Raw genomic sequence first — 55764 nt, forward strand, 5'->3', positions numbered from 1 at the left:
CGCTTTAATCGCTTCTCAAATCCAGCCATCCGGCCACGGCTCGCTCGGGTCCACATCCCCAGCTTGAATCACGCCCAAGCCACCGCATCAACACATTCTCAAACGGTCTCTTAGATGTAGGAATGTACTCCGCGCCGATAAGCGCTACCGAGCTGAACAGCAACGACCTGCTCGCGGCCGGCGAGAAAAAACGCAGCAAGCCCACTGCATCTTGAGCAAGACGCAGCCCGCGCTCTTGAGCGAGCGTCGGCTCGGCCTCCATCGAAATCACCGCGGCGGCATAGCCCTGGATCTCTTGTCTCAATTTCTGAAATAATTCTGTGACTTCCTCTTCCTGCTCCAGTCGAGGCGAGGGTGCGCTGGTCCGTAGATGCTTCATTACAGCGGCGGTAATCGGTTCGATGCGAACGGGGCCGAAGTCGAAACCCACTTCGACCTCCATATTGGCGATCGGTGCCCACACATCGACTGCCGTGACCTCCTTTTGTGCTGACGAGCTTAAGGCCACAGCGAACGCCGGCCCATCCGCCTCAAATCGCTTCCTGGACCAATCGATGAAGGCCTTTTCGACGAACTCACGGCTCAGGCTGGCGCGAGCCCAAGCCGATTTCATGACGGCATCGATCAGACCATCCAGGGAACTATAGTCGTTCGCCGACAGGCCATAGGATTTGCCTTCGTGGTGGATGAACATGAAGGCTGCCTCTCCGCTCGCCTCCTGGCCCCAAAACGTGATGGGCCCGATCAGATCGCGGTCTGTAATGGGGGTGGTTGGTCTTTCGGTCGGAAACTCCTGTGGCGTCTGTTGAAAATTAACTTCTCGAATCTTGCTTAGAAGATCCGAGGCAATTTGACTGAGCTTAGTGGTCTGCTGCGACGTGAATTCAAAGGGCTCGACGGCCGAGTCCGGCGTTTCGACCGGCACAGCGTACGCTGGCTGTTTGGTTGGGCTAATCGCCTGGAGTTGTGCCTGGAACTGGCCGAGCTCTTGAAGGTCTGACTGATGGTGAGCAACGAGAGTGGCATCCAACCATCCATGGAATTGATTGACGAGCGTCATGTACTCTTGAGCAAATTCGTGAAGGTCTAGATGTTCCCCAGCCTGCTCCAGGTAGGCACGCGCCACGGGCTTCCATTCCTTCCAATCTAGAAGCGAAGCTGTGTCATAGTGTACACCGGTTTCCATCGCGCCGGATCCGTCCGTCGCACCCGGATTAGCCATAAATTTCATAAACATGCTGGAGTTGGGTAGGCCTCTATGCAGCATGTAGTTGCGAAGGCCCTGGACAAACTGCGCGATAGGCGATTGCACGAAAGTCGCCGTCACCTGCTTTTCGTACGCCGCCAAAAGTTCGGTGCCTGCGTAGTGCTTCCTCATAAAGATCCGTGTGTGCTCGACGAGGGTCAAGGCGGATGAAACGAAGTTATGGACGTGGCGGTTGAGTTCGCGATGGGCTTGGACTCCGGCTTCGCGATTTTTCTCCATCATTAGGGCCATGCCCTGATCAGGATCCTTGACCCTCTGAGCCGCCTCTATGAGCTCAACGGCATTCATCTGAAATACGTTGAGCGAAAAGCTGCGTTGATAGGCGAGATTGAGATAGCGTGAGCCCACTGAGTCTGCGATCTGCCGCAAAAGAGCAGCCGTGCTCGGTTCTTCCATCGTGTTGTTCCCTCGTCGGCTCGCCTATAGGATGATCTCCATACCATTCAGAGCCAGCGCTGCCGTTCAACGCAAGGTCTGTTATCTGGAAGCGGGGTTAACCCCCGGAACGCCCGGCATGAGCGCATGGCGGTTCCAAGCATCATGCATGTGAACGGCAGCTTCTTGCTTACCGCTTCCATCAGCGGACATTCCGCTTCCCCCCCCATAGCGGGCACCAAACCGGGGTGCTGGACGACCGCCATTCGGCAATTTCACTCTCCAGTCAGCTTACGACCATGACGCTGTAGTTGTGGGCAGTCGCCTCTCATCATCAATGACGGTTACGCGAGAGGGCAGACTGTCTGACCATGCCCAGAAGACGAGGTTTCTGTCATTTTGTGTTGCTCCGGGAGCAAAGCTCGGGACGATGATGCCAGCCGCTCCGTCGGCCATGAGTGCCTTTGCCAGTTCCCATGAAGGCGGCGCCTTGCCCCGGTCAGCAAGGTCTTCCCAGGGACAGGCCAGGGTGGAGAGGCAAAAGCCCAGATCGTTAAGACTGGATTGATCGGTCAGATCGACGACGGGTTCGCTATCGACGTCATAGGCACAGATGGTCAGAGGTTGCGGCTTGAATGGAAAACCCTGCTGGGCTTCAAGCCAGGCCGTCTCCATCCGAAGTGAGGTGTAAAGGGCAGGTGTGCCGACCGGGTTGAAGCGTCCACCGTGGAGCGCCGCACCGTCGCCTGATAGCGGGGTGAAAGACCAGCGGGGATTATGAGCCCGGAATACCCGTCCGGTAAACCTCACGCGTAGCCGCCGGTGGCAATACGATCCAGGTAGCGTCGGACGGCATTGGCGCGTCCCTCCCGGACGAGCGCCTCGGCAGTCTGATCACCGAAGGAGGGCAGGGGTTGTGACCGGTACCATGCGAAAGCCTGTTGGGCTGAGCCCGCCCATGGTCGGACGCGATTGAGGATCTCGACCATGTCGCGCAGCCTCGCCTGAGTGGCTGGGCGGCCGAGGCGGGCACTTTTGGAGACGGCGTCACGCGACAGGCCCAGCGTGGCGGCCAATTCACCTCTCGTGATGTGCAGCATATTGCTCAGCCGTTCCGCCGCGATCAGCCCGGATGGATCGAAGGCGTCGGAGAGGAATGTGGTCTCGGACATGACGGCGTGCCTCATATATTGACCATGATATGGGATCATATATGAGGCAGATTGCCTATGACAAGGATTCCAGCTGGATATGCCCATGCGCTTTGGCATGGTGACTCTGTCATGCAGCGAGACGGGGTATCTCGCGGTCCACCAATCGCAAGTATCGTTGGTTGTCTTCCCCCGCAACCATCTGAACTTGCGATGCGAACGCATCACGAACCCCAGTCCGGAAACGGGCTGGGGTTTTCGTTTGTCCGCTCGACGCCATCATCAGGATCCCGGCCAAGTCGCCTCGCACATCAATCTGCAGTCCCTTGTCGGACGGCGTGAGGATAATCGCCTCGATCAGAGAGCGGATCACCTCCGCTGCCTCCTGGCGTTTCTCGTCCAGCTCGGAATGCAGCATGTCATGCAGACGCGCGAGCTGCCGGTGGTAGAATTCCGCCATCTGGGGATGGAGCAGGGGCGGGGGCGCTTCGGCAGTCGCAAGGAACTCTTTGAGTTCTGCCTTGCGGGCTTCGAGCTTCGATCCGCGTTCCTTGACCGTGTCGATCGAGATCGCTTCGGAAAGATAGAGGTCCATCAGCCGCTGGATGTCGCGCTCAACCCGCTTCAGTTCTGACTCGGCCGCGCCGATGTCGGCGGAAGCCTCCATGCGCAGCCGGTTCATCTCCGTGGTGAACGCCGTGCAGAATTCGGCGAACAGGTCCGGGTCCATGAGGTGGTGGCGCAGGGCGTCGAGGACACGCCGCTCCAGTTCCTCGCGGCGCATATTGGTCCGGTTGTCGCAGGTGCCCTTGTTGCGTGCCGTCGAGCAGCCGAGCAGGGCACCGGAGATCATGGAATAGCCGCCACCACAGCAGCCGCACTTGCTGAGTCCGGAGAAGAGATAGCGGGGGCGGCGTTTCTCGCGGAAATGGTCGGGCGATGACGTGTCACGTGTGTCGCGGCTGGCGCTGACGCTCGCCTGTCGTGCCTTGACCGCCTCCCACAGTTCCTGGTCGACGATCCGCAGTTCCGGCACCTCCTGGATCACCCATTCGGATTCCGGATTGGGACGGGCCTGGCGTTTGCCGGTGTCGGGATCCTTGATGAAACGCTGGCGGTTCCAGACCAGCCTGCCCACGTACATCTCATTATTGAGGATACCCGTGCCGCGTAGCCGGTTGCCATTGATGGTCGAGAAGCCCCACGCACCACTGCCTGGTGCCGGGATACCCTCGTCATTGAGGCGGAAGGCGATGGCGCGCGGTCCCAGCCCAGCCGCGAAGTCACGGAAGATGCGGCGGACCACCTCCGCCTCTTGCGGGTTGATGGTCCGGTCGCCCCGGAGCGGTTCGCCGTTGGCGTCGAGCTTGCGTACGACATCATAACCATAGGCATTGCCGCCGCCGGACTTGCCCTGTTCGACCCGGCCGCGCAGGCCGCGATGGGTCTTCTCGGCCAGGTCTTTCAGGAACAGGGCGTTCATGGTGCCCTTGAGGCCAACATGCAGATGCGACACCTCGCCCTCGGAGAGGGTGACGATCCGCACACCGGCATAGTTCATGCGCTTGAAGACGCCGGCTATGTCCTCCTGGTCGCGGGACAGACGGTCCATGGCTTCGGCCAGCACGATCGCAAAGCGCCCGCGCTGTGCATCGGCGATCAGCGCCTGGATGCCTGGCCGCATCAGGGACGCGCCCGAGATGGCGTGGTCGGTGTATTCCTCGACGATGGTCCAGCCCTGCTTCTCCGCGTGGGTGCGGCAGATGCGAAGCTGGTCGGCGATCGAGGCGTCGCGCTGGTTGTCGGAGGAATAGCGGGCGTAGAGCGCGACCTTCATGACGAGGCATCCCTTACGGTCCGGAGCGGGGGCGCTGCTCCTGTTGCTGCGACCGGAACCAGTCCCGTGCCGCACGACCGGCCATGAGGCGGACAAGCGCTACAAGGCGCGGGTCGGGGGCATTGGGCCGCAGGATGAGCCGCAACTCGGGCTCGGGTGGCCGATACGCCGGGGCAATGGACTGGCTGGGTCTGTCCGTCATCGTTGCTCTCTTCCGACCGCATGGCAAGGAAAACAGACACACGATCCGGACAGATAACTGTTATTTCAATGGAAAATGGCAATGCGAGAAAGCGTTGTCCTGAGTGCTCCAGCGTACGGAATCGTAGTTATGGGTAGTCCCGGATACAGGCGCGTCGTACAAATACTGGCTTACGGCGGCGGCACGAGAGGGGAGGGCGAGTCATGACCGAGACGGGAGTGCCGTTCTTCCGGCAGGCCGGATGAGCGGACGCGCCACCGACTCTTCGCCCACGGAATCGCTGGCGGGACTGGTCGAGCGGGTGACGTTCCACAACGCCGAGAACGGCTTCTGTGTCCTGCGCGTGAAGGTGCGGGGCCAGCGCGATCTGGTCACTGTCGTCGGCCATGCCGCGATGATTTCGGCAGGCGAATTCGTGCAGATGTCGGGCCGCTGGTTCAACGACCACACCCATGGCCTCCAGTTCAAGGCGGAGTTCCTCAAGGCCAGCCCGCCGACCACGGTCGAGGGCATCGAACGCTATCTCGGTTCGGGCATGATCCGGGGCATTGGTCCCGTCTATGCCAAAAAGCTGGTGAAAGCGTTCGGCGAGGCGGTGTTCGACCTGATCGAACAGGAACCTGGACGCCTGCGGGAGGTGACGGGCATCGGTCCCAAGCGTGCCGAACGGATTGTCGGTGGCTGGGCGGATCAGAAGGTGATCCGCGAGATCATGCTGTTCCTGCACAGCAACGGCGTCGGCACCTCGCGGGCGGTGCGGATCTTCAAGACCTACGGGCAGGACGCGGTCAAACTGATCAGCGAGAACCCCTACCGGCTCGCGAAGGACATCCGGGGGATCGGCTTCAAGACCGCCGACCAGATTGCCCGGAAGATGGGGATCGCGCCTGACGCCATGATCCGGGTGAGGGCAGGGATCTCCTACGCGCTCGGCGAGGCCATGGACGAGGGGCATTGCGGTCTGCCGGTCGGGGAACTGCTGACCAGCACGGCCGAACTGCTGGAGGTCGGTGCCCCTCTGATCGAGACAGCCCTCGCGCTGGAACTGGAGGCGGGCGACGTGGTCGCCGACAGCGTGGGCGAGACGGGATGCATTTTCCTTGCTGGTCTCTATCGCGCGGAGCAGAGCATTGCGGAGCGGTTGCGCGCCTGCGCCGTGGGCCGGCCGCCCTGGCCCGAGATCGATGCTGACAAGGCCATGACCTGGGTGGAAACGAAGACCGGGCTTGCGCTGGCACCCAGCCAGCAGGGAGCAGTGCGTCTTGCCCTGCATAGCAAGGTGCTGGTGATCACAGGTGGCCCCGGCGTGGGCAAGACCACGCTGGTCAACGCCATCCTGAAAATCGTGGTGGCCAAGGGCACGGATGTTCAACTCTGCGCGCCAACGGGACGGGCGGCGAAGCGCCTGTCGGAAAGCACAGGGCTGGAAGGCAAAACGATCCATCGGCTGCTGGAGACGGATCCGGCCAATAATAGTTTCAAACGGGACGACACCAACCCGCTGACCTGCGATCTGCTGGTCGTGGACGAGGCCAGCATGGTGGACGTGCTGCTGATGCGCTCTCTTTTGCGCGCGTTGCCCGACAGCGCAGCCCTGCTGATCGTGGGTGACGTGGACCAGTTGCCGTCGGTCGGGCCGGGGCAGGTGCTGGCCGACATCATTGGCTCCGGTGCTGTCCCTGTGGTGCGGCTGACCGAGGTGTTCCGCCAGGCGGCACAGAGCCGGATCATCACCAATGCGCACCGGATCAACGAGGGCAGGATGCCCGAACTGAGCGCGGAAGAGGGATCGGATTTCTATTTCGTCGAAGCGGCCGAGCCCGAGGTCGGGCTGCGCAAACTGCTGGCGGTGGTGAGGGATCGTATTCCGGCGCGGTTCGGGCTAGACCCGGTCCGCGACGTGCAGGTGCTCTGCCCGATGAACCGGGGTGGGCTTGGGGCGCGATCGCTGAATATCGAATTGCAGCAGGCGCTGAACCCGCCAGGCGAGGTGAAGGTCGAGCGGTTTGGCTGGACCTATGGTCCGGGTGACAAGGTGATGCAGATCGCCAATGACTATGACCGGGACGTCTTCAACGGGGATCTCGGCGTTATCGACAGGATCGATATCGAAGAAGGCGAACTGACCGTTTCATTCGATGGACGGGAGGTCGTCTATGGCTTCGGAGAACTGGATGAACTGGTGCTCGCCTACGCGACGACCATCCACAAGAGCCAGGGATCGGAATATCCGGCGGTGGTCATCCCGCTGGTGACGCAGCATTACGCCATGCTGGCGCGGAACCTGCTCTACACCGGCGTCACACGGGGGCGGAAGCTTGTCGTGCTGGTCGGGCAGAAGAAGGCGCTGGCTATCGCTGTGCGGAACCAGGGCGGGAGGCGGCGGTGGTCGAAGCTGAAGGAGTGGCTGGTGCAAAGTGGCGCGTGATGCGAGCCATCATCAATGTTGGCTTCCGCCCTCATGTCGTACCTTATGTCAGAACAGATAGTTGCCGTGGCGGAAGAATAATGTCTATTGCTGGAAGGGACTTGCGATCATTCCCGGGACAGATCATGTTCTCTTGGCTAAGGCGTATCTTCAGCGGGTCCGAAGTTCCGGTTGCTGCTAATATCGTGGTCAAGGAAGAGGCTACCGCCTCATCTCTCGCATCGGTAAAAAAAACCAAAATATCGACCGCCAGCGCGATCGCTGGAACGGCGCAGTTTGATGCTATGCCTCAGACAAATCTCCCGAAACTGGGCGCCACCGCTCTGTCGTCACCACTACCAGCACAGCAGGCCCCTACACCTATGGACGTGCCGCCTGCTGCGCACATGCAGTTCCCGCGCAGCCAATGCATGATCGGCAACGACGATGCGGAATTTGTACCATATGGACAATCCCGGAGCCGCAAGAAAGACGACGCAGGCTGGGTACCTCCCGGCGTAAGCGTCACGGTTCACGGCTTCGAGATCACCAGCGGCATGGTCTATGTCGGCAACTTCTTGACCGCAGCCCCAGCCGGAGGCTGGAACGCCGACACCCCGGCGGCCTGCCTTATCCGACCATCGCTCAAAGTTGCGTCCGGGCCTCCGCAGACGAACTCGGATCTAGGCTATTGGCCCTCCTACACCGATATCACTCCCAATCAGCGATTGACTTACTTGCATTGGCTGGCGAGCGGGAAATCCGACACGGGCTACCCATTGGGCTATCCCTTTCTTTACTTCTATGGGCTTGAGCGCCGCTTGGTGGCCGATACTCCCTCGACTACCGAAGAGGCGTTATTGGTGGCCGAAGTGGAACGTCTGCGTAGCCTCTTCGGAAATAACGGCTCTTTTGCAAGCTACAGCACCGAGCTTCTCAATTTCATCCAGATGCGAAGAGCCTTGACTGATACGCAAGGGCTGGAAACATGGAAGCCGGATCTCTCCGCTCTGGGAGATGGCATGTCCCCGTTACTTCGGGTCAAATTGAGCCTGCATGCGCTACGAGGCATTCCGCTCGACTTCGACCTCGCTATGGCAGGCATTCTGTCTTTGCCCCCTCACCTAAGCGGCTTATGGACACGCATCGCAATGACACGAGCGCGTCCGGAGTTCATTGAACTTACACGCCACCGATTCAACCAGAAATATCCTCATGGTTTCCGTCTCAGGGACAAAAAAGATAGCCGTCTTGCCCTGACCTATCGGTCAGCAAGTCAGTATCTCCATGCCTCGGTCATGTTTGATGGCCTCGATCGTCTTCCAGATCCGACGCAATTGACCTGGACCAAAATGACCAAGCTTTGCGAAGGTGCTCGCGAGGATTTGACCCCATTTGCCAAGGTCGCGGGCAAGGAGCGCGAACGTGCCGACAGTGTGGCAGCCGCTTTGATGTTGCCTCCCGAGCTTGGGGAAGGTGAAGCCGTTCGTGCATTCAGAACTTGGCTGAACGGCCTGCCGCGACCGGTTGCCGACGTGCCGCTCAAAGAGCTCGGTCTGCGATGCTTCGGTGCTGGCAAGCAGGCCGCTGGCCTTCGGCAGACGCGCGACATGTCAGCCATGCTGATGCGATTAGGCTACGGCATGGAGCCGGACCCGACCCATGGCGGTGACAAGCCGAGCGCGGACGTGATGTTATTCTACGCCAGCGATGCCAAAGGCGTCATAATACCGCTCAGTGCCAACTTCCACACCGCCGCCCTGATCATGGCCGCCATCGGCCCGATTGCAAAGAATCTGACCTTGGGCACAAACTTGGTCGAGGATCTCACCATACGCCTGCGGCTCACCCCGCATGAGACGGCTCGGCTCACGGCCCGCCTGCGGCTGCTTCCAGAGCGTTTGCCAACGCCTGGCCGCCTCAAAGCCATCGCAGGCACTATAGAGCCTGCGCAACGAAGCACCGTTGCCGCGCTGGCAGTCTCGGCCGTCGCGACGATAGGCGAGATCAACCGAAGCATGATGGTGGCCTTGGAGCGGCTCTATGAAGCCTTCAGCCTGGACCGACGTGAACTCTACGCTGCCTTGCACCGGGGAGCGGCTGCGACGGCATCCTATGCCTCGGAACCGGTCATGGTCGAGGACGGCAAGCCGCAGGGGCGCGGCCACCGGATTCCGTCACCTCCTTCGAAAGCGAAATCACAGGACGGTATCGCCATTGATATGGTCAAGGTCGGCGCCATCCTGCGCGAGACCAAGGAGGTCGAGGAAATCCTGGCGCCAATCTATGAGGACGAGGTTCCTGAAATTCCGATTTCCGCAGCCGCTGTTTGCGCTTCGGGACAGGAAACGAGCTTCGCCGGACTTGGCGCCGAGCAGGCCCGTTTACTTGAGGTACTGGTCAGCCAGTCGGAATGGACACGCTCCGGATTCGAGGTCAAGGCGCACGAACTCGGGTTGATGCCGGATGGCGCGCTCGAAGCCATCAACGAGTGGGCCTATGATACTTTCGATGAAGAACTTATCGAGGACGGTGACCCTTTGATCATCAATATGGCGCTCCTCGCCGACGCGCCGGGAGCAGCACCATGACCAAACTTAGCATCGCAGTCTCCGACGGCGCGCGCGCTGCGGAGAAAATCAAGCCCAAGGACCGCGATAGTGTCATTCAGGCACTCCGCGCAGGCGTCGTGCCGCGATCCGGTGTCCAACTCGTTCAAGTCGGCCGCGCGGGTGAGGTCAACCAGGTGGTGCTGGACGTCAAGCGCATCGCGGACAAGGGCTCGGCGGTCCGCTTCATCATCGGCGACTATGGAGCGGGCAAGACCTTCTTCCTCAATTTGGCGCGCTCGATCGCCATGCAGAGCAAGCTGGTCGTGGTCTATGCCGATCTGTCTCCGGATCGCCGTCTGCACGCCAGCGGCGGCCAGGCCCGCAGTCTCTACGCAGAGCTTATGCGCAACATGGCGACCCGCACCAAGCAGGATGGCGGGGCGCTGGCCAGCGTGGTCGAACGATTCATCATGGAGGCTCAGTCTGCGGCGAAGGAGTCGGGCCGGAAGGTCGGAGATGTCATCCAGGAGCGGCTGCTCCCCATTCAGGAACTCGTTTCCGGCTACGACTTTGCAACCGTCATTGAATGCTACTGGCGGGCCTTCGAAGAAGGTAGCGAGAGCGGTAAGGCAGCAGCACTTCGCTGGCTCCGCGGCGAGTACACGCTCAAGACTGAGGCCCGCGAGGCGCTCGGCGTACGCTCTATCATCGACGATGCCTCGGTTTACGACTACCTGAAGGTCATGAGCCGCTTCGTGACCCTGGCAGGCTATTCTGGCTTCCTGGTCATGCTCGATGAGTGCGTGAACCTTTTCAAGCTGGTCAGTGCTCAATCGCGCAATGCCAACTACGAGCAGATTCTCCGTATCGTGAATGACGTGCTCCAGGGCTCGGCAGAGTCTCTCGGCGTTTACTTCGGCGGCACGCCCGAATTCCTGATGGACAGCCGCCGGGGGCTTTACTCTTACGAGGCGCTGCGGTCCCGCTTGGCCGAGAACAGCTTCGCCCGCAATGGCCTGGTCGATCTCTCCGGTCCAGTTATCCGGCTTCAGAGCCTAACGCCCGAAGATCTCTACATACTGCTTGGCAAGTTGCGGCATGTCTTCGCCTATGGCGACCAAGACCGTTACCTAGTGCCGGACGAAGTTTTCAAAGCCTTTATGACCCACTGCAACCAGAAGATCGGCGAGGCTTATTTCCGGACACCCCGCAACACCATTAAGGCTTTCCTCGACCTGCTCGCTATCCTGGAACAGAACCCGCAGGCTAAGTGGCAGGAACTGGTGAATCAGGCCGAGATCGCGCCCGACGCGTCCCCGGCGGGCGGAGATATTGTCGATGACGGCCATCGGGGTTCGCCGCTTGCGACATCCGCTTCGACGGCCGACTCCGCTCATGATTCGCCCGGCGACGATCTGGCGGATTTCAAGCTTTGAGCGACGCGCCGTCCGACCCGTCCGGGCAAGTCTCCGGCGACGGTGCGTCGACGGCCTTCGATCTGTTGCACGAGGGAGTCCGGCGCTGGATCTGGCGTCAGGGCTGGACAGAACTTCGTGATATCCAGGAACGATCCATCCCGGTCCTGCTGGAAGGACAGCGAGACCTCATCATCGCGGCTGGGACGGCAAGCGGAAAGACCGAGGCGGCCTTCCTGCCGATTGTTTCGCGGCTGGCCGTGGATGAACGTAAGTATGGTGCCGGGTTCGAGGCCATTTACATCAGCCCTCTGCGCGCGCTCATCAACGACCAGTTCGGTCGGATGGAGACCCTCTGCGAAGAGGTCGAGATCCCAGTCTGGAAGTGGCACGGTGACGTGGCCGGCAGCGTCAAGGAAAGGGCGCGCAAGCGGCCGCAAGGCATCCTGCTGACCACGCCGGAAAGCCTGGAGGCCATCCTCGTTCGCCGGGGAAACGAGGCTGCGCGGCTGTTCGCTGCCCTCGGCTATATGGTGATTGACGAGATGCATGCCTTCATGGATGCGGAGCGCGGACGCCAGCTTCAATCTCTGCTCAATCGTATCGAGATCGCTGCCGGACATCCGGTGGTTCGGGTGGGACTCTCGGCCACTCTGGCCGACATGAGGACGTCAGCTGCTTTCCTGCGGCCACCGAACCCGGATGGTGTAGAGATACTGGAATCCACGATGGGCAGCCAAGCCCTGAGACTCCAGGTTCGCGGCTACATCCAGCCGCGTCTGAAGCTAAGTGGAGAAAGTTCAGATGAGGGCGAGGTGCCCGAGAACACGGCGGACATGGAGATTGCGAGACATCTCTTCGACACTCTGCGGGGACACCGGAGTCTGATCTTCGCAGGCTCGCGACGGAATGTTGAACTCTACACCGTAAGGCTATGTGGACTCTGCGAGGCATTGGGCGTGCCGGAGGAGTTCTTCGCTCATCACGGCAGCTTGTCGCGTGAGCATCGTGAAGAGGCCGAACGGCGACTAAAAGAGGAGGATCGGCCAGGTTCTATTGTCGCTACCACGACCCTCGAACTGGGCATCGACGTTGGCCACATCGATTCCGTAAGCCAAATCGGGCCAGGGCACACTGTCTCAGGCATGCGTCAGCGGCTGGGACGTTCCGGTCGCCGTGCCGGACAGTCCTCAGTGATGCGGGTCTACACCACCGAGATGGCGATCGACGAGCGCATCCATCCCGTCGACGCCATGCGGCCGAGCACAGTGCAGGCCATCGCCATGCTCAACCTGATGCTCAGGCGCTGGAATGAGCCGTCGCAAGTCGGGCGGCTGCATCTCTCCACGCTGATGCAGCAAATCCTGGCGCTGATCGCCCAACATGGCGGTCTGACGGTCAAACAGGGCTGGAACCGCTTGATCGAGAGCCGGGTGTTCCCCGAAATCGATCAGGCTCTCTACATCGACGTGCTGCGGCGAATGAAGCACCCGGAGGTTAAGCTTATTGAGCAGGCCCCCGACGGGACACTTTTGCCTGGCGAAGAAGGTGAGCGGGTCATCAATGACCGTGGATTCTACGCCGTATTCATGACGCCTGACGAGTTCAAGGTCGTCACGGATCGCGGACGCAGCCTAGGCACCTTGCCGGTCGATAACCCTGTGATGCCGGAGCAACTCATCATCTTCGCCGGACGTCGGTGGCGGGTGCTCGAGATCGACAACCAGCGCCGGGAGATCCTGGTCACACGAGCGTACGGCGGCGTGCCGCCCAAATTTGGCGGCGAGGGCCTGCCCCCGGCCGATGAAGTCGTGGCCGAGATGCGCCGGGTTTACGAGGACATCGCCGTTCCCCGCTTTCTCGACAAGGTGGCGCTCGAGCTTCTCACGGAGGCTCGGGAGATGTTCGATCATCTTGGGCTGCGGCATGCCAGCCTGCGCCGCCATGAGGACGAACTCCTGCTTTTCCCCTGGGTCGGCAACCGGGCGCAACTGGCCCTGGTGCTGGCGCTCGCCTCTCACGGCGTAACGGCCAATTCGGAAGGCATCGCGGTCACTGTTCCGGCTAAGGACGAGGGTAAGTTGATTGCTGCTCTGAGAGCTCTCGCAGCAGGACCTGGGCCTGACGCGGTAGTCCTGGCTAGATTGGTGCCAGACATGAAGCGAGCGAAGTACGACACCTATTTAGGGGATGAATTGCTGGCGCGTTGTTACGCCAGCGAGCATATCGACGCCGCACGCGTGCCGATCATTGCGGATGACCTACTTTTGCGGTTACCGACCGGCGCAACGCCGGTTCACGAAGTCAAAATGACCCTTCAATGATTCGGCGCTGATCGAACCTGTCGAAAAGGTGGATCGCCCAAAAATTGGTATGATGTCCGCTTTCAAATATCTCTGATGAAAGGCGGACAGACTATTCCCCCGGCCTATTGCGGCATGGTTTCATGAGACGGCCTCCAGCGATTTTTGTCCGATCCATTCTTCGGAGGAGATATCGGGAAATGTCTCGGCGGCACGCGCGAAGACCCCGGAACCTCGCCATTCGTCGTGATTCCCGACAATATAGAGCACACGTTTCGCTCGGGTCGCTGCGACATTGAGCAGATTCGGCGTTCCGCCGGCCCATGTCCGTGATCCAGGCCGCGCGCCACGTCCAGCCCCCAGCATGAGGATGACAGCTTCGGCCTCCTTGCCCTGGAAGGTGTGAACCGTGCCGACGTGACGTTCGATCCAGTCCTCTCGATCAGTCTGGTTCAATGCGGGCAAGACGCCTGGCGTTTGGGTTAGCAGTCGCCGCAGACGCATCGCCGGCACACGGAAGGGGGAAATGACGTAGAGATCCGGCCCCTTGGGCTGGATACGGCAGAGTTCGGCGATCGCGGTGGCGATAAGCTGTCCTTCTGCCTCGACCCACTTGCCGCTGGAGGGAGCTTCCACATCGATCCACGAGCTTGGACCCAGCCGTTCGCGAATGGTCGATCGTCCTGCTCCCGTGGCATGGACCATGCGTCCGGCATAGGCGATCCGATTGGCGAGATCGAACATCGGCCTCTCGCAACGGCGATGCACAAGCAGGGGCATGCCAGTATCCCGGGTCATCGGCCCTCCAGAGACTGGATTTTCAATCGGGAAACGCCCTTGGATTATGCTTGCGCGGTCGGCCAGAACCTGCGCCGAGACCTCCGGCGCCGCCCAGGGCTCCGCGAGCAGATCGTTGCCCTGGAAGATCAGGGCCGTCGTATGTTCCGGTGTGGTTACCACCGGTTCGATTTGAAGCGGATCGCCGATCACCACGGCGCGTCGGGCGCGCCAGAGGGCGCCGACCGCCTGTTGTGGCGCGGCCTGACCTGCCTCATCGATTAGCAGCCAGCCGATCGACGCATCCATGAAGGTATGGAACATCCGGCCGATCGACGCGAAGGTCGTGGAGACAACGGGCACCAGCAGGAAGAAATAACCCCAGTCCTGCGCGCTCGCATTTGCCGAGCCGTTGACGACCGTGTTCAGCGCTCGCTTGAGGGGTTGGGCACCAGCAACTACAAAGGCATGATGCAGGCGAATCGCTGCCACGAATAGCTCGTCGCGCGCTTGGCGAAATCGCCCGCCATTCCACGGGCTACCTTTCTGGAACAGGTCGTCCGGTTGCGACCAGAAGCCTGGGCCAGGGAAGCAGTCGCCAAGCTCTCGCCGTCCATCTTCCAGTTGCTGCCCGAACCGTGCCGCCTCGGCCAGCAGCGTTTCCAGATGTGCTTCCGCTTCGGCATGTCTTTCACCCAGCCGTTTATCTTCGGCGATCGCGAATTCGAGCCGCGCTCTGGCATCGCGTGTCGTCCGTTGCGCTTCATCCAGTCGCGCAACCTGCTCGCGGATCCCGCTTTCATGCGCCTGCCACGCCTGGGTGCGCAGCATTTTCGACAGAAATGAGGGCCGAACGGAGGTCAGGGCGGTAAGTTTTGTAGCCTCGAGCCCTTCGAGCCGATCGGCCTCACTTACCTGGTTTTTTGCTCCTATTACTGCGCGCGATGCGGCCTCGTGATCTTGTCGGAGCTGCTCGCGCATCTCGCTAGCCCGTGGTAGTTCCGTCTCCGCTTTGCGCAAGGCATCTCCCGCCTGCGACAGCGTAACTAGCTCGCCCCGCAGCCTTCGGCTACGGTCGCGAGCCTGACGGAACGCGTCCCTGGCTTCCCGCCATTGTGCCATAGCTTCGGGATTTCTTGGTGGTGGATCGAGTTCCGCCAGCTTGCCAGGTTTGCGCTCCCTGAGATGCTGTGCGTTCGGCCAAGCGGCGCGATTGAGCCAGTCGTTCAGGCCCCATTCCTCGTTCCACCAGACACGGTCGAAGAATTGATGTCGGTTTTTTGCCCGGCCCAGTCGGGCCGCGATCAGGCCCCAGGCCCGTTTCGCAGGTTCGGCGTCCTGCTTCAGACCGAGCAGATAGGTGGCGGTATGCCCGAAATGATCGAGGCCTTCATCCCGCCAGACAGATTCGTCGAGCGCTTTCTCGCGGACGGGCAGTTCGAGGCTGATATTCTCGACGGCGGCGTTGTTGCTGCTGGCGACGACGATGGCAAAATCCATCAGGTCGAGATCCCCGACACCATCGGCAGGAGACTCGATATCGGCCAGCTTTTCGGCACGTGCGACCATCACCTGTGCAACCAGATCGCGCAGCAGGGTTGTTTTCCCCGTGCCGGGAGGTCCGTTGATGGCGGCAAGACCTTCCGTCGCGAGATCACGGGTGACAGCGTTGACGGCTGCTTGTTGCAGGAGGGTAAGAGGATGCAGGCCGGGGCCAGGCCAGCGGCCGAGGGGAAAGAGTTCGGGCGAAAGGAGGGCCGCCAGTTGCGCGCGATCGGTGAGCGCGTCCCAAGGCGCGGCAGGCGGATTCAGGCCGAGATAGGCGGCGAGGGCAGGAGGGAGAGTATCCGCGTCTCGTAGGGCGCGACCGAGGTCTGGCAGGTAGAAGCTGGAGAGCAGGTCGCCATTCGGCGCGTTAACTTTCTCGCTCTCGATCACGCACGGAACGGGGATCCAGAGATCCTTCGGCACAGACAGCGCCTCCGCGAGTTCATTGGCGACGCCATGCAGATCCGTCCAGGTCAGGGAGCGCGGCTTACCGCCAGACCCTGGTGGGGTGAGGAGGTCGGTAAAACGAGACTGCAGATCCTCTGCTTCACGGTCCCATTCCGCCAGCCCGGCAGGACTGCCGCCGCCGAGAATGTGGCCCACACCCCAGGAAAAACTGGCGATGGCCAGCGTGTCGGGCACCATGATACCCCATTCGTCGAGCACAACACTGGCGGCGATCACGTTGCCCTTCTTGGTGGATCGGTCGGTCTTGTCTTCCTCGTCAGGGTCGTTTTCGCCAATGGCGGTATTCAGGCGCTCGAAGGATGCTCGCGTAGGCATGGCACCGAGAATGACGTTGTACCAGCGCCGTTTAACACGCTCCTTTTTCGAGGTTTGTGATTCCGGCGGCTTCTTCGGATCACTCTCGACGGAGGCGATTGGCGGCTTCGGAGGGGGATCGGGCAGGATAGGCCAAGGCGTGGAGTCGTCCGGCCGAGGCGGGTGCCAGAGGTCCGGACCGTCGGTCGCGTCGGTTCTCCGGTTCCTGACGCGGCCTTCGCGATCCGCAGCCACGTCGTTCCAGCCGGACTCCCGCGTGGCTTGAGGGGTCAGGACTTCCAGCGCGATCCAAGAGCGCAGGACACGGCGGACGGTATCTGGTGTGACGGACATGGCTGCATCTTCACCCCCGTAACGCAATGAAACAAGTCACATATGGCTGTCGAGGGACGCCGGTCAGGCAACCTGGATTGCATTCGAAATCGATCGAGAAAGAAAAAGAGCTAATGGCTCCGCCCCCGCGCCGGCAAGGATGCGCGCTGTGGGCGCCGTCCGGGCCGGTATCCCCAATCTTCCTGCGCTGCGCTTCGTGCAGATTGGGCGATCCCCCTCCGGCCCGGCCGCCCTTGCCGTTGCTACCCCGCTGCTCGCCGCGAGGCAGAGGAACAGCGGGGGCTGTTCCTCGCGGAACAAAGGGCAAAGACCATGACCGGCAACACCAACACGGCGACCGATTTCCGCAATACCATCCTCAACGGCGACAGCGTGCAGCTTATGCGCGCACTATCCCGTAATTCGGTGGATTTCGTCCTGACAGACCCGCCTTACCTGGTGAACTATCAGGGCAGGGACGGGCGGAAGGTTCGCAACGACGACAATGCGCGCTGGCTCCGGCCTGCGTTCAACCAGATGCACCGTGTTCTGAAATGGGGTGGCTTTGCCGTTTCGTTCTATGGCTGGAACCGGATTGATTTATTCGCTGATGCCTGGAAGGCGGCCGGGTTCCGTATGGTCGGGCATATCGTCTTTCGCAAGTCTTATTCATCCTCTTCCCGGTTTCTCCGGTATGAACACGAAAGCGCCTACCTGCTGGCCAAGGGGAACGTGACACCCCCGGCAAGCCCCATCCCCGACGTGATCGACATGCCCTATAGCGGCAACAAACTGCACCCGACCCAGAAGCCGGTGGCGGCACTCCTGTCCCTGGTGGAAACCTTTTGCCCGGTAGGTGGTCTGGTTCTGGACCCGTTCGCGGGTTCGGGTTCGTCGCTGATCGCGGCGCAGCATCTTGGGCGCGACTGGCTGGGCATGGAACTGGACCCGGATCATGCCGCGACGGCAACCCGCCGGCTGGCTTGGCACGGGGCAGGGAGGGCGGCGGCGTAAGCCGCCCCTTTCTTCATCTTACCGGACAGTCGGGCGACCGGAAAATCGCGCCGGTCCCGATGGACCGGCAGCGGGAACGTGCCGATGCCCGGCGCGTGAGGCGCTCGCCGGCAGGGCCGGCTCGCATTTTTTTCGTCTGCTTTGTCTATTGTTTTTGAAGAACGGTGACCGTCACGACCTGATGAGGAGTAAAGCCAAGCGACTGATACAATGCGATGGCAGCTTTATTGTCTGAATAAGTGTGGAGGAAAGGCGTCTCACCTCTATCCAGAATGCGCTGGGCGACAATACGCATGAGAAATCCGGCGTATCCGCGTCCTCGATAGTGAGGGTGAGTGCATACGCCGCTGACCTCCGTAAAATTTCCTGGTTTCATGCGTTCTCCGGCCATAGCGACCAGACGTCCCGCTTCGCGAATACCGACAAAACCACCTAATTGCCATGTGTCTGCCAAGAAGGGACCGGGGACGGTGAGCATCGCGAGATCTCGCATTCCAACGGCGTCGTCTGCCCCTAGATCAAAGAAAGAAAAATCGTGCTCACTATCAGACACCTGCGATGCCACCATCTGTAGGCATTCGGCAGCTTTCATGACTTTCAGGCCAGGCGGGGTGGGAAAGCTTTCTTTTTCCACGAGCCAGATTTCTTCATCCGGAGAAAGCAATTCCCCAAATGCCCGAAGATCAACGTCTCCAGTTCCGGCGGACGCGCCGAACGGAGTAATCGTCCTCTGGTAGCACAATGCATGACTATTACCGACAGAGAGTGAGCTTTGCCGTCCGGTCAGAGCATGCCAGACGGGGCGATTCAGAACATCTAACGGAGATGAGGCGCGCGTGCGGGTTAACAAATGCCGAACTGAAGTCAGTGCCTGCGCGAGTGTCTGCTGCTCAGTCTCATTCAACTGTAACAGGGTAGCCTCAATGACATCGTGCTGTCTTTGATCGACGTTTTCGAAAACGATACGTCCCTTGGTCGTCAGTTTCATGGGGCGCGAACGACCATCTTCCGATGATCGTTCGCGTGCTAACCATCCTTCATTCTCGAACCGACGTATTATGCGGCTCAGATACCCGCGATCCAGTGCCAGGACATCCTGCAGGACATTGGCCTGAACGGGTTCACGGTTTGCGATTTCCAGTAGAAGACGGGCTTCCGTCAGCGTCATGTCGCTGCCCAGAAAGCGTGAATCGAGCGCCCCGACATATCGCATGTAAAAGCGGTTGAAATCACGAACCGCCGCTATCGCCTGTTTCATATTCATCCATCCTGGCATATAGTTGCCCGAAGCAACTATATGCCGAGCCGGGAGACAATGCACGTGTTTTGAGCGGAAAGAGTCCACTCCATGGCGAACGGATCCTGTTGGAAGGTGCCGGGTATTCTGCGCCACGCACGGGGCGTCCAAGTTTTGCCGATCTCCGTAGGGCTCCTCTGCTGAAGAAATAAAAAACATCCGTAGAAGAGAGAGTGTATCGTCACTTCTTGAAGTAAATTTCATTCAACCTGATGCAATTCGTGTCATGTCTTGAACTTTTCGCCTACAAATTGCATGGTATTCGGAACATAATATTTGTCTGATGGTTATCCTGGCGACGGATACTGTTTGACCTGTATCCTGTCTGGAAACGGAGTCCTTCCTGACACCCTGCACCCCTGTCACGGAACACGGCGGACTGACCTATCTCTCCACAGGGCTGACTATGCCGCACACCATGGCCTCTCGATATGGCCGATCTGCCCGAGACCGGCTTCGCTTCGCCCGGCTGTGGCGCAACGGCGTCCCGCAACTTTCTTCCCCTGGGCTGCGCCCATTCCGCGCGGAGCAAGAAAGTTCCGTCCCGCCGTCCTCCGCATTGCTCCGGCCTGCACGCAGGTGCGCCGCCGATCGTCTCCGGGCTGTCGATGGCCATCGAGGCCACGGTGGTCGCGGCCCGATACAGCGAGGAGACAGGACAATGATCATCGGTTCATTCAAGAAGGTCGGCGAGCGCTACGAAGGCGAGATCGTCACCCTGACACAGAAAATCCGGGGTATCCGCTTCGTGCCCGAAGCCAACCGGGCCAGCGACAATGTTCCCAACTTCCGGGTCCAGATCGGAAAACTGGAAGCCGGGGCGGCCTGGATCAAGCACACCACGGACTGGCGCGAATATCTCAGCGTGAAGCTGGACGATCCGACCCTTCCCGGTCCGATCTTCGCCAGCCTCTTTGAAGAGGAAGGTGGCGCCTACAACCTGGTCTGGAGCCGCCAGCGTCCGCGCAACGGGGACTGACCGCCCACACTGGCCCTTCCCGGCTCAGCCGGGAAGGGCTTTCCTCATCGCCAGGCGGCCTATCGCTCATCACTGTCTGGCGTCACGGTCGCGGCGACATGAGTTTCGTCCAGCAGCACGGCCGGCCGCACGCCCAGCGCCTGTGACGCATGCCACAGCGAGAGTAACGTCGCGTTCTGGCGCCCGGTCTCGATCCAGCTGATATAGGCGCGGTCGACACCCATCCGTTCCGCCAGGGCTTCCTGGCTGAGACCGGCGGCGCGTCGCAGGCGCCTCACGTTCGCGCCGAAAAGTCCTCGGATGTCCATCCGCAGGATAGGAACGATTTGTGTATTATCGCGCTACGTATTATAATACACGGACGGTTTCTCTCCCGCCGGAGTGATGTGCCGCGCGCATCACGTAATGCCGGAAAAACCGACATTTCCCGCCCGCGTGGCCTGAATCTTCCTCCCTCCTCCAAATAATCCCTATCTGGTCAAAGATTTTCGGGATCACCTCCCTGAGTCTTCGGGACTACCCGTTTCGGCTTCGCACCGGATACTGGGTCGAATCCGTGATATATTGGGGAGGGGGAACGTGCCGACAATCCGGCCGTGGGATGCCGCGCCCCTTCGTCGCGCCTACGCCGGGCTCGATCCTGCCGGCCTCGCCCAGGAATGGCTGCGACATAATCCGGCCTATCGACGCGAGCATGCAGCAATTATTCGGATGGGCAAGATTGACGCCGAGGCATGGCGCGCCTTCGCCCGCCGCTGGGGGTTGCGTTTTCCCTGTCGATCCTGATCTCCCCGCCTGGCTTGCTCCCGCGTTCTGGGATCCGGACATCGCGCCGGAGGTCGCCGTGCGTGGCGACGGGGGGGACATCCTGTCCCGTCTCGCGCCATACGCGCGGGCACGACATGACGGTCCCGATGGCATCCATCTTGTGCTGGACGGCGTAGCGGGTCCGCTGCGCATCGTCATTGTCGTCGATCGGCAGTCTGTTGTGGTGGGAACCTGGTTCGTCATCGATGACGGCCATCTCGGCATCCGTCTGGCTTGCGTTGCGCGCTTAGGCCGCCTGCTTGCCGGCCAGGCGCCCGGTCCTCTTCCCTCCACCTTGCGCCTGAGTTCCCAGCAGAAACTGCGCCAGATCCGCATGCTCTGCATCGCGGAAGGCCGGCGCATGGGTGTGGCGACACGCCGGATCGCGGCCGGTCTTTACGGCGAGCGTATCCTGCACCTGTCCCGCAATGAATGGCGTGCCAGCTCATGGCACCGGGCTTTCTATCGCGATCTCGACGGCGCCGCGTTCTACCTGAACGGCGGTCACGTCGCCCTCCTTCACGGGTTGAAGCAGGGGGGTGACAGTCTTGCGGCCTGAACTTTGTCATCCCTCCCCACAGCCCATTCTCCGGCAGCGTCCTCCCATGAGCCGCGACATTCCGCACGCGGCCCGATCCACCGGGAGGAACACCCCATGCGTGTCCAGCCGACACTGCCACCGCGCTACCTGCGCACCCCGGACGCGGCCAATTTCGTTGGCCTGTCCATCCGCACCCTCGAAAAACACCGGAGTTGTGGCACCGGTCCGCTCTACCGCCAGCTTGGCGGCCGGATCGTCTATGCCGTGGAAGACCTCTGCGCCTGGGCCGATCTGAACGTCCGGCTGTCCACAGGTGACGGTGGCGGCATCCCGATGCCGTCCGACCCCCGCGCCTATATCATCCGCTTGCAGGCGAAGGCCCGCAAGGCGCAGCGGAGTGCCGGACGATGATGCCGGCCGCCGATAGCTGGCGTCAATCCGACCGCCGCTTTGTGGTCACAGGGTCGGCACGGCCCCGCGACATCCGCGACCTGATGGATCGTCCGTTCTTCGCGTTGGGGAAAACGCCACGTCAAGAGCCGATCCATCACCGGTGCGGCTACAGCGAGGTTCACGTCGTGTCCTCCGGCGATGGCGGGCTGGCGACACTCATGGATGCCGATGTGCTGCTCTGGCTTGCCGGCCAGCTCAGGGGCGCGCTGAACGAGGGGCAATGGATATCCCGCCATGTGCGCTTCACGCCCTGGCAGCTGTTTCAGGATCTTGGTTGGGACGCGGGCGCGCATCAGTATCGCCGCCTGCGTGGCGCGCTGGCCCGTCTCGCCGCCACGACAGTGGTCACGAATATCCGCAATGGTCTGGACTGGCGGGACCGACCGTTCGCCTGGGTCAGTGATGTCCGTATCTCCCGCAACGTTGGCGTCGCTTTGACCCTGCCGGACTGGTTCCTCGCCGCCGTCAGCGAACCGACGCGCGTGCTGACCGTGCATCCGACCTATTTCCACATGGGGAGTGGGATTGGACGTTGGCTCTACCGGTTCGTCCGCCGACGCGTCGGACGACAGAAAGGACGGTGGCTGTTCGATTTCACCGAATTGCACGGGCGTTCCGGCACCCTGATGCAACGATATGACTTCGTGCTCGCGCTGGGAAAGATCGTTCGGGCGCAATCGCTTCCGGGATACCATCTTTCGACCTGTCTGCGACATGGCACCGACTATCTGCGGATCCAAGCAACGACGCCGTCCACAGGATCTGTGGAGAAGCCTGTGGAATCACTCGTTGCCACAACGGTGGAAAAACACGTTGGAACAGATACGGTTGTATCGTTGGGTCGTTCAAAAAACCACTATGTAAACCATTGTTCCAGAAGAAAATACGAGAGCCGTAACTTCTTAACTTATAAGTACAATACTCTATGTAGTAGTTCTGGTGGTATTTTCCGCGACAATTCTGACCCGGCTGGACAGGTCAAAAAAGAGGCTCGGGAAGCGGTCGTAGATCGCGGGGCGGGTGTCCCATGACCGCGCGTTCTTTCCGATCGCAGGGCGACGCGCTCACGACGGTCGAACTGACCTGGATCGAGAAGCGCATCGAGCACTGGATTCGTTTCGGGCATCCCGTCGAGGATCGCATTCTCGACCGCAGGCGCAGGCTGATGAGTTTCTCGCCGGACAGCGTGTTCGCCTTCATCCGCTGGGCCGCGAACGATTTCGGCACCGTGGTGTCCTGCATCGACATCGTGCGGGCCGTTGGGGCTCAGGAAGCTTGCCAGACGGTGCCATTCGTGCGGCCCGGTGGCGAGAGCCTGCTGCGGCAGAGCGGCTGGCCAAAGGTGCGTCGGGTGCTGGAGGCCATCGACGGCGTGGAGGCGCTGGGAATTGATCCTGCGGCCGCCTGTCCCGATCATTGGCGTCACCTGCATCATCGCCTCACGGCGGCGCAGGAGCCTCGCCCTTACACGCAGGAGCGCCATGAGGCATGGCTGCGCAGGAGGGCCATGTTATGACCCGGCGCGCCTGGTTTTTCGCCACGCATTTCGCCGTGCTCGGCGTCGGTGCCTCGCTGGCGTTTCATCCCGCGCCACGCTGGGTCTGGAACGAGACAGCCAGCGTTCCGGTGGGCCTATATCGGATCCAGTCCACCACACCCGTCCGTGTCGGCGACATTGTCGCCATCCGCCTGCCGGAGCACGAGGCGATGCTGCTGGCGGCGCGCGGCTATCTGCCGTTCGGCGTGCCGCTGCTCAAGCCTGTGGCAGCACTGGCGGGGCAGAGTGTCTGTCGCATCGGCGTCCACGTCACCATCGACGGTAAGGCGGCCGGCGACGCGAAGACCGTCGATCATCGTGGCCGTCCGCTGCCGGTCTGGCAGGGCTGCCAACGCCTCGGGTCGGGGCAGGTGTTTGTCATGAACGCTGCCGTGCCGACCAGTCTGGACGGGCGGTATTTCGGCATCCTGCCGATGGACACCGTCATCGGCCGCGCCGTGCCGGTGCATGTCCGTACGGGAGAGGCTGAGCCACCGCCGCCGCATTTCGATCCCCTTCCGGAACTCGGCGCTCCGATCCGGGAGCGACCGCCTCTGGCGCCGCCCATGCTGCCCATGAAGCCGGGTGAACCACCCATCCAATGATGGTCGCCCGGCCATTGAATTTTCTGTCACTCCCAGCCTGTCTGAAAGGATTTTTCCCATGAGCCAGATCGGATTTTTTACCCGCACCTCGGACGGTTTTGCCGGGCGCATGCGCACCCTATCGCTGGACGCCGAACTGACCTTCGTGCCAGCGGAAAACAATGGCGCGGAACATACGCCGGATTATCGCATCCATCTCGGTGAAGGCGATTCAGCATTGGAGATCGGTGCCGGGTGGAAACGCACTGGGGAACGTGCCGGCGAGTATGTTTCCGTGCTCCTGGACGATCCTGCCTTCATGCAGCCAATCCGCGCGACCCTGTTTCAGGCCGGGCGGGGCGGGCGTGAATGGCAACTGGTGTGGAACCGACCTGCGAAGCGTCCGGGAGGTCGGGAATGACGTGCCGGCTTTTCATGTCCGCCGGCGTGCTGACCGTGCTCGCGCTGCCGCTTTCGCCCGTCCCGGTCCAGGCGCAGGATTGGGACGATCTCGTGCGGAAAGCGGCGGAGCAAAACGCGATTCCGGTGACGTGGGTGCGAGCGGTCCTTCATGCTGAGAGTGCTGGCGATCCGCACGCGGTTTCCGGCGCCGGTGCGATGGGTCTGATGCAGCTCATGCCCAGCACATGGAAGGATGTCCGGCGCGCGCTGAATCTGGGGGCCGATCCCTTCGATCCGCACGACAATATCGCGGCCGGGGCAGCCTATCTGCGATGGTTGCACGACCGCTATGGCGATGCAGGATTTCTCGCTGCCTACAATGCCGGACCCGGTCGTTATGAAGATCATCTGGCGACTGGTCGGCTGCTTCCTGGTGAGACGGTATCCTATGTCGCGTCTGTCGCCCGGCTGATTGATGACCCGTCGGTCAGCGCGCATTTTTCCATCCCGTTTTCCATCGCTCCCGCGCGTGACTGGACTTCCGCTTCGCTCTTCATTTCCGGCAGCGAAAATGCGTTTCCATCGTCATCCAAAGGCATTTTTTTAAACCGATCCGGGCAGACGATTTTCACTCCGTCCACGCTCTTCGCGGGTCATGTCCGTAAAGCGCCGGGAGCGGGTTCGACGCAGGGGGCGGAGCAGGGGAAGTGAATCACGAAAACCCCGGAAAAAGACGGAAAAAGTTAGGGCTGGATAAAAGGCCGCACATCGCGGCTCGGTTGGGGTGGCTGTTTTCCGGGGTTTTTGAGGTCTTGTCGCGAGGTGCGTGGATTTCTCGCACCTCGCGACAAGCTGTCATCTCTTTGATCTGACGCGATCTTTCGCGCGGTGCAGGGCAGTTTTCATGAACAGGGACGAGGAATTCCGGGTCCGGCCAGGGCGCATCCGTTCCACCCGCGCCCGGCAGGCGCGACCCTTCGTGACGCAGGTGCTGGCGTCCGTGCAGCGGGCCGGCGGCAGGGTCTCCCGCGCCGGGAAAATCAGTTCTGGGCGCCGCTCCAGTTTCGGGCGCGGCAGGGCCGCCGCCTATGCCGCCAATCGCCTGCTGACCAGCCGTTCGCGGGGCGTCGTCATCAAGGCCCGCGTCGTGCGACACGCGCCGCGTGCGACACCACTTGCGGCGCACCTGCGCTATCTCCGCCGGGAGGGCGTGACGCGGGACGGGGAGGATGCCCATCTGTTCGGCAGAGACAGTGACGACATCCGTGCCTCGGACTTCGCGGATCGCTGCGATGGGGACCGCCACCATTTCCGCTTCATCGTCTCACCCGAGGATGCGTCGGAGCTGTCGGATCTGCGGGCCTTCGCGCGGGATCTGATGGGGCAGATGGAGTCCGATCTCGGCACGAAACTCGACTGGGTTGCCGTCGATCACTGGAACACAGCACATCCCCATTTGCACGTCATCGTGCGGGGTTTGGCGGAGGATGGTTCCGACCTCGTGATCGCGCGCGATTACATCCGCGAGGGCATGCGCGCCCGTGCCCAGGATCTGGTGACGCTGGAACTCGGACCGCGTAACGATCATGATATCCGTCAGGCGGTCGAGCGGCAGGTGAACGCCGACCGCTGGACTCAATTGGACCGCCAGCTTCAGAGGGACGCGGGGCGGGATGGTGACATTGATCTCGGACGCGCGCCGGGCGAAACGCTGGACGCCTTCGCCACCGTGAAGCTGGGTCGCCTGCGCCGTCTGGAAACCATGGGGCTGGCGCACCAGATCGGGCCGGATCGCTGGCAGATGGACGAGAGCGCGGAGGCGACGCTACGGGAGATCAGCGAGCGCAACGACATCATCAAACGGATCCACCGGGGGCTGGCGGAGCAGAAGATCGATCGTGCCGCGTCATCCTGGGTAATGGCCGCTGAGAATACCACCGATCCCGTCATCGGCCGGGTGGTCGATCGTGGCCTCGACGATGAGCTGCGTGGCACGGCCTATGCCGTGATTGATGGGATTGACGGACGCACCCATCATGTCCGCCTGCCAAACCTCGAAGCCGCTGGTGATGGGGCGGTCGGTTCCATCGTGGAACTGCGACATTTTACCGACAAACAGGGACGTAACCGTGTCGCGCTGGCCCTCCGTTCGGACCTCACGCTGGAGCGGCAGGTGACGGCGGAGGGCGCCACCTGGCTCGACCGGCAGGTGATCGCACGGGAGCCTCTCCCTCTGGCGTCCACCGGGTTCGGCGCCGATGTCAAAGAGGCGATGGAAAAACGCACGGATCATCTGGTGGAGCAGGGGCTGGTCAGCCGCGACGGCGGGAGCATCCGTTATGCCCGGAACCTGATCGCCACGCTGCGCCAGCGGGAGCTGGACGCGCTGGGCCGGAGCCTCGCCGGGAAGTCGGGGATACCGTTCCGGCGGAGCGGGGAGGGTGATCCCGTTACCGGCACCTATCGTCAGCGTTTCAACTTGGCGTCGGGCCGGTTCGCGATGATCGATGACGGACTGGGCTTCGAGTTGGTGCCATGGTCGCCGTCGCTGGAAAAGCAGCGAGGGCGGGAGGTGTCCGGCATGATGCGTGGCGATGGGGGGATCGACTGGTCGTTCGCGCGTAAAAGGGGATTAGGGTTGTAATTACCTTCGGGTGTCGTGCTGATCCGTCGCATTGCTCTCACACGCTGTCGACGTATCCGGTCGGAAGACCGACTTTGCGGCCAACTTCGCGGAGTTTTTCGCGATACTCATCGTTGGTGACGCCTCTTTCCGGAGGTATCGGCAGATTGAAACAAAGGGCTGCGATGCTTGTGCTATCGGAGAGGCGGGCCAAGACAGCTTCTGCCCGGTATGAGGCGACGCTTTCGTCGGCGTAAAGACGGTCGATATCGTTGTGAGTCAGGTCCATGACTATTCCATGCACTGAACCAGATATGTCAGGGACAAGAGTAGCGCGCTTTCCAATACGAAGCGCCATTCCCGCGACCTCAGCCGGTCGAGGGTTCGCGGGTTCAAATCCCTGCCTCCGTAGGACATTCGCATCCATGAACAGGCCGTAGAAGAAAATCGAAATGTGACGTGAAATCATGTCCGCTCTCACTTCAATTTTTGTTCGCTCTGGTTCCAGTGCCGCCATCAGCGGAATAGCAGAACGCTGGTGTCCGGCCGGAAACGGAGAAGGAGATCCATATCGCGACGGTTCATCGACACCAGGATGGCATTTTGCTCGCGGGCGCTGAGGAAGAGCAGGGTGTCATTAATCAGCTTCCGGCGCAGGCCCTCCTGGCAGCACGCTTCCGCTGACGTCAGCGTGCTCTTGGGCTTTGCGAGATGCTGCGTCCGAGCCAGAATACCGGCGATCATGCCCGCTTCGGCCCAGGTTTCCGCGCTGGGGGCCACGATATCCGTTCGGTCGATTGTGTCGAGCATATCCAGCACGACTTTGCGGTTGTGCGGCGTGGCGGGATGAGTCGGATCGAGGATGCCTGCGCTGATGGCAAGCTCGCTACATGCGACGCCGCTATGCAGAATCCTCCGGCTGGCCACGAAGGCAGCCAGATCCGGCGCGAGCTTTCCCTGAAGGCGTCGCAGATAGAAATTCGTGTCGAGCATGACCGGCAGGTCCGGCGGCTGGGCCGTGATGTCGAACGGAAGCTCTGTGTCGGGTCGGCGTGCCATCGCCCGTGCATAGGCGTCGGGGTCATGCTGTCGTGCAATGTCGGCGGCGGTTTCGTTGCCGCGCGATCCTGCTGGCGTCTTCACGATGAATGCTTATACCGCGAGTTCAAAATCGTCCGTGACCGTGTCCTGGCTCTCCATGAGCCATGCCTTGAACCGATCTGGCGCTGCTGCCATCGCCAGGCTGGCGTTGATGACGTCGGCATCGTTGATCAGCCCGAACCGCTTCCGGGCTGCATCCATCACGCCGGGATCGACCCGCGTGGAAATCTTCTTCGAGCGGACGCCGGTGACGACACCCTGGTGCGTCAGGAAGACAACCGCGCGTGCAACCGACGGATCGCGCTCCATCAGGCTCGCGAACGCCTTGCTTTTGAACACCCGTATCATGTCGCTTTCCACGGTCGGCTGGCTGGTTTTCCCACGCCGGCGCGCCGGGCGGGCAGCAGGACCGATGCTGGCCGGTGCAGTCACACCGGATTTGGTAGCACCTTGCTGTCGGCTCGTATGTGCCATCGGAGTCTCCCTTATGTCGGACGTTTCTACCATAAATGTCCGACATATGCACGATTCAAGTGGAGATCGCCCGGCTCAAAGCGTCGGGAATTCATCGCTCAGGAAGCCGTGCTGCAAGTGCAATGCGTTCAGTGCATCAATCACAGGGTCGAGCTTCCTCCGTTCCTCCGTGCCTAGTTGATCAACGGCGTCGTCAGACCGAGGCGGGTTCTGCGGTCCAGTCATGGCTCGACTCCTTCCGAGAGATATCCCGCGCATGATGGGCGGGTTTGGCTGTAGCCCGCAACGCGCAAGTATTTCTTCGCTCCTGCCCGCTCGGGTACGATGGGTGCCGGATCATGCTTGCGCCCTGGAAAGCGCCGGTTCTTCGCTGTCTCCCATGACAGGGGGAGGGATCGATGGACCAGCCGGGAACACGCATCCAGTGGGGGCAGGCGCTGCTGGTCCTGTCCATGATCGTGCTGTCCTGGTGGACGGCGACACAATGGACGGCTTGGGAACTGGCGTTCCAGCCAGAACTCGGCCGACCGTGGTTTATGGTCCTGCACCGCTGGCCGGTCTACGCCCCACCACTGTTCTTCTGGTGGTGGTATGAGTTCGACGCCTATGCCCCGGCGGTCTTCGCGCGCGGCGCCTGGATCGCGGGTTCTGGCGGGGTGTTGGCCTTCGCAGCCGCCGTGGCGTTGTCCGTCCATCGTGCCCGCGAGGCGAAACGGGCCGCGACCTATGGCTCCGCCCGCTGGGCTGAGGACGCGGAAATCAGTGCCGCCGGGCTGCTGGGCGAGGACGGCGTGGTGCTGGGAAAATACCGCCGGGCCTATCTCCGGCACGATGGTCCCGAGCACGTCCTGACCTTCGCGCCGACGCGTACGGGTAAGGGCGTGGGTATGGTGATCCCCACACTCCTGACCTGGCCGGGTTCGGCCATCATCCATGACATCAAGGGCGAGAACTGGCAGATCACCGCCGGTTTCCGTGCCCGCTTCGGACGTGTGCTGCTGTTCGACCCGACCAATCCGGCGTCCTCGGCCTACAACCCGCTGCTGGAGGTCCGGCGTGGAGCATCGGAGGTCCGCGACGTGCAGAACATCGCCGATATTCTGGTCGATCCGGAGGGTTCGCTGGAGCGGCGTAACCACTGGGAGAAAACCTCCCACGCCCTGCTGGTCGGTGCGATCCTGCATGTGCTCTATGCCGAGGAAGACAAGACCCTCGCCGGGGTGGCGAAATTCCTTTCCGACCCGAAGCGGTCGATCGAGGCGACTCTGTCCGCCATGATGCGCACGAACCATCTGGACGGGAAGGGGCCGCATCCCGTTGTGGCCTCGGCCGCGCGGGAACTGCTCAACAAATCGGACAACGAGCGCTCCGGCGTGCTGTCCACCGCCATGTCGTTTCTCGGCCTCTACCGCGATCCGGTTGTGGCCACCGTGACCAGTCGCTGCGAATGGCGGATCGGCGATCTGCTGGACGGCGAACGGCCTGTTTCCCTGTATTTCGTCATCCCGCCTTCGGATATCAGCCGCACCAAGCCGCTGATCCGCCTGATCCTCAACCAGATCGGGCGACGACTGACGGAGGATCTGTCCGGTCGGGAGGGGCGGCGTCGCCTGCTGCTGATGCTCGACGAGTTTCCCGCCCTCGGCCGTCTGGACTTCTTCGAGAGTGCGCTGGCCTTCATGGCGGGTTACGGGATCAAGGCGTTCCTGATCGCCCAGAGCCTCAACCAGATCGACAAGGCATACGGCCAGAACAACAGTATCCTGGACAATTGCCATGTCCGGGTCAGTTTCGCGACCAATGACGAGCGCACCGCGAAGCGCGTGTCCGATGGTCTTGGGGTGGCAACCGAGATCCGGTCGCAGAAGAACTATGCCGGCCATCGGCTGTCGCCTTGGCTTGGGCATTTGATGGTCTCGCGCCAGGAGAGCGCGCGGCCCCTGATGACGGTGGGCGAAGTCATGCAGATTCCGGCACGGGAGGAGGTGGTCATGGTGGCAGGCTGTCCACCGATCCGCGCACGGAAGGCGCGGTATTTCCGGGATCGCCGCTTCGTCGAGCGCGTCCTGCCGCCGCCCGATCCCACGCAATTGCCCCGGCCTGTCCAGCCCGATGACTGGAGTGGGCGTCCGCTTCCTGCCACTCCATCATCGGATCAGAAGATGTCGCCGGCAGCGCCTGACAAGCCCGACGATGCCGATAGCGATGAATCCCTCGGCACGGGACGGAAATGGTCGCGCGAGCATGACCCGGCGGATATCGGCAAGCGCGGGGCGCGCACCGCCCCCGATCTGTTTGGCGAAGAACCGTCACAGGATCCGGAGGCACGAGATCGCGCCGACCTGACGCGAATCGCCCGGCAGGCCGGGCTCGACCGTGGCAAGGATCTCGGGCTGTGAGGGCGTGATGAGAACATCCCCGAAGAAGGCGCGGCTGTCGGTCTATCTGGAACCGAAGCTGCTGGATGTCCTGACCGCGCACGCGGCACGGCGCGACCTGTCTCTGTCCCTGGTGGCCGAGGCCGCCATCGCGTCCTTCCTGTCGCCCGATGCCGATGAGCGGCGGGAAGCAGCAATGAGCCGCAGGCTGGACCGCCTCGACCGGCAGGTCGCTCGCATGGAGCGCGATCTCGGGATCAGCCTTGAGACGCTGGCTCTGTTCATCCGCTACTGGATGACGGTCAGCCCATCCTTGCCGGAACCGGCCGCACCGGCGGCGCGGGCGCAGGGGGCGGAACGCTACGAGGCGTTCGTGGCCGCCCTTGGGCGACGACTCAGCCGGGGGCCGTTCTTCCGGCAGGAGATCCCAGACGACCTTCGGGCTGAGGCCGAATAGGGGCTTCCCGGCGTCGGTCGGCCCCTGCGCGTACTACGATGTTTTCGGCAACTCCCCCGCCTTGGCGCCGGCGCGATAACCGCTTTGCCGTTCGATCATCCAGCCCGGATATTCCGGCGGCAGGGCGCTGATCGCGGCCAGCGTCGTCAGGTCCTCGGGCGAGAGCGTGACGGTGGTGGCCGCGATATTGTCCTGCAGCTGGTCCGGACGTTTCGCGCCGATGATGACGCTGGTGACCGCCTTCTGGTGCAGCAGCCAGGCGATGGCGATCTGTGCTACGCTGCGTCCGTGCGCCTCGGCGATGGGGCGCATGGCATCGATGACCGCGAAGGCCCGATCGCGGTTGACCGGCGGGAAGTCGAAGCTGGCGCGGCGGCCGTCGCCGGAGACAGAACTGCCGTCCCGATGATACTTGCCCGACAGCAGCCCGCCCGCCAGCGGACTCCAGACCATCAGCCCGACCTGTTCCTCGGCCAGCATCGGCGCGATCTCGCGCTCCAGGTCGCGGCCGGCGATGGTGTAATAGGCTTGCAGCGAGCGGATCATCGCCAGGTTCTTGCGTTCGGCGATGCCCAGCGCCTTGCTAATCTGCCAGGCTGCCCAGTTGGAGACGCCGACGTAGCGGACCGCGCCCGAACGGACCAGCGTATCCAGTGCCTCCATCGTTTCCTCGATCGGGGTGATCGGGTCGACCCCATGGATCTGGTAGAGATCGATATGGTCGAGTTGCAGCCGCTTCAGGCTGGCGTGGCATTGCGCGATGATATGGGCGCGTGAGGCGCCGCGCGCATTCGGACCGTCGCCCATAGGTCCCAGCACCTTGGTGGCGACCACGACGTCGTCGCGCGCCACGCCGAGATTGCGCAGGGCCTGACCGGTGATCTGTTCCGATAATCCGGTGGAATAGACGTTGGCGGTGTCGATGAAGTTGATCCCGGCATCGAGTGCGGCGCGGACCAGGCCATCGGCGCTCTCCTGCGCGAGACCGCCGATCTGTTCCCAGATGCCGCCCTGACCGCCGAAGGTCATGGTGCCGAGGCAGAGTTCCGAAACCAGGAGGCCGGTGCGGCCGAGTGGATTGTATTTCATGGTATGAGATCTCCGCAAAAAAGACGGACCGCGTGATGCAGTGTGGCGGCATAGTGCCGCCTGGGAGGGGCCTCGCGATAGGAAAATCCCATCGCATTCTTGCCCGATGCTATCAGAAGTGGACATCGCGCCTTGTGCGCCATCATCCACAAGAGCAGCTTGGTGGCGGAGGATCATGAATGTCCGCGATCAATTCCCTGCGCGATCTTATCGGGCGCCATGCGGCCGCGCGACGTACGCCGACTGCCGTGCCCGGACTCATGCTGTTCCGCTCTGAAAGCCGATCGGTACCGCTGAACTGCATCTATCGCTCCCGGCTCTATTTGATCGTCCAGGGCCGCAAGCGGGTCGAGCTTGGACAGCACGCCTTCACCTATGACGACAGCCATTACCTGATCACGACGGTCGATCTGCCGGTCAGCAGCGCGGTGATCGAGGCCAGTCCGCACCAACCCTATCTGGCGCTCAGTATCGATTTCGATCCGGCGGTGCTGGCGGACCTGCTGCTGTCCGTGCCCGTCGGCGGGGACAGAGGGGCAGGGGATGAAGCCGGTCTGGCCGTCGCATCGCTGGACGAGGCGTTCCTGGATTCCGTCCGCCGTCTTGTAGCGCTGCTGGATACGCCAGGCGATATAGCGGTTCTTGCCCCGCTGGTGCGGCAGGAAATCTATTACCGCCTGCTGACCGGCCCGCTCGGCGTTCGGCTTCGGGCGATCGCGGTGGCGGACAGCCACCTGACCCGGATTGCCCGGGTCATGGCCTGGATGCGGACGCATTATGCCGAGGAGTTCGGGATCGACGATCTGGCGCGCCTCGCCGGCATGAGCGCGCCTTCGCTGTTTCGGCATTTCAAGGCGGTGGCGCTGATGAGCCCGATGCAGTACCGGACCTGCATCCGGCTGCAGGAGGCGCGGCGGCGTCTGGTGGCGGACGGGGATGACGCGGCGGAAGCCGGTTTTGCCGTCGGGTATGACAGCCCTTCCCAGTTCAGCCGGGATTACCGGCGTATGTTCGGGATGCCCCCGGCCCGTGATGCCGCCCGGTTGCGGGGGGACTCCATGCTCCTTGCGCAGGAGGTCGAGGAAGAACGCCTTTCCTGAACGTGTCTGTCGGGCTTCGTCTGCCGGTTTCGATAAACCGTCAGGAGCAAGTAAAACCCGCATCCGTTACGATCTTGTACGATCGTGAGAAAAGGCTGTTGAAAATAGGAGAAAACAGCACTCTCTAATGATCCCCGTCGTCGTCCGGAGAAGTCGGATGACCTGGCCGGACGGGGATTTCCATGACGGTTACACCAATTGAAAATGGTGCCCGACAGCGCGGTATTTCTATGCTGCGCACGGCGATGGGACCGGCGATTGCGGGGCATCTTGCCGATTCCGCTGTGGTCGAGGTGATGCTCAATCCCGACGGACGGCTGTGGATCGACCGTCTGGCGGGCGGCATGGGGGACACGGGCGAAACCATCACACCGGCCGATGCCGAGCGCATCGTGCGCCTGGTCGCCCATCATGTCGGGGCGGAGGTGCATGAAGCAGCACCACGCGTCTCGGCGGAACTGCCAACCGGCGAGCGCTTCGAGGGATTGCTTCCGCCTGTAGTGACGGCTCCGAGTTTTGCGATCCGCAAACCCGCCGTCGCTGTGTTCACCCTCGACGACTATGTCGAGGCCGGGATCATGACAGAGGGGCAGGCGGAATATCTCCGTCGCGCTGTTGCGGAACGGAAAAACATCCTGGTCGCTGGCGGCACATCCACGGGCAAGACCACCCTGGTCAACGCCCTGCTGGCCGAGGTGGCCAAAACCGGTGATCGCGTCGTCCTGATCGAGGATACGCGCGAACTGCAATGCACGGCGCCCAATCTCATTGCCCTGCGGACCCGTGAGGGCGTCATCACGTTGTCGGACCTTGTCCGGTCCGGTCTCCGTCTGCGCCCCGACCGTATCCCGATTGGCGAGGTGCGTGGTGCCGAAGCGCTGGATCTGGTCAAAGCATGGGGGACCGGCCATCCGGGCGGCATCGGCACGCTGCACGCCGGATCGGTGCTGGCTGCCCTCTACCGTCTGGAACAACTGATCCAGGAAGCCGTGGTCACGGTACCGCGTGCCACGATCGCCGAAACCATCGACGTGATCGCGGTCCTGTCCGGACGCGGGACGGCCCGTCGCCTGTCCGAACTCGCCACCGTGGACGGGATTGATCCCGCCACGGGAACCTATCGCATTCATCCAGTACATACCAACGGAGATTCTCGATGAGCCGCGCTCTCTTTCGCGTGCGCCAGCACGCGCCTGTCATTGCCGCCATGCTGCTGCTTTCGGTTGCATGGTGCTCCTCGGCCCTGGCGTCCGGGTCGGACATGCCGTGGGAGGAACCGCTCAACCAGATTCTGGAATCGGTGCAGGGACCGGTGGCGCGCATCGTGTCGGTGATCATCATCACCGTGACCGGCCTGACCCTGGCCTTTGGCGAAACATCCGGCGGCTTCCGTCGCCTGATCCAGATTGTCTTTGGCCTGTCCATCGCTTTTGCGGCGTCCAGCTTCTTCCTGTCCTTCTTCTCCTTTTCGGGCGGAGCACTGATCTGATGGCCGCCGGATATGACGATGACGCGGTGCCGGGCTTCCATGTCCCGGTGCATCGCTCCCTGACCGATCCGATCCTGTTGGGCGGGGCGCCACGGACGCTGGCGATCGCGAACGGCACACTCGGGGCCGCGATTTCTCTGGGGCTGCGGCTGTGGCTGGTCGGCGCCCTGTTCTGGATCGTCGGCCACGGGCTCGCGGTCTGGGGAGCGAAGCGCGATCCGCTGTTCGTCGAGGTGGGCCGGCGGCATCTCCGCTATCCCGCCTGGTTGCGGGCATAGGGAGGGCAGGGCGATGATGTCCCTTGGCGAATATCGCAACCGTGCTGCCCTCCTGTCGGATTACCTGCCCTGGGCCGCTCTGGTTGAGAAAGGCGTTGTCCTGAACAAGGACGGTTCCTTCCAGCGCACGGCACGCATTCGTGGTCCCGATCTGGACAGCGCCACACCGGCTGAGCTTGTGGGCGTAACGGGACGGCTGAACAATGCCCTGCGCCGTCTGGGCTCCGGCTGGGCTGTGTTCGTGGAAGCGCAGCGCGTCCCGGCGACAGTGTATCCCGAGAGCGACTTCCCGGACGCAGCCAGCCAGATGGTCGATCTCGAACGGCGCGAACAATTCGAGGATGAAGGGGCGCATTTCGAGAGTCGGTATTTCCTCACCCTGGTCTGGCTGCCACCGGCGGAAACGTCGGATCGGGCTGCCCGGTTCCTCTTTGAGGGTAGGGAGCGCGAGGGGCCGGACCCGCATGGCATGCTCCATGCGTTCGTCGACCGCACGGACCGAATGCTGGCCCTGCTGGATGGTTTCATGCCCGAGGCCGCGTGGCTCGATGACGGCGAAATCCTGACCTATCTGCACAGCACCATTTCCACCCGTAACCAGCGGGTCCGGGTGCCGGAAATCCCGATGCACCTTGACGCCCTGCTGGTCGATCAGCCGCTCTCGGGCGGGCTGGAGCCGAAACTCGGTGATGCCTTCCTCAAGACCCTGACGATCACCGGTTTCCCCAGCCGTACCTTTCCCGGAATTCTGGACGATCTGAACCGGATGGCGATGCCCTATCGCTGGTCCACGCGGGCCATCCTGCTCGACAAGACGGATGCGACGAAGGTGCTGACCAAGATCCGGCGTCAGTGGTTCGCCAAGCGGAAATCGATCGCGGCCATCGTGCGCGAGGTCATGACCAACGAGGCGTCAGTCCTGGTGGACAACGACGCCGCCAACAAGGCGGCTGATGCCGATCTGGCCTTGCAGTCTCTCGGATCTGACGATGTCGGGCAGGCGTATCTCACCGCGACCATCACAGTCTGGGATGGTTCCGCCTCCATCGCGGCCGAGAAGCTCCGGCTAGTCGAAAAGATCATCCAGGGCCGCGACTTCACTTGCATGGCGGAGAGCCTCAACGCGGTGGAGGCGTGGCTCGGCTCCTTGCCCGGTCATGTCTACGCCAATGTCCGCCAGCCACCGGTTTCAACCCTGAATCTGGCGCATATGATTCCTCTGTCCGCCGTGTGGGCTGGGCCGGAACAGGATGGCCATTTCCGTGCTTCCCCCCTTTTCTACGGCAAGACGGCGGGCGCCACGCCATTCCGGTTCAGCCTTCACGTCGGGGATGTCGGTCACACGCTGATCGCAGGACCGACCGGGGCAGGTAAATCCGTGCTGCTGGCACTGATGGCGCTCCAGTTCCGCCGCTATCCGGGATCTCAGGTCTTCGCCTTCGATTTCGGCGGCTCAATGCGGGCGGCGACGCTCGGCATGGGCGGAGACTGGCACGATCTCGGGGGCGGACTGACCGGCGAGGATGATGGGCAGCCCGCCGTGTCACTCCAGCCGCTGGCAAAGATCGACGATGCCGACGAGCGCAAATGGGCCTCAGAATGGCTGGGGCAGATTCTCGTGGGTGAGGGCGTGGCACTGACGCCGGACGTGAAATCCCATCTCTGGTCTTCTCTCAACTCCCTCGCGTCATCGCCCGCCCATGAGCGGACCCTGTCCGGACTGGTAGCGCTTCTCCAGTCCAACGCCCTGAAGCAGGCGCTGGTGACCTATTGTCTGGGCGGTCCCTATGGCCGCCTGCTCGATGCTGACGCCGAACGTCTTGGCGACGCGGACGTCGTGGTGTTCGAGACTGAGGGGCTGATCGGCTCCGGCGCGGCGTCTTCCGTGCTGTCCTATCTCTTCCACCGCATCGAGGGCCGTCTGGACGGCCGCCCGACCCAGCTGGTGATCGACGAGGGCTGGCTGGTCCTGGATGACGGGGATTTCGCCGGCCAGTTGCGCGAGTGGCTGAAAACCCTGCGCAAGAAGAATGCGTCGGTGATTTTCGCCACGCAATCCCTGTCCGATATCGCCAATTCCCGTATCGCGCCGGCCGTGGTGGAAAGTTGCCCGACGCGGATCTTCCTGCCGAACGAGCGGGCGATCGAACCACAGATAGCCACGATTTATCGGGATTTCGGGCTGAATGACCGGCAGATCGCCATCATCGCCCGTGCCGCGTCGAAGCGGGAGTATTATTGCCAGACCCAGCGCGGCAACCGTCTGTTCGAACTGGGGCTGGGACCGGTGGCGCTCGCCCTGTGCGCGGCATCCGGGAAGGACGATCACAAGCTGATCGATGCAGTGCTGGCGGAACACGGACGTGCCGGATTCCTCACGGCATGGTTCGACGCACGCAGCGTGGCATGGGCTGCGGACCTTCTGCGGGAAGGAGACGTGCCATGACGGAAAAACTCTTCCGGATTCATGCAATACTTTTCCGTCGTATGGAACTGTTCGCATCCGTCACGGCGCTGGCCGTTGGTGCCTGCGTCAGTTCGGTGCAATCCGCCCATGCGCAATGGGCGGTCTATGACGGGGCTGCGCATGTCCAGACCGTGCTGATCGCGGCGCGGGAATTGCAGCAGATCGACAACCAGATCACGTCTCTCGCCAATCAGGCGCAGATGTTGGTCAACCAGGCGAAGAATCTCGCCCTGTTGCCATTGTCGACATTGTCGACGCTGCAATCAACGATTTCCCAGACCACCGCGCTACTCGCGCAGGCGCAGAACATCGCCTACAGCGTCACCTCGGTCGAGCAGCAGTACCAGCAGTCCTACACGTCCGTCTCCTCGGGGATGTCCGACAGTGCCCTGTTCAGCCAGGCGCAGACCCGCTGGCAGAATTCCGTCGGCGGGTTCGAGGATGCCCTGAAGATGCAGGCCCGTGCCGTCGGCAATATCCCGTCCGACAGCAGCGCCATGACCCAGCTCGTCTCAGCAAGCCAGAGTTCGAGCGGCGCGCTCCAGGCGGCGCAGGCCGGCAACCAGCTTCTGGCCCTGCAATCCCGGCAGCTCTCGGACGTGGTTGCCGTGCTGTCGGCCAACGGACGGGCACAGGACCTCGACCGGGCGCGTGAGGCGGCGGCCGAGGCGGAAGGCCAGGCGCAATACGAACATTTTGCGCAGCACGACGCCTATGTGCCGGGCGCCGTCTCCGTCTTCAATGACGGGAACTAACGGTCATGGCGGGCATGGGCATGGCGAATGCAGGCATCATCGACAATTTCCTGAACAGCTTCACCACGACGATCGATAGCGGTTTCGGTCTGGTGAAAAGCGATGTCGTGTCCCTGGCCGGTTCGCTGTCCGTGCTCGACATCGCGCTCGCCGGTCTGTTCTGGGCCTGGGCGGCAGACGAGGACATCATCCAGAGGCTGGTGAAAAAGACGCTCTATATCGGTTTCTTCGCCTTCATCATCGATAATTTCGACGGTTTGTCGAAAGAGGTCTTCGACAGTTTCGCCGCCCTCGGCCTGAAGGTTGGCGGCGGAAAGCTGGCGCTGGGTGATTTCGTGCATCCCGGCAGGCTGGCGGCGACGGGGTTTGACGCGGCCCAGCCGCTGCTGGACGCGATGCACCAGTTCCTTGATCCGATCCATTTCTTTACCGGCTTCGCCCAGATCGCGGTGTTCCTGATCTCCTGGTTCATCGTCATGGCGGCGTTCTTCGTGCTGGCCGTGCAGCTTTTCGTGGCGATCATCGAGTTCAAGCTCACCACGCTCGCGGGGTTCATCCTGATCCCATTTGCCCTGTTCAACCGCACGGCCTTCCTCGCCGAGAAGGTGCTGGGCAATGTGGTGTCCTCCGGCGTGAAGATCATGGTCTTCGCCGTGATCAGCGCCATTGCCTCCACGCTCTTCTCCCAGTTCAGCACGTCTTACGGCGATAGCCTGCCAACGATCGGCCAGGCGCTCTCGGTGGTGCTCGCCGCCCTCGCGATGATCGGGCTCGCCATGTATGGCGGCAGTGTCGCCAACGGGCTGATTTCCGGTGCGCCGCAGCTTGGCGCCGGGGCGGCGGCCGGGACTGGAATGGCGGTCGGTGCGATGGGAGCCGCTGCTGTGGCTGCCCCCGCTGCCCTGGCGTCGGGCGGGGCTGCCGCACTCGGCGCGACGGCAGCCGCCGCACGCGGAGGGGCAGCCGTCGCGGGTGCTGCCACGACGGCTTACAGCGCCGGAGCGGCGGGAGCGGGCGGTGCCGGAAGTGTGGCGTCCGGCATCGGCGGAATGGGCCAGGCTGTTGGTGGCGCTGCCATGAACGCGGCGAAGAGCAAGGTCGGCGCAGCGGCCTCGTCATTGAAGGAAAGCTACGCGGCCGGCGGACGCTGGGCCGCCGGTGCGATGGGCAGCGGGGGAGAAGGCGACGGTCCGTCGCATAACGGTGGGTCTTCAGGCCCGTCCGGCGGCGGGGATGACCCCGGTTCCGGGCCTGCCGGTAGCGGTAACCCTGGTGGCGGCCCCTCGGGAGGCGGCCCTGATGGTGGCGACGGCTCCGACGGCAAGCCGCCCCGCTGGGCGCGGAAGATGAAGCGCCGCAATGCTGCCGCCCATGCTGCCGAGGCCGCCAATGTCATCCGCTCCGCCGATGGCGGCGGCGGATCCGCTTCCATCAATCTCTCGGAGAAAGAATGATGTTCCGTCGCTCCACCACACGCTACGGGACCACGCCCGAGCCTGTCACCCCATACCAGAAGGCAGCCCAGGCGTGGGACGAGCGCATCGGCTCCGCCCGCATCCAGGCCCGCAACTGGCGGCTCATGGCCTTTGGCAGCCTGTTCCTGTCCGCAGGTCTCGGGGGCGGGCTGGTCTGGCAGTCCGCACGCGGTACCATCACGCCGTGGGTGGTGCAGGTGGACCGGCTGGGGCAGGCGCAGGTCGTCGCCCCGGCGACAGGGGTCTATATGCCCGCCGATCCGCAGATCGCTTGGTATCTGGCGCAGTTCGTTCACGACGTGCGCTCCCTGTCGTCCGATGCCGTGGTGGTCCGGCACAACTGGCTGCGCGCCTATGATTTCACCACCACGTCCGGGGCTGCGGCCCTGAACGATTACGCGCGGCTCAATGATCCGTTCTCGCGCATCGGGCACGAACAGGTCGAGGTGGACATCGCCTCGGTCATCCGCGCCTCGCCCGGCAGCTTCCGCGTTGCCTGGACTGAGCGCCATTACCGCGACGGGGCGTTCACCGGCACCGAACGCTGGACCGCCATCGTCTCGGTCGTTCTGCGCACGCCCCACGATGCCGATCATCTTCGCCGCAATCCACTCGGGATTTTCGTCTCCGCCATCAACTGGTCGAAGGAGTTGGGTCAATGATCCGCATGATCGTGCGCGCGTTGCCGCTGACGCTGCTCGCCCTGTCCGCCTGCTCGGGGCAGTATCATCCGCCTGTCATTCGCTACGATGACGCCGTGCAGGCGACACGTCTGCCGGACCCGCCGAAGCCGGTGCAGGTCGTGGAGGTGCCGCAGCCACTCCCGTTGCCGGGGCAGCTCAAGTCGTTGCCGTCACGACGCGCGGTCCATCCGGCCCCCGAAGTCGCCGACCCCACAGCGCGTGTGACACAGGCCAATCTGGCGGCACGCATCCAGCCCACGCGTGCGGGCTTCATTAACGCGGTGCAGATCTATCCCTACAGCCCCGGTGCTCTCTATCAGGTCTATGCCTCGCCGGGCGAGATCACCGACATCATGCTCCAGAAGGGTGAAAAGCTGGTCGGCACCGGACCCGTGGCGGCAGGTGACACCGTACGCTGGATCATCGGTGATACCGAAAGCGGGGCAGGGGCGATGAAGCGCATCCATATTCTGGTCAAGCCGACGCGGCCGGACCTGACCACAAACCTGATCGTCAATACGGATCGGCGGACCTATCTCGCGGAACTGCGCTCCACACCGGCTACCTACATGGCGTCGGTGTCGTGGGATTATCCCGAGGATGACCTCATTGCCCTGCACCGGCAGGACAATGCGGCCGACGACGCTGCCCCGGTAGACGTGGGACTGGACCTGGGCGCGCTGAATTTCCGTTACGCCATCCAGCCGGTAAAAGGGGGCACGCCACCCTGGCTGCCCGGCCGGGCCTTTGATGACGGCCACAAGGTCTATATCGCCTTTCCCGCCGGGATCGGGCAGGGCGAACTACCCCCGCTGTTCGTGCTGGGGGCCGATGGCGGGCCGGAACTGGTCAATTACCGGGTCCGGCAGAACTGGATGATTGTGGACCGGCTGTTCGCAGCGGCTGAACTGCGGCTGGGCGACAAGCATTCCGAACAGCGTGTGCGGATTGTCCGCACCGACGGACGGCGGACATGACCGGGGAGGCTCCTGCAACCGGGGGATCTTCCACGGCCCCGGTCCCACCGCCCGATCTGCGCCTGCGGGCGGAACGGCCGCGCGTGGTTCGTCTGTCCCGTGCCGTAGTCTGGAGCCTGGGTGGGGCAGGAATGCTCGCCATCGGTCTCGCGCTCGGCTACGCGCTGGAGAACAGCAGCCACAAAACCCCGCCCGCCGCCAGCCAGGACACGGATGTGCGCCCGTCCGCCGATGGGCTGGCGGGGTTGCCGTCCGATTATGTCGGCAATGGTGTAACGAAACTCGGTCCCGCTCTGCCCGGTGATCTGGGGCACACCATCCTGAAGGCACAGGGGAAAGCAGCATCAGGCGGGGATGATCGCCGTGCTGCGCAGGAGGTTGAGGCGGCAATTGCCAGCCGTCTGTTCATACAGACCGGCGAACGTGACCGCGCCAGCGAACAGGTGACCCCGCCAGTGCCGGGCGCTCCTGCCTCTCAAGGGCGGGCGTCTACCACGGCCGGACCGCAGGCCGGAAACCTCGCCTTTCTGGAAGGGCAGCCCGATCGCGCGACGACCAGTCCGGACCGCATCGCGCCGCTTGCCTCACCCTATATCCTCCAGGCGGGCACGGTGATCGCCGGCGCGCTGAACACAAAGATCAGTTCCGACCTGCCGGGCCAGATTACCGGCCATGTGACCCAGAACGTCTATGATAGCCCGACCGGACGCTATCTTCTGATCCCGCAGGGCAGCACCCTGTTCGGGGCCTATAACAGCGGAGTGTCGTTCGGACAGCAGCGGACACAGATTATCTGGACCCGGCTGATTTTCCCGAACGGCGAAAGCTTGGTGCTGGAGAAGCTACCCGGTGACGATGCCATCGGCCAGTCCGGCCTGTCCGACGAGGTGAACAATCATTGGGGCCAGCTCTTCAAGGCGGCCCTGGTCACCACGCTGCTCAGCGTCGGTTCGGAGGCCGGCACCTCGTGGAACGAGAACAATCTGATGCAGGCGATCCGCTCAGGCGCCAGCAATGGGTTTTCCATGGTGGGAAACCGCCTGATCGATCGCAGCCTCAACGTCCAGCCAACCCTGACTGACCGGCCGGGACTGCCGTTCACCGTGCTTGTCGGGCATGACCTGCTACTCAAACCTTATCGGAGCCAAGGACAGATACGATGACGGACCTGAAAATCCGGGAACTTCCCGATGAGAAGCCGGTCAGAATGACCGTGGCGTTACCCCCCGACATCCATCGCGATCTGCTTGCCTATGCGGCACTTCTTTCCGGCAACGATGGGGCGATGGACCCGGCCCGGCTGGTCGCGCCCATGCTCCGGCAGTTCATGATGTCGGACAAGGGGTTCGCCAGGGCACGGAGAAAGGAAAAAGGACCGTCGTCAGAAAAGTAGCTTCATGGTCTGTGGTCTTCGACATATCGGGCGAAGCTCCGGGCGCAGGGATTTTCATTGTCGGGTCGCCAGACGATCCCGAATTCCAAATGGGAGGAACCGCCCGTATCCCGGATTTCCAAGATCGCGATGTCATGGCCATGCCGATCGCGGATCAGCGGCAGCCACGAGGCGGGCAGCAGGGCAACGCCTTCGTGGTTCTGGACGAGTGCGACGATCCTGTTGCTACCGATATCATGACGCCGGATCTTTGGGCGCATGCCTGTCTCCCCGAGTTTGCGCTGGATGAGTGTCTCGAAGTCCTGGCCCGCGTTGTCGCGTCCCGTGAGGAACGTCTCGTGACGCAGGTCTGTCCAGGATACTTCCGGTCGTGTCGCAAGCGGATGATCAGCGGGGAGTGCGGCCACGATGCGGTCGCTCCACAGAGGCGTGACCTGCAAGGCGGGCGCCAGATTGCGCCGTGTGACCACGGCGAAATCGATCTGCCCGCGCTGGAGCCGCCGCAGCAGTCTTTTGCCAGTGCCCTCGGAATAGCGAAAGACGATATCGGGATGTGTGGCGCGGAACTCCGCCATGAAGGTCGAAAGTCTTCCAGGCAGAACGCAGGTCTGGATGCCGACGGAAACGTGGCCATTCTCGCCCTTGCCCGTCCGCCGAGCGCGGGCGTTCATGCCCGCCACATTGTCTAGGATCGTCTGGGTCCAGCGGACGAATTCCCCACCGAAGGCGGTCGGGGCGGCACCGGCCGGGGAGCGGGTGAACAGCCGGACATTCAGCCGCTCTTCGAGGTTGTGCAGGGACCGGCTGACGGCCGATTGCCGGGTGTTCAGGAAACGCGCCGCACCGTGGATACTGCCGTGCTCGGCGATTGCCCGCACGCATAGTAGTTGCCACAGATCGAATGGCGGACGGCGCATGGCGCTATCCGATAAACACCCACGTCTCGTGGGCCTTGCGGATGGCAGGAATGAAGACGCCTGTCATGACAGGCCAGGCATCGACATAAAGCCGGGCAGTGCGCGAACCCGGTCGATCCAGCGCTGCAGGGCAGGGTAGGGAGCAAGGTCGATGCTGCCCTCGGGGGCGAGGGCGAGATACGGAAACACGGCACAGTCCGCGATAGTCGGGTGTCCCAATGCCAGCCACTCGTGATCGGCAAGGTGCGCGTCAATCCGGGGTAGAAGCCGGTCAGTCCATCGGATCGCAGTCTCCATGTCCAACGGATACCCGAATTTACGGATCAGTCGCGCAGTATTCGGACCATTGCGCACTTCGGATGCCGCGACCGACAGCCATTCCATGATCCGGGCTTGCGACAAAGCATCTTCCGGCCACCAATCCCGTATCTCCAGTCCGCTGGCCAGATAGACAAGAATGGCCTGGGAGTCCCGGATAACCGTAGGTCCATCTACAAGGACCGGGACTTCCTGCCAGGGATTGAGCGTTGTGAAAGCGGCGCTCTTCTCTTCGCCCGCACTCAGGTTGACGGGGACAAGGTCCAGCGTCATTCCCGTCAGAGCGGCGAACAGGCGCACCTTGTAACAGTTGCCGGACTGTTCGAGGTCGTAGAGCCGCATCGTATCGTAACCCTCTTTACATACTGCTTGCCGCTGAGATCAGGTGGAGGTATAAAATACTACCGACCGGTCGGGTGTAAAGGTAAAAATGAAGACAACGCTGCGCAAGATTGTAATGGAGGCCCGCGAATTGTTCCGCGAGCATGGCTATGATGGCGCGTCCATGCAGGACCTCGCGGCACGGGTTGGGCTGAAGAAAGCCAGCCTTTACACACGTTTCCCGAACAAAGAGGCTCTCGTATCGGAAGTTCTGACACTGACGCTGGAAGAAACGCTCAAAGGATTGCCAGATCCGAGGGAAGATTGGCAGCTTGCCTGGCAAACTCTGATCGGGCGGATCGCAAAGACGTTTGAAACGCGGAAGCGTTGTGTCGGGCTACATCTTGCCTATGGCGTAACATCCGTCACGCCTGAAGCTCAGGCAGCAGTCAGCCAGTTTTTTAATGTCCTGCGTGAGCGAATGGCCGATATACTGCGGCTTGGCGGTATTCCCCAACCAGATTCTGCTGCCGCGGATATATTGGCGCAGCTCGAGGGTGCCACGCTCTGGATCACTACTTCTGGCGATGTGGAACCACTTCGACGTGCTGTCAAGAGTGCCTCTCGCTTGGACGTATTTGGGCGGAAAATATAGATCATACTTGTGGGGGTAAAATAATGACAAAACGACAGGCGGCTTATGAAGGCGCTGTCCTTCTCGGCCATGAAATCGTTGGAAGTGGACACCAGGCTGTAATTGTCCTGCACGAGTGGCTCGGTAATCATGAAAACTATAAACTCATTTGCCCCGTTCTCGATAAAAATAAATTCACTTATATTTTTGCTAATTTGCGCGGTTACGGTTTATCAAAAGAACATGTGGGAACTTACACGATAAAAGAAGCCGTGGGGGATGTTCTCACTTTGATGGATTATTTGGGACATCATTACTTTCACGTCGTTGGCCATTCGATGTCCGGCATGATCGCACAGTATCTCATGGTCACCGCTTCTCATCGCGTAAAAAATGTAGTTTGTGTCTCACCTGTGCCAGCTTCTGGCTTCAGGGCAGATGCGAATACTCTGCTGTCGCTGCAGGCATCGATTTCTGATGATGCTGCTATCTGCCGTGCGATCGACGCCAGGACCGGAGGACGCTATGGCACTGCTTGGCTTGATTACAAACTTTCGATTGCACGCCAAGCATCGTCTGAAGCAATGGCAGGCTATCTCAGAATGTTTACCTCGACCGATTTTTCTGCCCGAATAAAAGGGATAACGAGTCCGCTATCAGTCATTATCGGCAATCAAGACATTCCCTTCTATCGCCGAGATAGCATAGAGCCTATCCTGAATTCATTGTTTAAATATACAAGAGTTTCAGAGATTCATGACGCTGGCCATTACTCGATGCTGGAGGTACCGGCGCTCTTCGTTTCTTTATTGGAGCAGGGGCTATCTCGGCCTGAAGGTAATTCATAGGGTCCAGATATAGTCTTATGGATGAACTGCGTGGAAGGAATCGCCCAAGGCCTTCATGAGCGCCCCGTTAGCGTGGAAGAATTTCTGTTAGTTCCTGTCCTAATCGTCGTAGTAGTGTCAGTATGACGCGGACCGATACGTGCGTCCGAAATAGCGGATTGGCTCGCGCGGCTGCGGTTATGCGGCCAGGAAAATGACAAAATATTGCTTATACTGCATGCAGGTCGACGCTTATCGGCATATTTTCTTTGAGGAAATCGAGAATGGCCCTGATCCGCGCAGGCAGTGTGCCACGATGCCCGAGATAGACGGCATGGACGTCGACGAACCTGTCGATCTGAAAGTGTTCAAGCACCGATGTCAGCCGCCCAGCGGCGATGTGTGGATCAACCTGAAACGCCGCGAGGTGCGCCAGCCCCATACCCGCCAGTGCCAGTTCCAGCACCGCGTCGCCGTCGCTCGCCAGAGCGCTGCACGGAGGGAGGGGGAAGTGTGCTCCGTCCCCATCCTTCATCTGTGGCCAGCCGTCATGCATGCGATGATAGCCAAAGCCGATCCGTTCATGTCGCCGGAGATCGGCAGGCGTTTCCGGAACGCCGCGCGCGGCGAGATAGCCCGGCGCCGCGACGATCTTCATTTCCGCCTGTCCCAGCTTGCGGGCCATCAGACGTGAACTGGTCAGAGGGCCATGGCGGATTGCGATATCCGTCCGGTCTTCCATAAGATCGACCACGGTGTCCGTCAGGACGATGTCGAGGACGATCTCCGGATATTGAGCCTTCAGCGCCGGGACAAGCGGCAGCAGGAAGCGCCGCCCCATGGGCACGTTGATGTTGATCCGCACGCGTCCCTGTGGCAGGGCGCCGACTGACGCGCTCTGTTCCGCTTCGGCAAGGTCGGCCAGAACCCGCACACTGCGCTCATAGAAGGTGCAGCCCTCGGGTGTCAGCTGCAACTGGCGCGTCGAACGGTTGAACAGGCGAACGCCCAGCCGCTGTTCCAGCCTGGAGACCAGCTTGCTGATGGCGGACGGCGTCATCCCTGAAATCCGGGCGGCGGCCGTAAAACCGCCCGCTTCCACCACATGGGTGAAAACTTCCATCTCGCCAGCCCGGTTGATCTCCAGTCGTCCCATGATGACTTCATCTCACAAATGATGTGCCCAGGTGCAGTCTAGTGCATCAATGACGCCTCCTCCAGATTTGTCGCCAGGACAGGGTTTTCGGAAAGGTTCGGACGATGGTCGATCCCGATGACGGGCATGACGGGCATGACGGGACCAGCATGGCGGCAATGGGGTGGGTCGGCAGCTGGATGGCGGCACAGCAGCCCGCCTGGGACGAGCATTTTCCATTTCCTGTCGGCCTGCCGTCCGTTCTGGAAAACGTCACGATCCGGCAGTTCGCGCGCCTAAGTCTGGGCGGGCGCCGCCTGCGCGTGGTGCTTTCCAATACCTTTGGCTCGGCCCCTGTGATAGTCGACACGGTATCGGTGGCGCGGGCACACGACCCCGACAGCGCGGTTGAGACAACTCCGCTTGTCGCGACGTTTGCCGGAGAGACTTCCGTGACCATCCCACCGGGAGCCGACAGGATCAGTGATCCCGTTGGCCTCCCGCTCTCCTCCCTCTCCACCGTAGCCATGTCGCTCTATCTCCCGGACACGGTTCGCCCGCAAAGCTTTCATTGGGACGGACGGAGTACTGCCCTGATCGGCGAGGGGCTACAGACAGATCGCCTCATATTTCCTGTGACCACCACGACGGAGACGAGATTTCTCCTGTCGCAGATTCTGATCGAAGCACCGGAACATCAGGGCTGTGTGGTCGCATTCGGGGATTCCATTACCGATGGCAATGGCGTTCCGGTAAATACCGAGACGCGCTGGCCCGATTTTCTGGCGGCACGTCTTCAGACAGACCGGGTTTCCGTTCTCAATGCGGGTATCTCGGGGAACCGTCTCTTACGTGACGGCATGGGCCAGTCCGGTCTGGCGCGCTTCGCGGGCGACGTCCTGTCGCATCCGGGTGTCAGGACGGTCATCGTCCTGCTCGGGATCAACGACATCGGAATGCCAGGTACGCCACTGGCACCCGACGATCCCGCTGTCAGCGCCGGTGAACTGATCGCGGGCTATCAGCAACTGATCACACAGGCGCACGATCATGGCATCCGCGTTATTGGCGCGACACTGCTGCCCTTCGAGGGAGCGTTACCGGATACGCCTTTTGCCGGGTTCTGGTCGCCCGCGAAGGAACTGGTGCGACAGGACGTCAATCACTGGATCCGGACCGCCCAGGCCTTCGATACGGTCGTGGATTTCGACCGCCTGCTGCGCGATCCCGATCGCCCTTTCCGGCTGCACCCCGTCTCTGACAGTGGTGACCACCTCCATCCCGGTCCGGAAGGCTATCGGCGTATGGCCGATGGAGTGCCCATGAGGGATCTCCTCTCAGAGTAAGAGGCCCATCAGTTCGGAAAATGTAAGATCAGAAAGGAGAGAGTCATGGAATATCGTCATCTGGGTCGGTCCGGCCTGAAAGTGCCCGTCCTGAGCTTTGGAGCAGGGACATTCGGTGGTACTGGCCCGCTGTTCAGCGCATGGGGTCAGACCGATGCCGCCGGGGCAACACGTCTTGTCGATATCTGTCTTGATGCAGGCGTGAACCTTTTCGATACCGCGGATGTCTATTCCAATGGCGCTTCTGAGGAAGTGCTGGGTGCCGCGATCCGGGGGCGGCGTGACCAGGTCCTGATCTCGACCAAGACGACGCTGCCGATGGGGGATGGTCCCTATGATGCCGGCTCATCCCGTTCACGTCTGCTGCGTGCGGTCGAGGCATCGCTGACGCGGCTGGGTACCGACTATCTCGACCTGCTGCAGCTCCATGCCTTTGACGCGGCAACCCCGGTGGAAGAAGTGCTTTCCACCCTGGATGATCTCGTTCATGCCGGGAAGGTCCGCTATATCGGCGTATCCAACTTTTCCGGCTGGCAGATCATGAAATCGCTGGCCGTGACCGATCATTATGGCTGGCAGCGCTATGTGGTCAATCAGGTCTATTACTCCCTGGTCGGCCGCGATTACGAATGGGAACTCATGCCGCTGGGTCTCGATCAGGGGCTTGGAGCCATGGTCTGGAGCCCGCTGGGCTGGGGACGTTTGACGGGCAAACTCAGACGCGGCCAGCCCCTGCCGAAAGATAGCCGTCTCAACCAGACCGCCGAGTTCGGGCCGCCCGTCAGCGATGACCTCCTGTTCCGCGTGCTGGACGTGCTGGAGGAAATTGCGGCGGAGACCGGACGGCTGGTGCCTCAGGTCGCCCTGAACTGGCTGACCCGGAGGCCGACCGTATCATCCGTCATCATCGGGGCGCGCAACGAGACGCAGCTTCGCCAGAACCTCGATGCCGTGGGCTGGACGCTGAGCGATGACCAGATGGCGCGCCTCAATGCCGCCAGCCTGACTGAAGCGGCCTATCCGTATTTCCCCTACCGGCGGCAGGAAGGCTTTGCGCGCCTGAATCCACCGATCGTCTGAACAGCAAAACAGGAGACAACACCAATGTCGCATACAGCACTTGTGGTTGGCGCCACCGGGATCGTGGGCCAGAACCTTGCCGCGCGGCTTGTGGCGGAAGGCTGGACCGTCTACGGCCTGGCCCGGCGGCCACGCCATGACATGGCGCCCGTCCTGCCCGTGGCGGCCGACCTGCTGGATCCTGAAACTCTACGGACCGCTCTGGCGGATATTCGTCCGAGCCATGTCTATTTCTGCTCGTGGATGCGCCATGCAACAGAAGAGGAGAATTGTCGCGTGAACAGCGCGATGGTGCGCAATGTCTTTGCCGCACTGGCCGAACCACAGGGGCTGCGCCACGCGGCGCTGACGACCGGGATGAAACATTATCTGGGGCCGTTTGAGTCCTATGCCAGCGGTGTCCCGCCGGAAACGCCCTTCCGGGAGGAGATGCCGCGTCTCCCGTTGCCCAATTTCTATTATGATCAGGAAGATGCTTTGTACGAAGCATCGGAGAAATACGGGTTTTCATGGAGTGTGCATCGGCCGCACACGATCATCGGTTACGCCATCGGCAATGCGATGAACATGGGGACGACGCTGGCGGTCTATGCGTCAATCTGTCGCGAGACGGGCCGGCCATTTGTCTTTCCGGGCTCGCCCGCGCAGTGGCACGGGCTGACCGACCTTACCGATGCGCGTCAACTGGCCAGCCAGTTGCTCTGGGCCGGGACGCGCGCCGAAGGCGGCAATCAGGCGTTCAACATCGTGAATGGTGATGTCTTCCGGTGGAAATGGTTGTGGCCCCGGCTTGCAGCATGGTTTGGTCTCGAGGCCGCCCCCTATCCGGGACAGGCCGGTTCTCTGGAAGCGATGCTGTCTGGTGACGAGGACCTATGGGCGGAGATCAGCCGTCGCCATGGTCTGAAGGAGACACAGATCGGGCGGCTCGCCTCGGCCTGGCATACCGATGCCGATCTGGGGCGCCCGGTGGAGTGTGTGACCGATATGAGCAAGAGCCGTCGGGCCGGATTTACGGCCTATCAGTATACGCCGGACTCGTTTTTTGACCTCTTCATGCGGCTTCGCGCGGAGAAGCTTATCCCCTGAGATGGAACGTCAGTCCGCCGGATCCCTGGCCGCGGCTGTAATCAGATGGTGCGTGGTTCCGAATTCCATAGCGGAACGAGGGTATCGATAAATGTCCGGACAGCGGCGGCACAGGTGCTGTGCCGCTCGTGACGGGCATATAGCCCGTACTGGACAGCCAGTGGAGCGGGAAGGCCATCGGCGGTCGAAAGACACCGCATGGACGCAGGTCGGAGACATTCAGGCCCCAGAAGAGCAACACCAAGGTTATTCTCTACGGCGGCCTGAATGGCGGCACTGCTCTGGCTGGTAAAAGTGATGCGGTAGTTCTGTTGCCGTTCTGTCAGCGCATCCAGCATGCGCTTCCGCCATAGACAGGGTTCGGCATACGTGATCATGGTCGCCAACACCATGGTAGCTTTCAATCCCGTGGACTGGAAAATCATCCGGCATGGGCATCCTGCCTGGAAGTCCGGTCATGTGCCCGGTGTGGATGGCGTAGGCCGGATTGTCGCGGTCGGGGCTGGCGTCACACTGCCTGTCGGACTACGTGTGGCCTATCATCAGGGGCTGGGAAGGGACGGAAGTTTCGCGCAGCGCACCGTGCTGAAGGCGGCCAGCGTCCTGCCGGTACCGGATGGACTGAGTGATGAACAGGCCGCCAGTGTGCCCTGTCCCGGCCTCACGGCATGGCAGGCGATCGGGAAGGTGCCCGCATTACCGGATCGCGATGTTCTGGTGACGGGCGCGGGAGGATCGGTTGCGCTTATTCTGGCGCAACTGGCCGTCAGACGGGGCTGGCGCGTCTGGGTGACGGCAGGGCCTGCTCACCATGAACATCTGCTGGGACTGGGGATAAGCGGTGCCTTTGATTATTGTGATGAGGCATGGCGCACAAAACTTGCCGCGGCACTTGGTCCACGGTGCCTGTTTGCGGCGTTCGACACCACCAGCGGGAGCTATGCCCGAACGCTGGCCGACCTGATTGGCTATAATGGCCATCTGGTCTGTATCCAGGACCGGATTGAAACCGCACCGCTTCCGGCGTTCACGACAGCATTGTCCCTTCATGAAGTCGCACTCAACTCCATTCATGAGTATGGAACAGCGGCAGACTGGTGCGACTGGCGCAGCGCAGGAACGGAGTTGCTGGAAGCCGTCCGGATCGGGGCTCTGGATCTTCAGCCCACGACCATGACCTCCTTTGAGGATCTGCCGCGTAACCTGTCATCTTTCATGCAGGGGAAGCTCAAAGGGAAAATTCTGGTGAACATCCCCGGTGATCAGAGCTGATCCCATGGGGGGATCGGCTGAAATGTTCTGACCAGCGCATCCACGCTTGCCCGTATCCGGGGGGAGAGCGTTCGGGATTTCGGCCACAGGACATGGATATCCATATCCTGTGGCGCGCTGGGAATGGGGATGGCTCTGAGTTTTTCGGCCTGCAGATCTGTCGCAACCAGCCATGTTGCAAGCCAGGCAAGGCCGCTTCCCGCTAACGCTGCGTCGCGGAGACCGTCGCCATGACTGATGATGTGACGGGGGCGGGGTGTAACCGCCTGCGCCAGGCCAGTGCCGGCGTCCGTCAGATGCCAAGGCAGCAACTGGCCGTTACGGGCAAACAGAAGGCAGTCGTGCCGGGCAAGATCGCCACTGGTCTCGGGGGTTCCCCTGCGATCAAGATAGTCAGGCGATGCACACAGAACGGATTGCTGCGTGGCCAGCCTGCGACCGCTCAGCGTGGCGCTGTTGCCGGGATGCCCCAGCCGGACGGCCATATCGATACCTTCCTCAACGAGATCGACATGGCGATCCGTGAAAGACAGATCGAGATCAAGTTCAGGATGCTGCTGCGCCAGTCCCAGGAGGACTGGTTGCACCCATAGTCGGCCGAACGTGACAGGCAGACTGACGCGCAGTCGTCCCGAAACGGTCTGCCTGCGGGAGGCGAGCGCCGCTTCCGTCGTTTCGATATCATCGATGACCCGACGGGCTGTTTCGTAATAGAGCCGCCCCTCCTCTGTCAGATTGAGGCTGCGTGTAGTCCGGTCGAGAAGGCGTGTGCCGAGCCGTTCTTCCAGGCGGCCAATCGTCTTGGCAATGGCGGATTTCGACAGTCCCAGCCTGGAGGCGGCCGCAGTGAAGCTTCCGCTCTCAACACTGGCGACAAAGGCTGCAAGGGCAGGAAGATCAGAATGCATCACAGGACAGACTCATTGACGAATTTCTGTCCGAAAATATGCGATGAAATGGCAGAATATGCGACCAATTGTTTTCAATATGATGGGTGATGACAACAGATCAGGAGAACCATCATGACAACCGAGACAATGAGGCAGTGGCAGCTGCCGTCCTTCGGCATATCCCATCTCGAACAGGTGACGCGTCCCGTTCCCCATCCCGGTCATGGCGAACTGCTTGTCAGGGTAGGAGCCGTATCCCTCAACTATCGTGACCGGCTCGTCGTTGAAGGCGAATTATTGCCGGAACGCCCTGCCATGCCTTTTATCCCCGTCTCTGATATGTGCGGTGAAGTTGTGGAAACTGACGAAAACACAAGATTTCGCGTCGGGGACCGGGTAATCGGCAATTTCTGGACGCAGTGGATCGACGGGGAACCCCCGGCCGCAATGGTGCGGCATGGTCTGTCTCTCGGCGGTCCCCTGCCGGGGATGCTGGCGGAGTATGTGGTGCTCCCGGACAGCGTTGCGGTACGGGCGCCGGATACGTTGTCTGACGAGGAAGCCAGTACCCTGCCTGTTGCCGGACTCACGGCATGGTTTGCGCTTGTGGAAACCGGTAATCTTCTGGCTGGGCAATCAGTCGTCGTCCAGGGGACCGGGGGTGTCTCGCTTTTCGGGATGCAGATTGCCAGGGCGCTGGGAGCGCGTGCCATCGTGACGTCCCGCTCGCGGCAGAAGCAGGATCGATTAAAAATACTCGGTGTGGAGGACACCGTCCTGATCGAAGGTGTTCATGACTGGTCTGGGGACGTTATCAGGCTCACGGACGGACATGGTGCTGATCAGATTCTCGAACTGATCGGGGGCAACAATATGCATCATTCGGTCAACGCATTGGCGAGCGGCGGCCGGATTGCCCAGATCGGGTTCCTGGGAGGTTCTGATGTGTCATTCAGCGCTGTACCGCTCATGCTGCGCCGAGGCATCATTCAGGGTATCACCGTTGGGCACCGGACGGCGCTCGAACGTTTAGTCTCTGCTGTTGATCGCTATCGTATCACGCCAATCATTGATCATATATATGGTTTTGACGACGTGCATGCTGCTTTTGCGCGCCTGGACGAAGGGCCATTCGGAAAGGTCGTGATCACTGTGCGTCCATGATCACGAGCCATTTTTCAAAATTTATCAATGTCAGCCCATCCGCTATCCCTCGAAAGGACAGCACGCCAGCCTCCGCCCAGCGCTTTATAGAGTGCGATGCTGGCCAGTGCTGTTTCTTGCCGGGTCGCAAAAGCCTGATCGTGGATTCTGTCCACCATGCTGTTTTGAACAAGAACTGATGACAGGGCAGTTTCCCCAGCGTGGAATTGCCGTTGCGCATGTGCGCATTTTTCCTGGGCTGCACGCAGTTCAACATTTACGGACGAGAGCCGACTTTCAGTATCCGCCACCGTGGCGAGCCGGTCCTCCACATCGCGTAGCGCGTTAAGCACGGCCTGCCGATATCCGAGCCATGCCGCATCACGTTGCAGGCGCGCCGCGTCGATCTGGGCTGTACGCCGGCCTCCTGCGTAGATCGTTTCGCCGGCGGTGACACCGAGCTGCCAGAGAAGGCTGGCGGTGGTGAACGCCTGATGCAGCGTGCTGGTGGTTACCCCGAAATCCAGCGGGATTGCGACTTTCGGGTAGAGGGAGGCGACTGCGACTCCGATCTCGGCATTGTCCCGCGCATAGCGAAATGTCGCGCTCTGGATATCCGGCCTGCGCGTCAGCACCTCGGATGGAAGTGAGGGTGGCCGTGCGGGCGGCATGGGGATGGAGAGGTCCGCGCGCGGCGTCAGTCGCATCGCTTCCGGTGCCGTCGCGGTCAGGATCGCCAGGGCGTCCTTCATGTGGGCGGCCTGCGCGATGAGGGGCGGCACAATCTGTTGCGCGGCCGCGAGGTCCGCCTCGGCCTGGTCGACATCGGCGCGGGCATGCGCACCGGCTGTCCATTTGTGTGTCAGGAGATCACGCTGCCGAATGGCAAGGGAGACGCGATGCTCCGCGACCTGCACCCGCGCCTCGGTCGCGCACCAGCTCACATAATCCGCGCCGACTTCCGCCAGAAGCCGCAGGCGGAACCCGTCGCGTTCGGCCGCCATTTCGGCCGCCGACGCGCGAGCGGCCTCCGTGCGGCGTCGCGTCATGCCGAACAGGTCCAGTTCCCACGAACCGTCAAAGCCGAGAGACCAGTAACGATAATCCCCGGCACTCGCTCTGGGGGGCCACTGGATGGTCTGCGACTGGCGTCGGTTCTCGGCGATGCCACCAATGCCAACAACGGGCGATGAGGCCGCCGCCTCGATCCTGATCTGCTCACGCGCGGCCTCGACACGTTTTTCCGCGGACGCAAGGTCATTGTTGCGCGTCAGCGCCTCGTGGATGAGCCGGCTCAACTGTGGATCGTGGAACCCCGCCCACCAGATTTCATCCGGAACCGGCTTGCTGGGAGTGCCGGGCTGGACCGCCCATTGTGATGGCGCATCGGTATGGGGCGGGACATAAGTCGGCCCGACGGTACATCCTGCGACGGCGACGAGTGCCAGGACCGAAACCGTGCGCCTCATTTTCATGATTGCTCCCCCGGTCGATCAGCGCCGGCCGGCGG

General features: G+C 61.9%; 55 protein-coding genes (1 of these 55 only partly in view). 36 read left to right on the plus strand and 19 right to left on the minus strand.

Annotation, left to right across the window (positions count from 1 at the left end; translation table 11 throughout):
• Nucleotides 1-4: 4 nt before the first annotated feature.
• From HLH35_RS16125 to HLH35_RS16145, 5 genes are all read right to left on the minus strand, one after another.
• Nucleotides 5-1663 (minus strand): hypothetical protein, encoded by a 1659-nt coding sequence (locus HLH35_RS16125; protein ID WP_182980126.1) that lies wholly within the window; start codon nt 1661-1663, stop codon nt 5-7.
• A gap of 270 nt (nt 1664-1933) precedes the next feature.
• Nucleotides 1934-2452, minus strand: coding sequence for an RES domain-containing protein (locus HLH35_RS16130; protein WP_182980127.1), 519 nt, complete (start codon nt 2450-2452; stop codon nt 1934-1936).
• A complete protein-coding gene (locus HLH35_RS16135; RefSeq protein ID WP_182950660.1) occupies nt 2449-2814 on the minus strand; it encodes an antitoxin Xre/MbcA/ParS toxin-binding domain-containing protein in 366 nt (121 codons plus the stop codon). Before HLH35_RS16135 ends, HLH35_RS16130 begins: the two co-directional genes overlap by 4 nt.
• Nucleotides 2815-2923: 109 nt before the next feature.
• Complete coding sequence (locus HLH35_RS16140) at nt 2924-4630, minus strand: recombinase family protein (RefSeq protein WP_182980128.1); 1707 nt, start codon at nt 4628-4630, stop codon at nt 2924-2926.
• A 13-nt stretch (nt 4631-4643) separates the two neighbouring features.
• Nucleotides 4644-4832, minus strand: a complete 189-nt coding sequence (locus HLH35_RS16145) for a hypothetical protein (protein ID WP_182980129.1) — start codon at nt 4830-4832, stop codon at nt 4644-4646.
• A gap of 241 nt (nt 4833-5073) precedes the next feature.
• Between HLH35_RS16145 and recD2 the strand changes: the two genes are divergently transcribed.
• Genes recD2 through HLH35_RS16165 form a run of 4 tightly spaced genes read left to right on the plus strand, consistent with a single transcriptional unit; the run spans nt 5074 to nt 13530 of the window.
• A complete protein-coding gene (recD2, locus tag HLH35_RS16150; protein ID WP_182980130.1) occupies nt 5074-7260 on the plus strand; it encodes an SF1B family DNA helicase RecD2 in 2187 nt (728 codons plus the stop codon).
• Nucleotides 7218-9830, plus strand: a complete 2613-nt coding sequence (locus HLH35_RS16155) for a TerB N-terminal domain-containing protein (protein WP_338029376.1) — start codon at nt 7218-7220, stop codon at nt 9828-9830. Before recD2 ends, HLH35_RS16155 begins: the two co-directional genes overlap by 43 nt.
• Nucleotides 9827-11227, plus strand: coding sequence for an ATP-binding protein (locus HLH35_RS16160; RefSeq protein ID WP_182980131.1), 1401 nt, complete (start codon nt 9827-9829; stop codon nt 11225-11227). The genes HLH35_RS16155 and HLH35_RS16160 overlap by 4 nt, the downstream gene beginning before the upstream one ends.
• The gene (locus tag HLH35_RS16165) at nt 11224-13530 is read left to right on the plus strand and encodes a DEAD/DEAH box helicase (RefSeq protein ID WP_182980132.1); all 2307 of its coding nucleotides are present in this window, start codon (nt 11224-11226) and stop codon (nt 13528-13530) included. The genes HLH35_RS16160 and HLH35_RS16165 overlap by 4 nt, the downstream gene beginning before the upstream one ends.
• A gap of 120 nt (nt 13531-13650) precedes the next feature.
• Here the strand turns inward: HLH35_RS16165 and HLH35_RS16170 are convergent, their stop codons facing one another.
• Nucleotides 13651-16950, minus strand: a complete 3300-nt coding sequence (locus HLH35_RS16170) for a DEAD/DEAH box helicase (protein WP_182980133.1) — start codon at nt 16948-16950, stop codon at nt 13651-13653.
• 312 nt (nt 16951-17262) lie between these two features.
• On the opposite strand from HLH35_RS16170, the gene HLH35_RS16175 reads away from it, so the two are divergent.
• On the plus strand, nt 17263-17943 hold the full coding sequence (locus HLH35_RS16175; RefSeq protein ID WP_182980134.1) for a DNA methyltransferase: 681 nt from the start codon (nt 17263-17265) through the stop codon (nt 17941-17943).
• A gap of 145 nt (nt 17944-18088) precedes the next feature.
• Here HLH35_RS16175 and HLH35_RS16180 read toward each other — a convergent pair whose 3' ends face one another.
• Complete coding sequence (locus HLH35_RS16180; protein WP_182980135.1) at nt 18089-19201, minus strand: GNAT family N-acetyltransferase; 1113 nt, start codon at nt 19199-19201, stop codon at nt 18089-18091.
• Between the two features lie 470 nt (nt 19202-19671).
• On the opposite strand from HLH35_RS16180, the gene HLH35_RS16185 reads away from it, so the two are divergent.
• Together HLH35_RS16185 and HLH35_RS16190 are read left to right on the plus strand one after the other, a co-directional pair.
• The gene (locus HLH35_RS16185; RefSeq protein ID WP_182980136.1) at nt 19672-19905 is read left to right on the plus strand and encodes a hypothetical protein; all 234 of its coding nucleotides are present in this window, start codon (nt 19672-19674) and stop codon (nt 19903-19905) included.
• Nucleotides 19902-20219: a DUF736 domain-containing protein gene (locus HLH35_RS16190; RefSeq protein WP_182980137.1), complete on the plus strand. Its 318-nt coding sequence runs from the start codon at nt 19902-19904 to the stop codon at nt 20217-20219. The genes HLH35_RS16185 and HLH35_RS16190 overlap by 4 nt, the downstream gene beginning before the upstream one ends.
• Before the next feature lie 59 nt (nt 20220-20278).
• Here HLH35_RS16190 and HLH35_RS16195 read toward each other — a convergent pair whose 3' ends face one another.
• Nucleotides 20279-20527, minus strand: a complete 249-nt coding sequence (locus HLH35_RS16195) for a helix-turn-helix domain-containing protein (RefSeq protein WP_182980138.1) — start codon at nt 20525-20527, stop codon at nt 20279-20281.
• 271 nt (nt 20528-20798) lie between these two features.
• Between HLH35_RS16195 and HLH35_RS19785 the strand changes: the two genes are divergently transcribed.
• The 9 genes from HLH35_RS19785 to HLH35_RS16235 all read left to right on the plus strand — a co-directional run bounded on the left by HLH35_RS19785 (nt 20799) and on the right by HLH35_RS16235 (nt 27187).
• Nucleotides 20799-21005: a transcriptional regulator domain-containing protein gene (locus HLH35_RS19785; protein WP_338029377.1), complete on the plus strand. Its 207-nt coding sequence runs from the start codon at nt 20799-20801 to the stop codon at nt 21003-21005.
• Nucleotides 21006-21063: 58 nt separating this feature from the next.
• Nucleotides 21064-21585 (plus strand): DNA -binding domain-containing protein, encoded by a 522-nt coding sequence (locus HLH35_RS16200; protein ID WP_338029378.1) that lies wholly within the window; start codon nt 21064-21066, stop codon nt 21583-21585.
• Between the two features lie 96 nt (nt 21586-21681).
• On the plus strand, nt 21682-21978 hold the full coding sequence (locus HLH35_RS16205) for a helix-turn-helix transcriptional regulator (RefSeq protein WP_012553482.1): 297 nt from the start codon (nt 21682-21684) through the stop codon (nt 21976-21978).
• Entirely contained in the window at nt 21975-23051 is a 1077-nt protein-coding gene (locus HLH35_RS16210) for a replication initiator protein A (protein WP_182980140.1), read from the plus strand. Before HLH35_RS16205 ends, HLH35_RS16210 begins: the two co-directional genes overlap by 4 nt.
• On the plus strand, nt 23048-23536 hold the full coding sequence (locus tag HLH35_RS16215; protein WP_182980141.1) for a DUF2840 domain-containing protein: 489 nt from the start codon (nt 23048-23050) through the stop codon (nt 23534-23536). Before HLH35_RS16210 ends, HLH35_RS16215 begins: the two co-directional genes overlap by 4 nt.
• Nucleotides 23533-24162: a S26 family signal peptidase gene (locus HLH35_RS16220; RefSeq protein WP_182980142.1), complete on the plus strand. Its 630-nt coding sequence runs from the start codon at nt 23533-23535 to the stop codon at nt 24160-24162. The genes HLH35_RS16215 and HLH35_RS16220 overlap by 4 nt, the downstream gene beginning before the upstream one ends.
• A 58-nt stretch (nt 24163-24220) precedes the next feature.
• Nucleotides 24221-24562 (plus strand): DUF736 domain-containing protein, encoded by a 342-nt coding sequence (locus HLH35_RS16225; protein ID WP_182980143.1) that lies wholly within the window; start codon nt 24221-24223, stop codon nt 24560-24562.
• A 14-nt stretch (nt 24563-24576) separates the two neighbouring features.
• Nucleotides 24577-25254, plus strand: a complete 678-nt coding sequence (locus HLH35_RS16230) for a lytic transglycosylase domain-containing protein (protein WP_246385164.1) — start codon at nt 24577-24579, stop codon at nt 25252-25254.
• A gap of 193 nt (nt 25255-25447) precedes the next feature.
• On the plus strand, nt 25448-27187 hold the full coding sequence (locus HLH35_RS16235) for a relaxase/mobilization nuclease domain-containing protein (RefSeq protein ID WP_182980144.1): 1740 nt from the start codon (nt 25448-25450) through the stop codon (nt 27185-27187).
• Nucleotides 27188-27224: 37 nt separating this feature from the next.
• Here the strand turns inward: HLH35_RS16235 and HLH35_RS16240 are convergent, their stop codons facing one another.
• The 3 genes from HLH35_RS16240 to HLH35_RS16250 are packed head-to-tail and all read right to left on the minus strand — an operon-like array spanning nt 27225 to nt 28741.
• Entirely contained in the window at nt 27225-27683 is a 459-nt protein-coding gene (locus HLH35_RS16240; protein ID WP_182980145.1) for a gamma-glutamylcyclotransferase family protein, read from the minus strand.
• Nucleotides 27683-28309 carry a type II toxin-antitoxin system VapC family toxin gene (locus HLH35_RS16245; RefSeq protein WP_012553470.1) on the minus strand — a complete coding sequence of 209 codons (627 nt, stop codon included), beginning with the start codon at nt 28307-28309 and terminating at the stop codon, nt 27683-27685. The genes HLH35_RS16240 and HLH35_RS16245 overlap by 1 nt, the downstream gene beginning before the upstream one ends.
• Before the next feature lie 9 nt (nt 28310-28318).
• Entirely contained in the window at nt 28319-28741 is a 423-nt protein-coding gene (locus HLH35_RS16250) for a hypothetical protein (RefSeq protein ID WP_182980146.1), read from the minus strand.
• A 398-nt stretch (nt 28742-29139) separates the two neighbouring features.
• On the opposite strand from HLH35_RS16250, the gene HLH35_RS16255 reads away from it, so the two are divergent.
• Together HLH35_RS16255 and HLH35_RS16260 are read left to right on the plus strand one after the other, a co-directional pair.
• Nucleotides 29140-31140 (plus strand): conjugal transfer protein TraG, encoded by a 2001-nt coding sequence (locus HLH35_RS16255; protein ID WP_182980147.1) that lies wholly within the window; start codon nt 29140-29142, stop codon nt 31138-31140.
• Between the two features lie 7 nt (nt 31141-31147).
• On the plus strand, nt 31148-31576 hold the full coding sequence (locus HLH35_RS16260; protein ID WP_182980148.1) for a CopG family transcriptional regulator: 429 nt from the start codon (nt 31148-31150) through the stop codon (nt 31574-31576).
• A 33-nt stretch (nt 31577-31609) separates the two neighbouring features.
• On the opposite strand, the gene HLH35_RS16265 is transcribed toward HLH35_RS16260, so the two are convergent.
• The gene (locus tag HLH35_RS16265) at nt 31610-32665 is read right to left on the minus strand and encodes an aldo/keto reductase (RefSeq protein ID WP_182980149.1); all 1056 of its coding nucleotides are present in this window, start codon (nt 32663-32665) and stop codon (nt 31610-31612) included.
• Between the two features lie 179 nt (nt 32666-32844).
• Here HLH35_RS16265 and HLH35_RS16270 point away from each other — a divergent pair, with 179 nt between their 5' ends.
• The 11 genes from HLH35_RS16270 (at nt 32845) to HLH35_RS16320 (ending at nt 43282) form a co-directional block, all read left to right on the plus strand.
• Nucleotides 32845-33765, plus strand: coding sequence for an AraC family transcriptional regulator (locus tag HLH35_RS16270; protein ID WP_182980150.1), 921 nt, complete (start codon nt 32845-32847; stop codon nt 33763-33765).
• Between the two features lie 182 nt (nt 33766-33947).
• Nucleotides 33948-34925 carry a P-type conjugative transfer ATPase TrbB gene (gene trbB, locus HLH35_RS16275; protein ID WP_182980151.1) on the plus strand — a complete coding sequence of 326 codons (978 nt, stop codon included), beginning with the start codon at nt 33948-33950 and terminating at the stop codon, nt 34923-34925.
• A complete protein-coding gene (locus HLH35_RS16280; RefSeq protein WP_182980152.1) occupies nt 34922-35254 on the plus strand; it encodes a TrbC/VirB2 family protein in 333 nt (110 codons plus the stop codon). The genes trbB and HLH35_RS16280 overlap by 4 nt, the downstream gene beginning before the upstream one ends.
• The gene (locus tag HLH35_RS16285) at nt 35254-35532 is read left to right on the plus strand and encodes a VirB3 family type IV secretion system protein (protein ID WP_182980153.1); all 279 of its coding nucleotides are present in this window, start codon (nt 35254-35256) and stop codon (nt 35530-35532) included. The genes HLH35_RS16280 and HLH35_RS16285 overlap by 1 nt, the downstream gene beginning before the upstream one ends.
• 13 nt (nt 35533-35545) lie before the next feature.
• Nucleotides 35546-37978: a conjugal transfer protein TrbE gene (trbE, locus tag HLH35_RS16290; protein ID WP_182980154.1), complete on the plus strand. Its 2433-nt coding sequence runs from the start codon at nt 35546-35548 to the stop codon at nt 37976-37978.
• A complete protein-coding gene (gene trbJ / locus HLH35_RS16295) occupies nt 37975-38754 on the plus strand; it encodes a P-type conjugative transfer protein TrbJ (RefSeq protein WP_182980155.1) in 780 nt (259 codons plus the stop codon). Before trbE ends, trbJ begins: the two co-directional genes overlap by 4 nt.
• Before the next feature lie 14 nt (nt 38755-38768).
• The gene (gene trbL / locus HLH35_RS16300) at nt 38769-40208 is read left to right on the plus strand and encodes a P-type conjugative transfer protein TrbL (RefSeq protein WP_182980181.1); all 1440 of its coding nucleotides are present in this window, start codon (nt 38769-38771) and stop codon (nt 40206-40208) included.
• The gene (gene trbF / locus HLH35_RS16305; protein WP_182980182.1) at nt 40208-40891 is read left to right on the plus strand and encodes a conjugal transfer protein TrbF; all 684 of its coding nucleotides are present in this window, start codon (nt 40208-40210) and stop codon (nt 40889-40891) included. The genes trbL and trbF overlap by 1 nt, the downstream gene beginning before the upstream one ends.
• Nucleotides 40888-41889: a P-type conjugative transfer protein TrbG gene (trbG, locus tag HLH35_RS16310; RefSeq protein WP_182980156.1), complete on the plus strand. Its 1002-nt coding sequence runs from the start codon at nt 40888-40890 to the stop codon at nt 41887-41889. The genes trbF and trbG overlap by 4 nt, the downstream gene beginning before the upstream one ends.
• Nucleotides 41886-43052 carry a TrbI/VirB10 family protein gene (locus HLH35_RS16315; RefSeq protein WP_182980157.1) on the plus strand — a complete coding sequence of 389 codons (1167 nt, stop codon included), beginning with the start codon at nt 41886-41888 and terminating at the stop codon, nt 43050-43052. Before trbG ends, HLH35_RS16315 begins: the two co-directional genes overlap by 4 nt.
• The gene (locus HLH35_RS16320) at nt 43049-43282 is read left to right on the plus strand and encodes a DUF2274 domain-containing protein (RefSeq protein ID WP_077808181.1); all 234 of its coding nucleotides are present in this window, start codon (nt 43049-43051) and stop codon (nt 43280-43282) included. The genes HLH35_RS16315 and HLH35_RS16320 overlap by 4 nt, the downstream gene beginning before the upstream one ends.
• A gap of 2 nt (nt 43283-43284) precedes the next feature.
• Here the strand turns inward: HLH35_RS16320 and HLH35_RS16325 are convergent, their stop codons facing one another.
• Both HLH35_RS16325 and HLH35_RS16330 read right to left on the minus strand, forming a co-directional pair.
• Entirely contained in the window at nt 43285-44199 is a 915-nt protein-coding gene (locus HLH35_RS16325) for a LysR family transcriptional regulator (protein ID WP_182980158.1), read from the minus strand.
• A 63-nt stretch (nt 44200-44262) separates the two neighbouring features.
• Nucleotides 44263-44859, minus strand: coding sequence for a glutathione S-transferase (locus HLH35_RS16330; RefSeq protein ID WP_182980159.1), 597 nt, complete (start codon nt 44857-44859; stop codon nt 44263-44265).
• Nucleotides 44860-44947: 88 nt separating this feature from the next.
• Between HLH35_RS16330 and HLH35_RS16335 the strand changes: the two genes are divergently transcribed.
• Entirely contained in the window at nt 44948-45493 is a 546-nt protein-coding gene (locus HLH35_RS16335) for a TetR/AcrR family transcriptional regulator (protein WP_182980160.1), read from the plus strand.
• Nucleotides 45494-45516: 23 nt separating this feature from the next.
• The gene (locus HLH35_RS16340; RefSeq protein WP_182980161.1) at nt 45517-46320 is read left to right on the plus strand and encodes an alpha/beta fold hydrolase; all 804 of its coding nucleotides are present in this window, start codon (nt 45517-45519) and stop codon (nt 46318-46320) included.
• A gap of 208 nt (nt 46321-46528) precedes the next feature.
• On the opposite strand, the gene HLH35_RS16345 is transcribed toward HLH35_RS16340, so the two are convergent.
• The gene (locus HLH35_RS16345; protein WP_182980162.1) at nt 46529-47455 is read right to left on the minus strand and encodes a LysR family transcriptional regulator; all 927 of its coding nucleotides are present in this window, start codon (nt 47453-47455) and stop codon (nt 46529-46531) included.
• 104 nt (nt 47456-47559) lie between these two features.
• On the opposite strand from HLH35_RS16345, the gene HLH35_RS16350 reads away from it, so the two are divergent.
• From HLH35_RS16350 to HLH35_RS16360, 3 genes are read left to right on the plus strand one after another with little or no spacing between them, the layout of a single operon-like run.
• Nucleotides 47560-48780 carry an SGNH/GDSL hydrolase family protein gene (locus HLH35_RS16350; RefSeq protein WP_182980163.1) on the plus strand — a complete coding sequence of 407 codons (1221 nt, stop codon included), beginning with the start codon at nt 47560-47562 and terminating at the stop codon, nt 48778-48780.
• 45 nt (nt 48781-48825) lie between these two features.
• Nucleotides 48826-49860, plus strand: coding sequence for an aldo/keto reductase (locus HLH35_RS16355; RefSeq protein WP_182980164.1), 1035 nt, complete (start codon nt 48826-48828; stop codon nt 49858-49860).
• 24 nt (nt 49861-49884) lie between these two features.
• Nucleotides 49885-50949, plus strand: a complete 1065-nt coding sequence (locus HLH35_RS16360) for an SDR family oxidoreductase (RefSeq protein WP_182980165.1) — start codon at nt 49885-49887, stop codon at nt 50947-50949.
• Nucleotides 50950-50990: 41 nt separating this feature from the next.
• Here the strand turns inward: HLH35_RS16360 and HLH35_RS16365 are convergent, their stop codons facing one another.
• The gene (locus HLH35_RS16365) at nt 50991-51287 is read right to left on the minus strand and encodes a LysR substrate-binding domain-containing protein (protein ID WP_246385165.1); all 297 of its coding nucleotides are present in this window, start codon (nt 51285-51287) and stop codon (nt 50991-50993) included.
• A gap of 37 nt (nt 51288-51324) precedes the next feature.
• Between HLH35_RS16365 and HLH35_RS16370 the strand changes: the two genes are divergently transcribed.
• Nucleotides 51325-52221: a zinc-binding dehydrogenase gene (locus HLH35_RS16370; protein WP_246385166.1), complete on the plus strand. Its 897-nt coding sequence runs from the start codon at nt 51325-51327 to the stop codon at nt 52219-52221.
• Here HLH35_RS16370 and HLH35_RS16375 read toward each other — a convergent pair.
• Entirely contained in the window at nt 52212-53129 is a 918-nt protein-coding gene (locus HLH35_RS16375) for a LysR substrate-binding domain-containing protein (RefSeq protein WP_182980166.1), read from the minus strand. The two genes, HLH35_RS16370 and HLH35_RS16375, sit on opposite strands and share 10 nt — an antisense overlap.
• A 114-nt stretch (nt 53130-53243) precedes the next feature.
• Here HLH35_RS16375 and HLH35_RS16380 point away from each other — a divergent pair, with 114 nt between their 5' ends.
• On the plus strand, nt 53244-54275 hold the full coding sequence (locus tag HLH35_RS16380; protein ID WP_182980167.1) for a zinc-dependent alcohol dehydrogenase family protein: 1032 nt from the start codon (nt 53244-53246) through the stop codon (nt 54273-54275).
• A gap of 14 nt (nt 54276-54289) precedes the next feature.
• On the opposite strand, the gene HLH35_RS16385 is transcribed toward HLH35_RS16380, so the two are convergent.
• A complete protein-coding gene (locus HLH35_RS16385; RefSeq protein ID WP_182980168.1) occupies nt 54290-55729 on the minus strand; it encodes an efflux transporter outer membrane subunit in 1440 nt (479 codons plus the stop codon).
• Nucleotides 55726-55764 carry the 3' end of an MFS transporter gene (locus HLH35_RS16390; RefSeq protein ID WP_220790733.1) on the minus strand. It continues 1503 nt past the right edge of the window, so only the last 39 of its 1542 coding nucleotides appear in the window; its start codon lies beyond the right edge, outside the window — the gene reads right to left on this strand; the stop codon is at nt 55726-55728. Before HLH35_RS16390 ends, HLH35_RS16385 begins: the two co-directional genes overlap by 4 nt.

It is taken from the genome of Gluconacetobacter asukensis, from assembly GCF_014174375.1.
Lineage (GTDB): Bacteria > Pseudomonadota > Alphaproteobacteria > Acetobacterales > Acetobacteraceae > Gluconacetobacter > Gluconacetobacter asukensis.

Bases quoted from the DNA above. Each gene is read 5' to 3' on its own strand.
- HLH35_RS16125 (WP_182980126.1), bottom strand. From the start codon at position 1,663: ATGGAAGAACCGAGCACGGCTGCTCTTTTGCGGCAGATCGCAGACTCA.
- HLH35_RS16135 (WP_182950660.1), bottom strand. From the start codon at position 2,814: ATGTCCGAGACCACATTCCTCTCCGACGCCTTCGATCCATCCGGGCTG.
- HLH35_RS16140 (WP_182980128.1), bottom strand. From the start codon at position 4,630: ATGAAGGTCGCGCTCTACGCCCGCTATTCCTCCGACAACCAGCGCGAC.
- HLH35_RS16145 (WP_182980129.1), bottom strand. From the start codon at position 4,832: ATGACGGACAGACCCAGCCAGTCCATTGCCCCGGCGTATCGGCCACCC.
- recD2 (WP_182980130.1), top strand. From the start codon at position 5,074: ATGAGCGGACGCGCCACCGACTCTTCGCCCACGGAATCGCTGGCGGGA.
- HLH35_RS16160 (WP_182980131.1), top strand. From the start codon at position 9,827: ATGACCAAACTTAGCATCGCAGTCTCCGACGGCGCGCGCGCTGCGGAG.
- HLH35_RS16170 (WP_182980133.1), bottom strand. From the start codon at position 16,950: ATGTCCGTCACACCAGATACCGTCCGCCGTGTCCTGCGCTCTTGGATC.
- HLH35_RS16175 (WP_182980134.1), top strand. From the start codon at position 17,263: ATGACCGGCAACACCAACACGGCGACCGATTTCCGCAATACCATCCTC.
- HLH35_RS16180 (WP_182980135.1), bottom strand. From the start codon at position 19,201: ATGAAACAGGCGATAGCGGCGGTTCGTGATTTCAACCGCTTTTACATG.
- HLH35_RS16185 (WP_182980136.1), top strand. From the start codon at position 19,672: ATGGCCGATCTGCCCGAGACCGGCTTCGCTTCGCCCGGCTGTGGCGCA.
- HLH35_RS16190 (WP_182980137.1), top strand. From the start codon at position 19,902: ATGATCATCGGTTCATTCAAGAAGGTCGGCGAGCGCTACGAAGGCGAG.
- HLH35_RS16195 (WP_182980138.1), bottom strand. From the start codon at position 20,527: ATGGACATCCGAGGACTTTTCGGCGCGAACGTGAGGCGCCTGCGACGC.
- HLH35_RS16205 (WP_012553482.1), top strand. From the start codon at position 21,682: ATGCGTGTCCAGCCGACACTGCCACCGCGCTACCTGCGCACCCCGGAC.
- HLH35_RS16210 (WP_182980140.1), top strand. From the start codon at position 21,975: ATGATGCCGGCCGCCGATAGCTGGCGTCAATCCGACCGCCGCTTTGTG.
- HLH35_RS16215 (WP_182980141.1), top strand. From the start codon at position 23,048: ATGACCGCGCGTTCTTTCCGATCGCAGGGCGACGCGCTCACGACGGTC.
- HLH35_RS16220 (WP_182980142.1), top strand. From the start codon at position 23,533: ATGACCCGGCGCGCCTGGTTTTTCGCCACGCATTTCGCCGTGCTCGGC.
- HLH35_RS16225 (WP_182980143.1), top strand. From the start codon at position 24,221: ATGAGCCAGATCGGATTTTTTACCCGCACCTCGGACGGTTTTGCCGGG.
- HLH35_RS16230 (WP_246385164.1), top strand. From the start codon at position 24,577: ATGTCCGCCGGCGTGCTGACCGTGCTCGCGCTGCCGCTTTCGCCCGTC.
- HLH35_RS16235 (WP_182980144.1), top strand. From the start codon at position 25,448: ATGAACAGGGACGAGGAATTCCGGGTCCGGCCAGGGCGCATCCGTTCC.
- HLH35_RS16240 (WP_182980145.1), bottom strand. From the start codon at position 27,683: ATGGCGGCACTGGAACCAGAGCGAACAAAAATTGAAGTGAGAGCGGAC.
- HLH35_RS16250 (WP_182980146.1), bottom strand. From the start codon at position 28,741: ATGGCACATACGAGCCGACAGCAAGGTGCTACCAAATCCGGTGTGACT.
- HLH35_RS16255 (WP_182980147.1), top strand. From the start codon at position 29,140: ATGGACCAGCCGGGAACACGCATCCAGTGGGGGCAGGCGCTGCTGGTC.
- HLH35_RS16260 (WP_182980148.1), top strand. From the start codon at position 31,148: ATGAGAACATCCCCGAAGAAGGCGCGGCTGTCGGTCTATCTGGAACCG.
- HLH35_RS16265 (WP_182980149.1), bottom strand. From the start codon at position 32,665: ATGAAATACAATCCACTCGGCCGCACCGGCCTCCTGGTTTCGGAACTC.
- HLH35_RS16270 (WP_182980150.1), top strand. From the start codon at position 32,845: ATGTCCGCGATCAATTCCCTGCGCGATCTTATCGGGCGCCATGCGGCC.
- trbB (WP_182980151.1), top strand. From the start codon at position 33,948: ATGACGGTTACACCAATTGAAAATGGTGCCCGACAGCGCGGTATTTCT.
- HLH35_RS16280 (WP_182980152.1), top strand. From the start codon at position 34,922: ATGAGCCGCGCTCTCTTTCGCGTGCGCCAGCACGCGCCTGTCATTGCC.
- HLH35_RS16285 (WP_182980153.1), top strand. From the start codon at position 35,254: ATGGCCGCCGGATATGACGATGACGCGGTGCCGGGCTTCCATGTCCCG.
- trbE (WP_182980154.1), top strand. From the start codon at position 35,546: ATGATGTCCCTTGGCGAATATCGCAACCGTGCTGCCCTCCTGTCGGAT.
- trbJ (WP_182980155.1), top strand. From the start codon at position 37,975: ATGACGGAAAAACTCTTCCGGATTCATGCAATACTTTTCCGTCGTATG.
- trbL (WP_182980181.1), top strand. From the start codon at position 38,769: ATGGGCATGGCGAATGCAGGCATCATCGACAATTTCCTGAACAGCTTC.
- trbF (WP_182980182.1), top strand. From the start codon at position 40,208: ATGTTCCGTCGCTCCACCACACGCTACGGGACCACGCCCGAGCCTGTC.
- trbG (WP_182980156.1), top strand. From the start codon at position 40,888: ATGATCCGCATGATCGTGCGCGCGTTGCCGCTGACGCTGCTCGCCCTG.
- HLH35_RS16315 (WP_182980157.1), top strand. From the start codon at position 41,886: ATGACCGGGGAGGCTCCTGCAACCGGGGGATCTTCCACGGCCCCGGTC.
- HLH35_RS16320 (WP_077808181.1), top strand. From the start codon at position 43,049: ATGACGGACCTGAAAATCCGGGAACTTCCCGATGAGAAGCCGGTCAGA.
- HLH35_RS16325 (WP_182980158.1), bottom strand. From the start codon at position 44,199: ATGCGCCGTCCGCCATTCGATCTGTGGCAACTACTATGCGTGCGGGCA.
- HLH35_RS16330 (WP_182980159.1), bottom strand. From the start codon at position 44,859: ATGCGGCTCTACGACCTCGAACAGTCCGGCAACTGTTACAAGGTGCGC.
- HLH35_RS16335 (WP_182980160.1), top strand. From the start codon at position 44,948: ATGAAGACAACGCTGCGCAAGATTGTAATGGAGGCCCGCGAATTGTTC.
- HLH35_RS16340 (WP_182980161.1), top strand. From the start codon at position 45,517: ATGACAAAACGACAGGCGGCTTATGAAGGCGCTGTCCTTCTCGGCCAT.
- HLH35_RS16345 (WP_182980162.1), bottom strand. From the start codon at position 47,455: ATGGGACGACTGGAGATCAACCGGGCTGGCGAGATGGAAGTTTTCACC.
- HLH35_RS16350 (WP_182980163.1), top strand. From the start codon at position 47,560: ATGGTCGATCCCGATGACGGGCATGACGGGCATGACGGGACCAGCATG.
- HLH35_RS16355 (WP_182980164.1), top strand. From the start codon at position 48,826: ATGGAATATCGTCATCTGGGTCGGTCCGGCCTGAAAGTGCCCGTCCTG.
- HLH35_RS16360 (WP_182980165.1), top strand. From the start codon at position 49,885: ATGTCGCATACAGCACTTGTGGTTGGCGCCACCGGGATCGTGGGCCAG.
- HLH35_RS16365 (WP_246385165.1), bottom strand. From the start codon at position 51,287: ATGCTGGATGCGCTGACAGAACGGCAACAGAACTACCGCATCACTTTT.
- HLH35_RS16370 (WP_246385166.1), top strand. From the start codon at position 51,325: ATGGTCGCCAACACCATGGTAGCTTTCAATCCCGTGGACTGGAAAATC.
- HLH35_RS16375 (WP_182980166.1), bottom strand. From the start codon at position 53,129: ATGCATTCTGATCTTCCTGCCCTTGCAGCCTTTGTCGCCAGTGTTGAG.
- HLH35_RS16380 (WP_182980167.1), top strand. From the start codon at position 53,244: ATGACAACCGAGACAATGAGGCAGTGGCAGCTGCCGTCCTTCGGCATA.
- HLH35_RS16385 (WP_182980168.1), bottom strand. From the start codon at position 55,729: ATGAAAATGAGGCGCACGGTTTCGGTCCTGGCACTCGTCGCCGTCGCA.